This window comes from Bradyrhizobium diazoefficiens (assembly GCF_016616885.1).
Taxonomy (GTDB): Bacteria; Pseudomonadota; Alphaproteobacteria; order Rhizobiales; family Xanthobacteraceae; genus Bradyrhizobium; species Bradyrhizobium diazoefficiens_F.
In genome coordinates this window covers 7824000-7878978 of sequence record NZ_CP067102.1, presented here as the reverse complement: position 1 = coordinate 7878978, position 54979 = coordinate 7824000, and the positions used below count along the sequence as shown (strand labels likewise).

The 54979-nt window shown below is 64.2% G+C and carries 56 protein-coding genes and 1 pseudogene (2 of these 57 only partly in view); 26 read left to right on the top strand and 31 right to left on the bottom strand.

The genetic code is table 11. The features are described from left to right. From JJC00_RS36825 to JJC00_RS36800, 6 genes are all read right to left on the bottom strand, one after another. Positions 1-647, bottom strand: partial view of an SMI1/KNR4 family protein gene (locus JJC00_RS36825; protein ID WP_200470602.1) — the 5' portion only. 409 nt of this gene lie to the left of the window's left edge; the window shows 647 of its 1056 coding nt (coding positions 1-647); the start codon lies at positions 645-647; the stop codon falls past the left edge of the window. 310 nt (positions 648-957) lie between these two features. After that, positions 958-1722: an ABC transporter permease gene (locus JJC00_RS36820; RefSeq protein WP_200470601.1), complete on the bottom strand. Its 765-nt coding sequence runs from the start codon at positions 1720-1722 to the stop codon at positions 958-960. Then, the gene (locus JJC00_RS36815) at positions 1719-2483 is read right to left on the bottom strand and encodes an ABC transporter permease (RefSeq protein ID WP_200470600.1); all 765 of its coding nucleotides are present in this window, start codon (positions 2481-2483) and stop codon (positions 1719-1721) included. Before JJC00_RS36815 ends, JJC00_RS36820 begins: the two co-directional genes overlap by 4 nt. Further along, positions 2480-3286, bottom strand: a complete 807-nt coding sequence (locus tag JJC00_RS36810) for an ABC transporter ATP-binding protein (RefSeq protein ID WP_200470599.1) — start codon at positions 3284-3286, stop codon at positions 2480-2482. Before JJC00_RS36810 ends, JJC00_RS36815 begins: the two co-directional genes overlap by 4 nt. Beyond that, complete coding sequence (locus JJC00_RS36805; RefSeq protein ID WP_200470598.1) at positions 3283-3987, bottom strand: GntR family transcriptional regulator; 705 nt, start codon at positions 3985-3987, stop codon at positions 3283-3285. The genes JJC00_RS36810 and JJC00_RS36805 overlap by 4 nt, the downstream gene beginning before the upstream one ends. A gap of 11 nt (positions 3988-3998) precedes the next feature. Then, positions 3999-4895: an ABC transporter substrate-binding protein gene (locus JJC00_RS36800; protein WP_200474354.1), complete on the bottom strand. Its 897-nt coding sequence runs from the start codon at positions 4893-4895 to the stop codon at positions 3999-4001. A 140-nt stretch (positions 4896-5035) separates the two neighbouring features. Here JJC00_RS36800 and JJC00_RS36795 point away from each other — a divergent pair, with 140 nt between their 5' ends. Then, positions 5036-6025 carry a fumarylacetoacetate hydrolase family protein gene (locus JJC00_RS36795; protein WP_200470597.1) on the top strand — a complete coding sequence of 330 codons (990 nt, stop codon included), beginning with the start codon at positions 5036-5038 and terminating at the stop codon, positions 6023-6025. Positions 6026-6062: 37 nt separating this feature from the next. Next, entirely contained in the window at positions 6063-6839 is a 777-nt protein-coding gene (locus JJC00_RS36790; RefSeq protein WP_200470596.1) for a cyclase family protein, read from the top strand. Positions 6840-7091: 252 nt separating this feature from the next. Here JJC00_RS36790 and JJC00_RS38525 read toward each other — a convergent pair whose 3' ends face one another. From JJC00_RS38525 to JJC00_RS36780, 3 genes are all read right to left on the bottom strand, one after another. Beyond that, positions 7092-7883, bottom strand: coding sequence for a calcium-binding protein (locus tag JJC00_RS38525; RefSeq protein WP_246774046.1), 792 nt, complete (start codon positions 7881-7883; stop codon positions 7092-7094). Between the two features lie 20 nt (positions 7884-7903). Beyond that, positions 7904-10723, bottom strand: coding sequence for a hypothetical protein (locus JJC00_RS36785; protein ID WP_246774045.1), 2820 nt, complete (start codon positions 10721-10723; stop codon positions 7904-7906). A 344-nt stretch (positions 10724-11067) separates the two neighbouring features. Next, a complete protein-coding gene (locus JJC00_RS36780; protein WP_200470595.1) occupies positions 11068-12021 on the bottom strand; it encodes a LysR family transcriptional regulator in 954 nt (317 codons plus the stop codon). 98 nt (positions 12022-12119) lie between these two features. Here JJC00_RS36780 and JJC00_RS36775 point away from each other — a divergent pair, with 98 nt between their 5' ends. From JJC00_RS36775 to recQ, 7 genes are all read left to right on the top strand, one after another. Beyond that, on the top strand, positions 12120-13301 hold the full coding sequence (locus JJC00_RS36775; protein WP_200470594.1) for an MFS transporter: 1182 nt from the start codon (positions 12120-12122) through the stop codon (positions 13299-13301). Between the two features lie 11 nt (positions 13302-13312). After that, positions 13313-14347 carry an aldo/keto reductase gene (locus JJC00_RS36770; protein WP_200470593.1) on the top strand — a complete coding sequence of 345 codons (1035 nt, stop codon included), beginning with the start codon at positions 13313-13315 and terminating at the stop codon, positions 14345-14347. A gap of 122 nt (positions 14348-14469) precedes the next feature. Then, on the top strand, positions 14470-16032 hold the full coding sequence (locus JJC00_RS36765; protein ID WP_200470592.1) for an amidase family protein: 1563 nt from the start codon (positions 14470-14472) through the stop codon (positions 16030-16032). A 306-nt stretch (positions 16033-16338) separates the two neighbouring features. Continuing rightward, on the top strand, positions 16339-17640 hold the full coding sequence (locus JJC00_RS36760) for an O-acetylhomoserine aminocarboxypropyltransferase/cysteine synthase family protein (RefSeq protein ID WP_200470591.1): 1302 nt from the start codon (positions 16339-16341) through the stop codon (positions 17638-17640). 12 nt (positions 17641-17652) lie between these two features. Further along, positions 17653-18654: a homoserine O-succinyltransferase MetA gene (gene metA / locus JJC00_RS36755; protein WP_200470590.1), complete on the top strand. Its 1002-nt coding sequence runs from the start codon at positions 17653-17655 to the stop codon at positions 18652-18654. A gap of 99 nt (positions 18655-18753) precedes the next feature. Next, the gene (locus JJC00_RS36750) at positions 18754-19497 is read left to right on the top strand and encodes a polysaccharide deacetylase family protein (RefSeq protein ID WP_200470589.1); all 744 of its coding nucleotides are present in this window, start codon (positions 18754-18756) and stop codon (positions 19495-19497) included. Positions 19498-19598: 101 nt separating this feature from the next. After that, positions 19599-21464: a DNA helicase RecQ gene (recQ, locus tag JJC00_RS36745; RefSeq protein WP_200470588.1), complete on the top strand. Its 1866-nt coding sequence runs from the start codon at positions 19599-19601 to the stop codon at positions 21462-21464. Between the two features lie 60 nt (positions 21465-21524). On the opposite strand, the gene JJC00_RS36740 is transcribed toward recQ, so the two are convergent. After that, the gene (locus tag JJC00_RS36740; protein WP_200470587.1) at positions 21525-22541 is read right to left on the bottom strand and encodes a 1-aminocyclopropane-1-carboxylate deaminase; all 1017 of its coding nucleotides are present in this window, start codon (positions 22539-22541) and stop codon (positions 21525-21527) included. Between the two features lie 160 nt (positions 22542-22701). Here JJC00_RS36740 and JJC00_RS36735 point away from each other — a divergent pair, with 160 nt between their 5' ends. From JJC00_RS36735 to JJC00_RS36720, 4 genes and pseudogenes are all read left to right on the top strand, one after another. Continuing rightward, positions 22702-23166 (top strand): Lrp/AsnC family transcriptional regulator, encoded by a 465-nt coding sequence (locus JJC00_RS36735; RefSeq protein ID WP_200470586.1) that lies wholly within the window; start codon positions 22702-22704, stop codon positions 23164-23166. Positions 23167-23478: 312 nt separating this feature from the next. Then, a pseudogene (locus JJC00_RS36730) lies at positions 23479-23564 on the top strand. A 35-nt stretch (positions 23565-23599) separates the two neighbouring features. Next, positions 23600-23869: a hypothetical protein gene (locus tag JJC00_RS36725; protein WP_200470585.1), complete on the top strand. Its 270-nt coding sequence runs from the start codon at positions 23600-23602 to the stop codon at positions 23867-23869. Positions 23870-24118: 249 nt separating this feature from the next. Further along, complete coding sequence (locus JJC00_RS36720) at positions 24119-24364, top strand: hypothetical protein (protein ID WP_200470584.1); 246 nt, start codon at positions 24119-24121, stop codon at positions 24362-24364. Between the two features lie 9 nt (positions 24365-24373). Here the strand turns inward: JJC00_RS36720 and JJC00_RS36715 are convergent, their stop codons facing one another. Continuing rightward, positions 24374-25309 carry an alpha/beta hydrolase gene (locus JJC00_RS36715; protein WP_200470583.1) on the bottom strand — a complete coding sequence of 312 codons (936 nt, stop codon included), beginning with the start codon at positions 25307-25309 and terminating at the stop codon, positions 24374-24376. Positions 25310-25457: 148 nt separating this feature from the next. Between JJC00_RS36715 and JJC00_RS36710 the strand changes: the two genes are divergently transcribed. Further along, positions 25458-26345, top strand: coding sequence for a branched-chain amino acid aminotransferase (locus JJC00_RS36710; RefSeq protein ID WP_200470582.1), 888 nt, complete (start codon positions 25458-25460; stop codon positions 26343-26345). Between the two features lie 6 nt (positions 26346-26351). On the opposite strand, the gene JJC00_RS36705 is transcribed toward JJC00_RS36710, so the two are convergent. Further along, positions 26352-26969, bottom strand: a complete 618-nt coding sequence (locus tag JJC00_RS36705) for a class I SAM-dependent methyltransferase (protein WP_200474353.1) — start codon at positions 26967-26969, stop codon at positions 26352-26354. A 104-nt stretch (positions 26970-27073) separates the two neighbouring features. Next, positions 27074-27667: a polyhydroxyalkanoate synthesis repressor PhaR gene (gene phaR / locus JJC00_RS36700; RefSeq protein WP_200470581.1), complete on the bottom strand. Its 594-nt coding sequence runs from the start codon at positions 27665-27667 to the stop codon at positions 27074-27076. Positions 27668-27973: 306 nt separating this feature from the next. Here phaR and JJC00_RS36695 point away from each other — a divergent pair, with 306 nt between their 5' ends. The 4 genes from JJC00_RS36695 (at position 27974) to JJC00_RS36680 (ending at position 31384) form a co-directional block, all read left to right on the top strand. Continuing rightward, the gene (locus JJC00_RS36695) at positions 27974-29152 is read left to right on the top strand and encodes an acetyl-CoA C-acetyltransferase (protein WP_200470580.1); all 1179 of its coding nucleotides are present in this window, start codon (positions 27974-27976) and stop codon (positions 29150-29152) included. A gap of 254 nt (positions 29153-29406) precedes the next feature. Then, on the top strand, positions 29407-30132 hold the full coding sequence (phbB, locus tag JJC00_RS36690) for an acetoacetyl-CoA reductase (RefSeq protein ID WP_200470579.1): 726 nt from the start codon (positions 29407-29409) through the stop codon (positions 30130-30132). A gap of 101 nt (positions 30133-30233) precedes the next feature. Next, complete coding sequence (yddG, locus tag JJC00_RS36685; RefSeq protein WP_200470578.1) at positions 30234-31100, top strand: aromatic amino acid exporter YddG; 867 nt, start codon at positions 30234-30236, stop codon at positions 31098-31100. Beyond that, on the top strand, positions 31100-31384 hold the full coding sequence (locus JJC00_RS36680) for a hypothetical protein (RefSeq protein WP_200470577.1): 285 nt from the start codon (positions 31100-31102) through the stop codon (positions 31382-31384). The genes yddG and JJC00_RS36680 overlap by 1 nt, the downstream gene beginning before the upstream one ends. A gap of 7 nt (positions 31385-31391) precedes the next feature. Here JJC00_RS36680 and JJC00_RS36675 read toward each other — a convergent pair whose 3' ends face one another. The 3 genes from JJC00_RS36675 to gloB form a co-directional block, all read right to left on the bottom strand. Then, positions 31392-32075 (bottom strand): flavin reductase family protein, encoded by a 684-nt coding sequence (locus JJC00_RS36675; RefSeq protein WP_200470576.1) that lies wholly within the window; start codon positions 32073-32075, stop codon positions 31392-31394. A gap of 73 nt (positions 32076-32148) precedes the next feature. Next, complete coding sequence (locus JJC00_RS36670) at positions 32149-32571, bottom strand: cupin domain-containing protein (protein ID WP_200470575.1); 423 nt, start codon at positions 32569-32571, stop codon at positions 32149-32151. A gap of 37 nt (positions 32572-32608) precedes the next feature. Beyond that, the gene (gene gloB / locus JJC00_RS36665) at positions 32609-33376 is read right to left on the bottom strand and encodes a hydroxyacylglutathione hydrolase (protein ID WP_200470574.1); all 768 of its coding nucleotides are present in this window, start codon (positions 33374-33376) and stop codon (positions 32609-32611) included. A 108-nt stretch (positions 33377-33484) separates the two neighbouring features. Between gloB and JJC00_RS36660 the strand changes: the two genes are divergently transcribed. Next, positions 33485-34228: a methyltransferase domain-containing protein gene (locus JJC00_RS36660; protein ID WP_200470573.1), complete on the top strand. Its 744-nt coding sequence runs from the start codon at positions 33485-33487 to the stop codon at positions 34226-34228. Positions 34229-34292: 64 nt separating this feature from the next. Here JJC00_RS36660 and JJC00_RS36655 read toward each other — a convergent pair whose 3' ends face one another. After that, positions 34293-35096 (bottom strand): DUF4167 domain-containing protein, encoded by an 804-nt coding sequence (locus JJC00_RS36655; RefSeq protein WP_200470572.1) that lies wholly within the window; start codon positions 35094-35096, stop codon positions 34293-34295. 464 nt (positions 35097-35560) lie between these two features. Next, entirely contained in the window at positions 35561-36457 is an 897-nt protein-coding gene (prmC, locus tag JJC00_RS36650) for a peptide chain release factor N(5)-glutamine methyltransferase (RefSeq protein ID WP_200470571.1), read from the bottom strand. A 91-nt stretch (positions 36458-36548) separates the two neighbouring features. Here prmC and JJC00_RS36645 point away from each other — a divergent pair, with 91 nt between their 5' ends. Next, positions 36549-36974 carry an HIT family protein gene (locus JJC00_RS36645; RefSeq protein WP_200470570.1) on the top strand — a complete coding sequence of 142 codons (426 nt, stop codon included), beginning with the start codon at positions 36549-36551 and terminating at the stop codon, positions 36972-36974. 58 nt (positions 36975-37032) lie between these two features. On the opposite strand, the gene JJC00_RS36640 is transcribed toward JJC00_RS36645, so the two are convergent. The 4 genes from JJC00_RS36640 to JJC00_RS36625 all read right to left on the bottom strand — a co-directional run bounded on the left by JJC00_RS36640 (position 37033) and on the right by JJC00_RS36625 (position 41889). Beyond that, entirely contained in the window at positions 37033-37731 is a 699-nt protein-coding gene (locus JJC00_RS36640; RefSeq protein ID WP_200470569.1) for an ABC transporter ATP-binding protein, read from the bottom strand. Beyond that, positions 37728-39569 (bottom strand): branched-chain amino acid ABC transporter ATP-binding protein/permease, encoded by a 1842-nt coding sequence (locus tag JJC00_RS36635; RefSeq protein WP_200470568.1) that lies wholly within the window; start codon positions 39567-39569, stop codon positions 37728-37730. The genes JJC00_RS36640 and JJC00_RS36635 overlap by 4 nt, the downstream gene beginning before the upstream one ends. Positions 39570-39580: 11 nt before the next feature. Next, positions 39581-40456: a branched-chain amino acid ABC transporter permease gene (locus JJC00_RS36630; RefSeq protein WP_200470567.1), complete on the bottom strand. Its 876-nt coding sequence runs from the start codon at positions 40454-40456 to the stop codon at positions 39581-39583. A gap of 98 nt (positions 40457-40554) precedes the next feature. Next, positions 40555-41889: a substrate-binding protein gene (locus JJC00_RS36625; protein ID WP_200470566.1), complete on the bottom strand. Its 1335-nt coding sequence runs from the start codon at positions 41887-41889 to the stop codon at positions 40555-40557. A gap of 323 nt (positions 41890-42212) precedes the next feature. Here JJC00_RS36625 and JJC00_RS36620 point away from each other — a divergent pair, with 323 nt between their 5' ends. Both JJC00_RS36620 and JJC00_RS36615 read left to right on the top strand, forming a co-directional pair. Continuing rightward, on the top strand, positions 42213-42755 hold the full coding sequence (locus JJC00_RS36620; protein WP_246774044.1) for a hypothetical protein: 543 nt from the start codon (positions 42213-42215) through the stop codon (positions 42753-42755). A 120-nt stretch (positions 42756-42875) separates the two neighbouring features. Beyond that, positions 42876-43349, top strand: coding sequence for a MarR family winged helix-turn-helix transcriptional regulator (locus JJC00_RS36615; RefSeq protein WP_200470564.1), 474 nt, complete (start codon positions 42876-42878; stop codon positions 43347-43349). A gap of 14 nt (positions 43350-43363) precedes the next feature. On the opposite strand, the gene prfA is transcribed toward JJC00_RS36615, so the two are convergent. From prfA to JJC00_RS36600, 3 genes are all read right to left on the bottom strand, one after another. Continuing rightward, on the bottom strand, positions 43364-44449 hold the full coding sequence (gene prfA / locus JJC00_RS36610; protein WP_200470563.1) for a peptide chain release factor 1: 1086 nt from the start codon (positions 44447-44449) through the stop codon (positions 43364-43366). A gap of 58 nt (positions 44450-44507) precedes the next feature. Beyond that, positions 44508-46775 (bottom strand): phosphoenolpyruvate--protein phosphotransferase, encoded by a 2268-nt coding sequence (gene ptsP / locus JJC00_RS36605; RefSeq protein ID WP_200470562.1) that lies wholly within the window; start codon positions 46773-46775, stop codon positions 44508-44510. A gap of 286 nt (positions 46776-47061) precedes the next feature. After that, on the bottom strand, positions 47062-48318 hold the full coding sequence (locus JJC00_RS36600; protein ID WP_200470561.1) for an aspartate kinase: 1257 nt from the start codon (positions 48316-48318) through the stop codon (positions 47062-47064). A gap of 151 nt (positions 48319-48469) precedes the next feature. Here JJC00_RS36600 and JJC00_RS36595 point away from each other — a divergent pair, with 151 nt between their 5' ends. The 3 genes from JJC00_RS36595 to JJC00_RS36585 all read left to right on the top strand — a co-directional run bounded on the left by JJC00_RS36595 (position 48470) and on the right by JJC00_RS36585 (position 50906). Continuing rightward, complete coding sequence (locus JJC00_RS36595) at positions 48470-48937, top strand: PH domain-containing protein (RefSeq protein ID WP_200474352.1); 468 nt, start codon at positions 48470-48472, stop codon at positions 48935-48937. A 14-nt stretch (positions 48938-48951) separates the two neighbouring features. Then, positions 48952-49725 (top strand): bifunctional 2-polyprenyl-6-hydroxyphenol methylase/3-demethylubiquinol 3-O-methyltransferase UbiG, encoded by a 774-nt coding sequence (ubiG, locus tag JJC00_RS36590; RefSeq protein ID WP_200470560.1) that lies wholly within the window; start codon positions 48952-48954, stop codon positions 49723-49725. Positions 49726-50006: 281 nt separating this feature from the next. Continuing rightward, entirely contained in the window at positions 50007-50906 is a 900-nt protein-coding gene (locus tag JJC00_RS36585; RefSeq protein WP_200470559.1) for an EamA family transporter, read from the top strand. Here JJC00_RS36585 and JJC00_RS36580 read toward each other — a convergent pair. Genes JJC00_RS36580 through JJC00_RS36565 form a run of 4 tightly spaced genes read right to left on the bottom strand, consistent with a single transcriptional unit; the run spans position 50903 to position 53377 of the window. Next, positions 50903-51385: a DUF1178 family protein gene (locus JJC00_RS36580; protein WP_200470558.1), complete on the bottom strand. Its 483-nt coding sequence runs from the start codon at positions 51383-51385 to the stop codon at positions 50903-50905. The two genes, JJC00_RS36585 and JJC00_RS36580, sit on opposite strands and share 4 nt — an antisense overlap. Beyond that, positions 51382-52260 (bottom strand): carbon-nitrogen hydrolase family protein, encoded by an 879-nt coding sequence (locus tag JJC00_RS36575; RefSeq protein ID WP_200470557.1) that lies wholly within the window; start codon positions 52258-52260, stop codon positions 51382-51384. Before JJC00_RS36575 ends, JJC00_RS36580 begins: the two co-directional genes overlap by 4 nt. Then, positions 52257-52532 carry a glutaredoxin 3 gene (gene grxC, locus JJC00_RS36570; RefSeq protein WP_200470556.1) on the bottom strand — a complete coding sequence of 92 codons (276 nt, stop codon included), beginning with the start codon at positions 52530-52532 and terminating at the stop codon, positions 52257-52259. Before grxC ends, JJC00_RS36575 begins: the two co-directional genes overlap by 4 nt. A gap of 47 nt (positions 52533-52579) precedes the next feature. Next, positions 52580-53377 (bottom strand): ComF family protein, encoded by a 798-nt coding sequence (locus tag JJC00_RS36565; RefSeq protein WP_200470555.1) that lies wholly within the window; start codon positions 53375-53377, stop codon positions 52580-52582. A 64-nt stretch (positions 53378-53441) separates the two neighbouring features. On the opposite strand from JJC00_RS36565, the gene JJC00_RS36560 reads away from it, so the two are divergent. After that, a complete protein-coding gene (locus tag JJC00_RS36560) occupies positions 53442-54290 on the top strand; it encodes a methyltransferase domain-containing protein (RefSeq protein ID WP_200474351.1) in 849 nt (282 codons plus the stop codon). A 68-nt stretch (positions 54291-54358) separates the two neighbouring features. Here the strand turns inward: JJC00_RS36560 and JJC00_RS36555 are convergent, their stop codons facing one another. Beyond that, positions 54359-54769, bottom strand: coding sequence for a (deoxy)nucleoside triphosphate pyrophosphohydrolase (locus JJC00_RS36555; protein ID WP_200470554.1), 411 nt, complete (start codon positions 54767-54769; stop codon positions 54359-54361). 9 nt (positions 54770-54778) lie between these two features. Next, a protein-coding gene (gene argJ / locus JJC00_RS36550) for a bifunctional glutamate N-acetyltransferase/amino-acid acetyltransferase ArgJ (RefSeq protein ID WP_200470553.1) crosses the window boundary here: on the bottom strand, positions 54779-54979 show its final stretch. 1041 nt of this gene lie beyond the right edge of the window; 201 of the gene's 1242 nt are visible here — the last part of the coding sequence; its start codon lies off the right edge, out of view; the stop codon is at positions 54779-54781.

The following is a 54979-nucleotide window of genomic DNA, read 5'->3' as shown; positions in this document are numbered from 1 at the left end:
CGCTCGCCGTTCGGCAGACGGTCGCCGACGGCGGCCAGGGCCCGCACCACGATTGGTGAAAACGTTCCCCGCTCGACGGTTGCAATTGCCGCAGCCCGATCCTCCTCGGCAGTGTCGTACTCGGACTCCTCGACCAAGCCTCGAATGAAGGTCTCGAAGTCCGGCGCAACGGCGACGATGCTGTAGTCAGCCTCCTGGTCGACGTACACGACCTGCGGCTCACCCCGCTTTCCGCAGGTCCGGTAGTCCAGCATAATCAGTTCGTGGCCCCCGGCCGGCGTGTCGGCGATGCCGACGCCAATCGGCGGGTAGCCCCATTTTTCGATCATGAACTTGGCGCCCAGTTGCCCGGCAAGTGAATATTCGGCCGTGCGGCCGATGGCGTAGAGCCCCTCGATAGCCACGTGGTCCTCCGCCCAGCCGGTACGCTCCTTCATCGGGTGGCAGTTGCGCTTGACCAGTCCGCCATTGTGGCGCCGCGCGAGGTCGACATAGGCCGCCGGCAGCCGATACCCACCCAATTCCTGCTCAATGGAGGCGATCAGCTCGTCGCTCGGCGGAGGCTCGACATAGTTCTCCAGGGAATACGGATGGTCGTCCCAGAAGCCTTCGAAATCGAACCCGTCAAAGGGCCTTTTCGCCGTCATCCTCATCACCCTATCGCATTGAGGCGCTGACGCTGCCTTCCCTCGCGTTGTCTCTCAGGCGCGCCTACTTTGATCCATGGCGTGGCCTCGGCGTAGACTCTTTTGCACTTAGCGCGCGCTTTCCGCTTCACACATCCGAGGTCAAGATTAACATGCTAGCGCGCTAGCTCAAGGTCGACAGCTGCCCATGCTTCCGCTGCTCGTTCGCATGGAGCTGGACGTTATCGTCCGCGCGTCGCTGGCTTCCCCCTATCTCGCTGACCGGCCCCTTCGCCGAGGTTTGACGCACGCGGGTCGTGGATTTGGACCGCTATCGCGGCGACTGCCATGCCAATAGCCTGCGCTCGGCCAAGGACATTGCAACCGACGTGACGTAGCCCGTCGCTCCGAGCAGGATCACGCCGGCGAACAGATCGGCGGAGCGGAAGGCGCGCGCCGACAACAACACCCAATGGCCGAGGCCGTCGAGCCCGGCAAGCACCTCGCAGACCACCGAGAGAATCAGCGCGACCGTCAGGCTGAGCCGCATGCCAGCGAGGATGTCGGGCAGGGCCGACGGCAACGCAATCTTGAAGACAACGGCCGGGCGCGACATCTGCAACGAGCGGGCGACCTCGTAGAGGCGCGGCTCGACTGCGGCAAAACCGTGAATGGTCGCAAGCATGATCGGCCAGATCGCACCGAAGGCGATAACGAACAGGGCCATGCCCTGCGTCAGACCGAGCAGCGCGATCGCGACCGGGATGATCGCGGACACCGGCAGTGGACGCAGGAATTCCAGCGATGGGGCGATGTAGGCGCGCATCAAGCGAGACGATCCGATCAGTGCGCCGAGCGCGATGCCCGCGATCGAGGCGGCGAGCCAGCCATAGGCCATGTGCTCCAGCGTGCCGACGAGCTTGCTCGTGAGATCGCCGGTCGCAAGGCCACGCATCAGTGCGGCCCAGGCGCGGTCGGGCCCGGGCAAGAACACTGGCGAGATCAGCTTGAAATTGGCAACGAGTTGCCAGAGCCCGACAAAGCCGGCCGCGACCGCAAAACTCGCAATGCGCCAGATTATCGCGGTGGCGCTCATGAGACTGCCCCGGCGGTTGCGGCACGGCCGAACAGGCGACGCTCGACGACGACCAGGGCGAAGTTGAACCCGTAGCCAATGGCGCCAATCCAGACAAGATAAGCGAGCATCAGGTCGGCGCGCAGCGCCTGCTGCGCCTGCATGATGCCGGCGCCGAGGCCGAGCGGATTGATCGCGATCTCGACCGTCACTGCGACGATCAGCGCGATGCCGGCGGAGAGGCGGAATGCGACGAAAATCCGCGGCAAAGCCGCTGGAATGATGATCTTGATGATCCGCTGCGCCGGCGTCAGGCGCAGCGCTCGCGAAACTTCCATCAATCGCGGCTCGATGCCGCGGACCGCAGCGCGGCTCAGGATCAGCATTGGCCAGACGCAGGCAAATGCGACAATCACGATCTCCATGCGATATCCAAAGCCGAGCGCGATCAGCGCGATCGGCAGCAGCGCGATCGACGGGATCGGACGGATTGCCTCGATGGTCACTTCCATCAGCCGATCGAGGATAGTCGAAAGACCGAAGGCTATTCCGAGCGCAAGCCCGATGACGCTACCGATCGCGAGCCCCGCGAATACCGCGAGCAACGTGTCACGCGTGGCGATCGGGATCGTGAAGTCGGCGAGTGCTGCGACCAGAGCGACGAAGGCCGCGCTCGGAGGTGCCAGGCTGTCGCTCTGCAGATGCGCGAGGCGGATCCAGAGCTCGAAGACGAGCAGCGCCGCGATCGGCAGCAAGAGTGGTCTGGTGCGCTCGAGCTTCAATGTTCGGTCGCCTTGACGAAGTCGAATAGTTGCCGGCGCAGCCGCAGGAATTCCGGGTGTTCGCGGGTGGCGAGCTGGTCGCGCGGCCGCGGCAGGTTGACATCCAGCTCGATCCCGATCCGTCCTGGATGCGGCAAGAGACCGATGACGCGGTCGCCGAGATAGATCGCTTCGTCGAGATCGTGGGTCACGAACATGACGGTCGTGCTGCTCGCCGCTGTCAACGACAGCACCTCATCCTGGAGACCTTGTCGCGTCATCGCATCCAGCGCGCCGAACGGCTCGTCCATCAACAGCGTGGTTGGCTCCTGAGCGAGACAGCGCGCGATCTGCAAGCGCTGCTGCATGCCGCCGGACATTTCCGCCGGATATTTCCCGGCATGGGCGGGGAGGCCAACCTTGCGCAGCAAGTCTGCGATGCGGCCAGGTCGCTCGCGTGTGGGAACTGCGCAGGCCTCCAGCGCAAGCGAGATGTTACCAGCTGCGGTTCGCCATGGCAGCAGCGCTTTGCCATAGTCCTGGAATACGATCGCCGCCTCGCGTCGCGGTTCGAGCATCGGCTGGCCCTCGAAGGTGACGGCGCCGCTGCTCGGACGATAGAGGCCCGCCGCGAGCCGCAGTGCGGTGGTCTTGCCACAACCCGAAGCGCCGACGATGCAGAGGAATTCGCCGGGCCGCACCTCGAGATCGAGATTCTCGATGATGGTCTTGCCGCCGAGCCGAAGCGTCGCGCCGCTGAAGGTAATCAACGGTTTCGGCCGCTGTGCCGCCCTTGTTTCATCCAGTCTTGCGAGGACGGTCATCGATCACTCCCGCTATCGGGCGGATAAACGAAATTGATGGTTGAGTGCAGGTGTTCCTGCAGCATTCTTTGTGCGCCCGGAACGTCCCGCGCCAGCGCGCGGTCGGCGAGCATTTGATGGCTGCGGATGAATTCTGCGCCGCTGTCGATCGCGCGCATCATCACGCGGCGGTAACGGTAGGCCTGGTCATAGAGGTCCGAATGCGCGCCGAGCATCCGCCCCGAGCCGCAGGCCGCGAGCAGGGCAGTGTGGAAGCCCTTGTGCAGGCGGTCGAAATCGGCGGCGCCCTCGCGGAATTCGTTGCCGGTACGCTCGATGTGCCGGCGCATCTGATGCAGCGCGCTCACGATACCGGCCTCCCAGGCATCGTCGCCGTGGATGATGGCGAGCCGGACCGCCTCTTTCTCGATGGCGGTACGCATGCAAGTGATGTCCGCCAGGTCCTCGCGGCTGACCTCGGCAACCCGAAAGCCGCGCTGGCCGATGCCGACGATCAATCCGCGCGACATCAGGCGCGACAATCCCTCCCGCAGCGGCGTGGCGCCGATCTCGTAGCGCTGCACGAGATCGACGATGCCAAGCCGCGACCCCGGCGCCAGACGTCCGGCGAGGATGTCCTGCTCGACGAGGCTGGCAGCGCGCTCGCTCAAGGTGCCGGCCTCGCCGTTCGGACGCTCGGCAGTGCGTTCGGAAGCCGGCATGGTAAGGGTCCTCAGTTCAGCACCAACTTGTTCTTATCAAGCGTCGATTGCAGCATCTTTTGCGATGACATCACTTCGATCCACCAGGCGAGGTTTTCCGGCTTCAGGCTCGGCTCGGACTGATTCGGAGGCGTCGCCTTGACGAGATCGAGCGGCTGTTTGGTGAACTTTGCGATCGAAGCGGAAGCCTTTTCGCGGTCGCTGTTGACGATCACGGCCGCTTCCGCGATCGCATCGCGAAACTTCTTCACGGTCGCGGCGTTCTTCTCCGCCCATTCGCGCGAGGCGGCGTAGAAGATGATCGGGTCGGTGCGGGCGAGCTCGACCGCGTAGCGCGCGCCGACGGAGCCGAGGCCCGCATTGGTCATGCGGGTGACGAACGGCTCGGCCGTGAGCACGGCGTCGACGCCGCCCGATTTGATGATGTCGGCCATGGTCGGAAAGGTCACCTCGACGAAATTGACGCTCTTGGGGTCGACGCCTTTCTCTACCAGCCACTTCACGAACAGCACGTGCAGAAACGCGTTCAGCCCCGGTGCGCCGACTTTCTTGCCGACAAAATCCTTCGGCTCCTTGATGGAGATGCCGTTGCGGACGAAAGCTGTGATGGCGTTGTTAGATGTTGCGTTCATTACCGACGCGCCGACGACGGCGACGAGATCGAGGCCGCCGTCAACGGCCTGGAGGAAGACGGTCGAGGTCGGCCCGCCAATCTGGATCGAATTCGACAGGATCGCGGCCGGGATATTCGAGTTGATGGCGATCGGTGTCATCTCGGCGTCTAGCCCGTGTTTTCGGAAGATGCCCTCATCGACCGCGACCATCGCGGATGCGCAGTCGGACGTGGCCGTGCAACCGATCTGAATCTTCGCCTGCGCCGCCGCCGCACCGGCCAGCGCGCAGGACATCTCAAGCGAGATTCCGAGTGTGATCGCCAGCCTTGCCAACTGTCTCTTCAAACCAATCCTCCCGGTTCGCATTTTTTCGTCTTGAATATCGATATTTTATTTGATCATATAGTTTCATCAAGAGCAAGGGGGTGTTCAAGGTGAAACTCGCAACATTCAAGTCGGCCGGGCAGGACAAGATCGGCATCGTGCATTCCAATGACAGCCAGATATTCGACCTTGCCGCGGCCGCCGGCCGTGATGGACAGGGCAGTCCGGCCTTCAGCTCGATGCTGTCGCTGATCGACGCGGGGCCACGCGCGCTGGAACAGGCGGCGGCGCTGTTCGAGGAGCACGGCAAGGACCCGGCGCTATCGTCGGCGACAGGTGCGGTAGATCTTCTCGCGCCGGTGCCGGAGCCGCGGCAGATGCGCGACGGCATGTCATTTCCGCTGCACATCCTCCAGGCGCCGCGCGGCCAGCGGAAGCTTGCGGCGCGCGCCGGGGGTGACATGGCGGAACTGGCGCGAATCGACGCCGAGCCGCTCGGCGAGTTGCCCGAGGTCTATCGCAAGCAGCCGATCTTCTACATCACCAACCGTTTCAGCGTCCGCGGCACCAACACCACCGTAAGGTGGCCGCGCTACAGCAGGGTGATGGACTACGAGCTCGAATTCGGCATCATCACCAAGAACAGGGGCGCGAATATCTCTGCGGCGAAGGCGAAGGATCACATCTTCGGCTACACCATCTTCAACGATTTCTCGGCGCGCGACGCCCAGCGCATCGAGATGGAAGGACGGCTCGGCCCCGCCAAGGGCAAGAGCTTCGACGGCGGCAATGTGATGGGACCGTGGATCGTGACGCCGGATGAGATCGGCGATCCCTATAAGCTGAAGATGGAAGCACGTGTGAACGGCGAGACCCGCTCAACTGGGGCCACGGATGGGATGCTGTTCTCGTTCGAGGAGATCATCGCCCATGTCACGCAGGACGAGACTCTGATGCCGGGCGAATTCATCGGTTCGGGCACGGTGGGCAATGGCTGCGGACTCGAGCTTGGCTGGTTTCTCGAACATGGCGATACGGTCGAGCTCGAAGTCGAAAAAATCGGCGTCTTGAAGAACAGGGTAGAGCGCCAGGACGCTTGAGCTCTCAACAGACAAGAACAGGCAACGAGGAAATACCATGGCGCGCAGACTGATCGATATCTCCGTACCGCTGCAAAACGACGTGCCGGCCGATCCGCCGGGCAATCATCCGACCATTCAGTACGTCGATCATCAACAAGGCTTGCCGCGCATGCTCCAGTTCTTCGATGGGCTGAAGGCGGAGGATCTGCCTGACGGCCAGGGCTGGGCGGTGGAGATGGTCCATCTTTCCACCCACAACGGCACCCATCTTGACGCCCCCTGGCATTTCCATCCCACGATGAACCGCGGCGAGCGCGCGTGGACCATCGACGAAGTGCCGCTGGAATGGTGCTTTCAGCCCGGCGTGAAGCTCGACTTCCGTCATCTGCCGGACGGCTATGTCGCGACCGCCAAGGATGTCGAAGCCGAGCTCAAGCGCATCGGGCATAAATTGTCGCCGCTGGAGATCGTCGTGGTCAATACCAGCGCCGGCGCCAAATATGGCCAACAGGACTACGTCACCTCGGGCTGCGGCATGGGCTACGAGGCGACGATGTATCTGCTCGAGCGCGGCGTGCGGCTGACCGGGATCGATGGCTGGAGCTGGAACGCGCCCTTCGTCTACACCGCGAAGAAATATGCCGAGACCAGGGATGCCAGCCTGATCTGGGAAGGTCACAAGGCTGGACGCCACATCGGCTATTGCCACATCGAGAAGCTGCACAATCTCGAGCTTCTGCCCTCGACCGGTTTCATGGTGTCGTGCTTCCCGGTGAAGATCGAGCGGGCATCCGCGGGCTGGACACGGGCGGTTGCCATCGTTGAGGGCTAAAGGTCGATGGACGGATCCGCGCCTCGTTTAGGGCGGCGTGCCGACAGGATCTTGGGATGCGCGCCGGCGTTCTCCGATGCCGGCGCTCGAGCTGCATTCGTCTCCGCTCGCGGAGGCCTTCTGCCATGATGGCATCATGCCCCTGTTTTGCCCGACGGGTCAAGCTGATCTCGTAAAATCAAAAATTTGAAAAAGCGCAATGCCGACAATGGGCCGGCTACTGTGCATGGGGTTGTTTTCGCGGCTTTGTCTTTACACGATCATAAAGTTCGATGCGTGCAATTGGCTGATCGCGGTGTCGACGAAATCGACAGATCCCGCGTTGGGAGCGCTGCCCAGCGCAAGCAGGGTCCCGCCGTGTCCATCGCCCTTGAGCGCGCTCATGATGTCGGCGACGGAGTGGTAATTGCCGACGCCGTTTGCAAGATCGATGACGCCGAGCGGGTCATTGCCGAATCCGAAGATCGTATCGATTTGGTTGCTGGAGTTGATCGAGACGGTCAGGCCCGTGCTGTGATCGTTGATGTTGACATGGGCCGCGCCATTGATGATCGCCTGATTGCCGAACCCGACAAAGTTAAACTGATCTGATCCGCCATTGGCCGTAATGACGTCCAGGCCAATCTGGTTTGTCACAGTTGCCGCGGAGCCGTTGAGCACCACGTGATTGGCGACTCCGCCTAGTGTGATTGTATCGTGACCCGCGCCAGCAACGACGTTATCCGCTCCGTTGCCGGCAATGATTGTGTTTGTTCCCGAACCGACGGTGATCTGGTTGACCATGCCGCCGAGGTTCACGGTGTTGTCGCCGTCGCCGAGCGTGACACTGTTGGCGCCGCTTCCGCCGGTGACGAGATCGTTGCCATTTCCAAGTATGACGGTGTTGCCAAATCCGGAGAGCGTCACCTGGTCGTTGCCGTTGCCGGCCGTCGTTGTGCTCGCGCCGTCACCCGGATGGACAATATTCTTGCCGTTGCCCAACATGATGATGTTCCCGTATCCGCTGGCGTCAATGGTGTCGTTGCCATTGCCGAGCGTGATCATGGTGGCGCCTGTCGATCCCGTCACCGTGATATTGCCGTCGCCGCGGTTGCGCGATTGCCGAACCCCTCCAAATGGACGATGCTGTCTCCACTCGACACATCAACCGTGCCGTATAGTCCGGCGTAGATCGTGTCGGTCCCGCCATTGCCGTGGATGATATTGAACATGCCATAGGCGTGGATGATGTCGTTGCCCGCCGTCCCCTGAACGGTCGCATAGCCGGATGCCGGGCCATCGATCATCGTGGGACCGGCTTGATGCGTGTCGATGACGGACGTACGAGCGTCGCTGACGGTCAGGCCTACGCTGCTTGTGTCGCTCAGCGTGAACGTGGTCGTTGCGCTGCCGTCTCCGTGCGGCGAGGCCACAAAGGTAAGGGCGTGCAGCTCGGCGGTCAGCTTGTCAGCGCTGGCCGCTGCAAGTTCGTAGGTTCCGTTTCCAAGCGAGATCAGTCCTGTCCCGGACAGAATGCCGGCCGCGCCCGCGAGCGTGATGATGAGGCTATCGGTTGCTCCCGCGTTTGGATCTGTGATCGCTACGGTCGCGAATGGATTGATCGCAGCTTCGTTGCTGGTCGTTTGTCCCGATACGGCTCCTGCAATGGAGGGCAGGGCCGCGGCCGTCAGCAGAACGCCGCCGGAGCCGTCCTTCGTGATGCCGAAACGCGTGACCGAGGTATCCGCCAATGTGAAGGTCTCGCTGGCCGTACCGTTGCTCACCGTCAGCTTCGAGCCAGATACAGTCACCGTTGCGCCGCTGGTATAGGACAGCCCCGACAGATCGATCTGGTCGCCGAGTGCAATCCCCTTTATCTGGCTTGCGAAGGTCGATGGGCCCGAAACCAGCTTCTGCTCGATCTTGAGTGTGCCTTGGCCGGAGAAGATGATCGCGTCGTCGGACATCGCGCCCGCCTTGAGATCGAGCGTGCCGCCGGCGATCGTGGTCGCGCCGGCAAAGCCACCCGCCTCGACGAGTTCCGTGGCGCCAAGATGAATTGTCGAAGCGTTCGCGGTGCCCTGATTGAGCACGTCGAGCGTGCCGCCGTTCAGAGTCGTAGAGGTGACGATGCCGCCGTCTGAGACCGAGAGGCTTCCAGAATTGAGGATTGTTCCGCTCGCCGCGCTGGCGTCGACCGCCGGAGCATTTGGGTCGCTCGTGATGGGGTCCGGAATTGACCCCGAAACCGTCATCACACCACCATTGATGGTGGCGTTCTTGGCAATCCCCGCCCCGGTCAGGTGCAATTGGCCGCCGCTGCCGACAGCAGCTGAATCGACTTCGCTTCTGATGACGGTGCCGTACGGGCCTCCGGGAGGATAATAGATCGTCTCTCCCGACGCATTGATGACACCGCCCGACTTGACGATGGTATCGCTGGCAAAGCCGCCATTGGTGAGATTCTGGACGCCGCCGGCATTGACGGTGGTTGACATCGCGATGCCAGTATCGACATCCTGCTCGCCGCCATTGTTGACGGTGGTGTGATCCGCCCGTCCTGGACCTGGCATATCATGCATATATATGCCGGCGACATGCTGAATGCCGCCCATGTTGATCGTGGTGTAGCTCGCGGTGGACGCAAGCCCGACATCCTGTTCGCCTCCGTTGATGACGGTGTTGCTGGCGGAACCGCCTAAGTCGGCGAGACCTACGATTTGCTTGCCGCCGGCTGATATCGTCGTGTTCGTGGCTGTGCCGAACACCTTGAACAATATGCCGTCCGACACGGTGAAGCCGCTTTCCGTATAGCCATAGTCGGCAACGAACGTTGCGCCGCTCTGGAAGGTCGTACCGGATAGCGTCGCGCCGGCTTCGGCGATGAGCGTTGCGCCTCCGGAGACAATACTGTTGTTGAGGACACCGCCGTCCAGAACGGCCAGCGTCACGCTCTTCGCAACAGTAAATCCGCTTTCAATCGTACCGTCGCCGATCTGGAAGGTGCTGCCGGCGTTGAAGACCGTCCCCGAGAAATTGGCGTTACCCAGCACGATGAAAACGCCAAATTGATTGACGGTCGTATTGATCGCCGTCGCGCCGGCGGACAATTGCATCGTTCCGTAATCGACTGTCGTTCCGGTCGCTGTGCCACCTGCATCCAAATTCAGCCTGCCGAAGTTTTGGAGCATTGTTCCGGACACCGACGCTCCATTCGATACCGTTAGGAGTCCAAAACTTTCAACGGTGGTGCCGCTCGCCATGCTGACGTCGACAGCCGGCTGTCCCGGAAAGTTGGCGAACGGATCCGGTATCGATCCCGAGACAGTCATGACGCCGCCGTTGACGATGGCATTCACCGAAGTCCCGCCGCCGGTGACGTTGAATTGGCCCTGGTAGTTGATGATTGCAGCGGTCGCTACGCTTTGGATCACCGGCGGCGGATACACCGGTGCCGTTTCTACAGTTTCACCCGAGACTTTGAGAACACCGCCGGAATTGACGATGGTGCCGCTGGCGCTGCCACCATTCGTCACGTTCTGGACGCCGCCGGAATTGACGGTCGTCGTCGTCGCGGTGCCCGTGTCGATATCCTGCTCGCCGCCGCTATTGATCGTGGTGTGATCAACCGCGCCGGGGGTTGGACCTTCATGGACAAATTCGCCCGTTACACGCTGCACGCCGCCTGCGAAGATCGTCGTATAGCTGGCGACGCCATCCAGAATGACGTCCTGTTCTCCGCCATAGATGGTCGTGTGGGTGGCCGTGCTTGTTGAGAAAGATCCACCGACCGTCTGCAAGCCGCCGGTTTCGATCGTCGTGCTATCGACGGAGGCGCCGTAACTGACATCCATCGTGTCGCCATTGTGGATGGTAACGCCACTGGCGGGAGGAATAACCGTCATATGAATGCTCCCCGTTCGGTGCCTGGAAGATCAAACGAGCAAAGCAAAATCATTCGACGGTTATTCAACCTAAAACTGCAATGGTTGGAAATGTCTGTCAAGCAGCTGTTGGTTCTGAACGAAGTTTTGAATGGATGCTCGTGCGATTTCCGCGGTTGAAAATCGTGACGTGTGTACGCGTCGATATTGCCGGATGAATTTATCGACAGCGTGACGAAAATTGCGGAGGCCATGCATTCTCGAGATTTGCGTGAAACTTTCGCGTCAAATCGTGGCGCGTCGAAAGTTCCATCGTCGTCTTGGCTAGGCGGGGAAGATTCGAAGCCCGCTCCCTCCCCATTGCCTCATCCCGCCATTTTCCACGTCCCATCCTGCGCACGCTTCAGCGTTGGGTCGCTCACCCGCACGTGCTCCGCCAAGAAATCGATGAACGCACGCACGCGTGCAGGCAGCGGCGCCGCGTGGCCGACATAGACGGCATGGATGTCTTCGCGGTCGCCGGGATTATAGCCTTGCAGCACGGGCACGAGGCGGCCGGCTTCGATGTCGGGGCCGATGTGGAAGAGGGCGAGGCGGGCGAGGCCGACGCCGCCGAGCGCAAGGCGGCGGGCGGCTTCGCCGTCGCTGACGCGTGCGGCCGGCGGCGGCACCGCTTCCTCGGTGCGGTCGCCGCGCTTGAACGGCCAGCCGCGGATCGAGCGCGGAAAGGTCCAGCCGATGCCACGGTGGTCGGCGAGGTCCGCCGGCGTCTTCGGCATGCCCGCGCGGGCCAGATAATCCGGCGCACCGACCACCGCCATGCGGCTGGTGCCGAGCTTTCGCGCGACGAGGCGTGAGGTGCGCAGGGGGCCGACGCGGATGGCGACATCGGCGCGCTCCTGCATCAGATCGATCAGCGTGTCGGTCAGCATCAGGTCGAGCGTGACGTCGGGATGCTCTGCGAGAAAGCGCGGAATCAGCGGCATCACATGCAGCATGCCGAAGGGGATGTTGCTGTTGACCGTGAGCCGGCCGCGCGGTGTGGCGCCGGATGCCGCTTCACGTTCGGCTTCCTCCATCTCGCCGAGGATGCGCACGGCGCGCTGGTAGAAGGCCTGGCCTTCCTCCGTCAGCGTCAGCTTGCGCGTGGTGCGGTTGATCAGCCGCGAGCCGAGCCGCGCCTCCAGCCGCGAGATCAGCTTGCTGACGCCCGACGGCGTCAGGCGCAGCTTTTGCGCGGCCTGGGTGAAGCCGCCGAGGTCGACGACGCGGACGAAAACCTCCATCTCGGCAGAGCGGTTGGTGTCGAAACGAGCCATGTTGAATTGACGTCACAAATGATTGGATTGCGGACATTCTAATGGTTTTGCGTGAGGGCGGCTATCTGCGTGGCTCGTTTCATCCATTGGAGCCACGCATGCCTCCCGCCGTCCTCGCGCTTACCGCCGGTGCCTTCGGCATCGGCACCACCGAATTCATCATCATGGGCCTGCTGCTCCAGGTCGCCGCCGACATGCACGTCTCCGTGCCGGTCGCGGGGCTGCTCATCTCCGGCTATGCGCTCGGCGTGTTCGTCGGCGCGCCCGTGCTGACGCTCGCGACCCGCCGGCTACCGCGAAAGACCGTGCTGTTGGCGCTGATGGCGATCTTTACGCTCGGCAATGCAGCCTGTGCGCTCGCGCCGAATTACGAATTGCTGATGGCCGCGCGGGTACTGACCTCGCTCGCCCATGGCACCTTCTTCGGTGTCGGTTCGGTGGTGGCGACCAACCTGGTCGCCGAGGACAAGCGCGCTTCCGCCATCGCCACGATGTTCATCGGCCTCACGGTCGCGACGCTGCTCGGCGTACCCTTCGGTGCCTGGTTCGGCCTGATGCTCGGCTGGCGCGCGGCATTCTGGGCGGTGACGGTGATCGGCGTGATCGCCTTTGCGGTGGTGGCGGCGCTCGTGCCCGGCCATGTTGGCAACGGCGACAAGCCGATCTCGCTCGCCGAGGAGATTGCCGTGCTCGGGCGCGGGCAGGTGTCGCTCGGCCTCGCCATGACCGTGTTCGGCTTCGCCGGCCTGTTCGTCGTCTTCACCTATATCCAGCCGATCCTGACCCGTTTCACCGGCTTTTCGGAAGCCGCCGTCTCGCCGATCCTGCTGGTGTTCGGTCTCGGGCTTGCGATCGGCAATGTCGCCGGCGGCAAGCTCGCCGACCGTGGCCTTGCTCGCGCACTGACCGGCACGCTCGCCGCGCTCGCCATCGTGCTGCTTGGTCTCGCCGCCGTGCTGTCGGTCAAGATTCCCACCATTGCGCTGATCCTGCTGCTCGGCATCGCGGCCTTTGCAACCGTCGCGCCGCTGCAGCTTCGCGTGCTGGAGGCCGCCGGCCCCAGCGGCCGCACGCTCGCCTCCAGCCTCAACATTGCCGCGTTCAATCTCGGCAATGCGCTCGGTGCCTGGGCCGGCGGCGTCACCATCGATCGTGGGCTCGGCCTCTCTGCGCTGCCGCTGGTTGCGGCCGGCATCACCGCAATCGGACTCGTGCTGGCGCTGTGGAGCCTTCAGCTCGACCGCAGGCAGGCCGCTGTCGCGGCGTGCCCGGCGGAATAGGGGAGGCGCACATGGAATATCGTCATCTCGGCGCTTCCGGGCTCAAGGTGCCCGTTCTGAGCTTCGGCACCGGCACCTTTGGCGGCCAAGGGCCGCTGTTCTCGGCCTGGGGCCGCAGCGGCGCCGAGGAGGCGCGCAGGCTGGTCGACATCTGCCTCGAGGCCGGCGTCAATCTGTTCGACAGCGCCGACGTCTATTCGAACGGCGCCTCCGAGGAGATTCTCGGCGCCGCGATCAAGGGCCGGCGCGACAAGGTGCTGATCTCGACCAAGATGAGCCTGCCGATGGGCGATGGCCCGCTCGATGCCGGCTCGTCGCGGCATCGCCTGCTGGCCTCGGTCGAGGCGGCGCTACGGCGGCTCGGCACCGACTATATCGATCTGCTTCAACTCCACGCATTCGACGCCTTCACGCCGATCGAGGAGGTGCTGTCCACGCTCGATACGCTCGTGCAGGTCGGCAAGCTGCGCTATGTCGGCGTCTCCAATTTTGCCGGCTGGCAGTTGATGAAGTCGCTCGCCATCGCCGATCGTCACGGCTGGCCCCGCTATGTCGCGCATCAGGTCTACTACTCGCTGCTCGGCAGCGACTATGAGTGGGAGCTGATGCCGCTCGCAGGCGACCAGGGTGTCGGCGCGCTCATCTGGAGCCCGCTCGGCTGGGGCCGATTGACAGGAAAGATCCGGCGCGGCCAGCCCTTGCCGCAAACCAGTCGCCTGCATGCGACGGCGCAGTTCGGTCCGCCCGTGGACGAGCAGCGGCTCTACGCGATCGTCGATGTGCTCGATGCGATTGCCGCCGAGACCGGCCGCACCGTGCCGCAGGTTGCGATCGCCTGGCTGCTATCGCGCCCGACGGTATCGTCCGTGATCGTCGGCGCCCGCGACGAGGCGCAGTTGCGCGACAATCTCGGTGCGGTCGGCTGGTCGCTGAGCGCGGATCAGCTCAAGCGCCTCGACGAGGTCAGCGTGGTGATGCCGCCCTATCCCTATTATCCCTATCGCATCCAGGACGGATTTGCGCGCCTGAACCCGCCGACGGTCTGAGCGACGGTCATCGCCGACATTGGTCGCATTGGCTGCTCCCGCCAATGCGCCATGCAGAAACGTCGCTGTACAGGCCTTATTGCCATCCGTAACCTCCGCGCCGCAATTTCAGGAGATGCGACGTGGCGAAGAAGGCGGCGACCAAGAAGAAAAGTGCTGCAAAGAACGCAGCGAAGACCTCGAGCAAGAAGGCCGTCGTCCGCAAAGGTGCGGCCGCGAAGACGGCCACGAAGGCTGCGCCGCGCAAATCGGCCGCCGCACGCCGCCCTAAGGGGCCGGCCTGGCAATGGTCGGCGGTGGAGACCGCGGCGGCGATCCGCTCCGGCGCAATCTCCGCGGTGGAAACCGTCGAGGCGCATCTGGAGCGGATGCATGCGGTCAATCCCCGGCTCAATGCGGTCGTCGTCGATCTCGGCGAGGACGCTCTGAAGGCCGCGCATGCGGCCGACAAGCAGCGCGCCAAGGGCGGCGAGCTCGGCCTCCTGCACGGCGTGCCCGTCACCGTCAAAGAGAACGTCGACTACGAAGGCCGGCCCAATTTCAACGGCGTCCCCGCCAACAAGGACCTCGTCGCGCCGTCGGATTCGCCGGTGGTGCGTAACCTGAAGAAGGCCGGGGCAATCGTCATCGGCCTCACCAATACGCCGGAATTCTCGTTCCGCGGCTTCACCGACAATCCGCTGCACGGATTGACGCTCAATCCCTGGGACCCGAACATCACCTGCGGCGGCTCCTCGGGCGGCGCGGGTTCGGCGGTCGCTGCCGGCATCGGCACCATTGCGCATGGCAACGACATCGGTGGCTCGTTGCGCTGGCCGGCGCATTGCAATGGCGTCGCTACCATCAAGCCGACGCAGGGTCGCATTCCCGCCTTCAACGCCAGCGCGACGGCGGAGCGGCCGATGCTGGCGCATCTGATGTCGGCGCAGGGGCCGCTCGCCCGCCACGTCGGCGACGTCCGTCTTGCGCTGGAGGTGATGAGCCAGTGCGATCCGCGCGATCCCTGGTGGGTGCCGGCGCCGCTGATCGGGCCGAAGCCGAAGGGCCCGATCAAGGTCGCGCTGGCAAAGGTCCCGGAAGACATGGCGGTCGATCCGGCGGTCAGCGCGGCGCTTCGCCAGGCCGCCGATCACCTCGAGCGCTCCGGCTATCGCGTCAGCGAGGTCGAGGTGCCCGACATCAACGGCGTCTGGCAGACCTGGTGCGACATCATCACCAACGAGACGGTGATGATGCAGGAGGCCAGCATGCTGAAGGTCACGTCGGAAGACTTCCACAAGGCGTGGGGCGGCATGAAGACCAAGGCGAGCACGCTCGATCTCAAGGCGTGGATGCAGGCGACAGCCGCGCGCAACGGCCATATCCGCGCCTGGCAATTGTTCTTCGAGGAGTATCCGGTGGTGCTGGCGCCGACCACGGTGAAGCCGACGCCGGGGCCGCGCGACGACACCGTCAGTGCCGAACGCGTGCAGGAAATCTTCTGGGGCGAGATCCGCTTCATCTCCGCGATCAACGTGCTGGGGCTGCCCGGCGTCGTGGTGCCGGTGGCCTTGCACGACGGCAAGCCGATCGGCGTGCAACTCATCGCGGGCCGCTATCGTGAGGATCTGGCGCTGGACGCTGCCGCCGCGATCGAGAAGCGCGCCGGCGTGCTGACCCACCGGCTCTGGGACACGATGGCCTGATCTTGCTCTCGGGGCTTCGCGCGACAGGCGCGAAGCCCCGATGAGATGGCGGGATGCGGTCGTCAGGTGCGAGGCAAGCATCGTCACTTTTTGCGCGCAGGCCCTTTTTTCGCTCGCGGGTTGATATCATTAATCCAAATTGACTCAAATTTTAGCCAATTCACCAACAACCATTAGGGTTACTTCCTCGATCTCTAAGCGAATTATTGTCCGCTTTACCACCCGCCTCTAACAGAGGGACGGCGGACAACGCACATGCCTCATACAGGTCAATAAGTGCGGCCCGCGCCACGCGGAGGTGGTACGATGCGCAACGAGACGATTGCTATTCACGCCGGCTATGAGCCCGAAGCCACCACGCACGCGGTTGCCGTGCCGATCTACCAGACCGCGGCCTACGCCTTCGACAGCGCCGATCACGGCGCGGCTCTCTTCAATCTCGAGGCCGAAGGTTTTCGTTATAGCCGCATCGCCAATCCGACCAGCGCGGTGCTGGAGAAGCGCATTGCCGAGCTCGAAGGCGGCGTCGGCGCGCTCGCAGTCGCGACCGGCCAGGCCGCGCTGCATTTCGCCTTCGTCAATGTCGCCGACCACGGCGGCAACATCGTGTCCGTGCCGCAGCTCTACGGCACCACGCACACGCTGCTCTCCCACATCCTGCCGCGGCAGGGCATCACCGGCCGCTTCGCCGAGAGCGACAAACCCGAGGCGATCGAGAAGCTGATCGACGAGAACACCCGGGCGGTGTTCGCCGAGACCATCGGCAATCCGGCCGGCAATGTCTGCGACATCGAGGCGCTGGCCAGGATCGCGCATGCCCATGGCGTGCCGCTGATCGTCGACAACACGGTCGCGACGCCCATCCTGCTCAAGCCGTTCGACTACGGCGCCGACATCGCCGTGCATTCGCTGACCAAGTTTTTGGGCGGCCACGGCACCACGCTCGGCGGCGCCATCGTCGATTCCGGAAATTTCCCCTGGGCCAAGCACGCCGACCGCTTCCCGGCCTACAACAAGCCGGACGCCTCCTATCACGGGCTCGTCTATGCCGAGCGCTTCGGCAAGACCGCCTATATCGAGCGCGCGCGCAGCGTTTATCAACGCACCATGGGTTCGGTGCTGTCGCCGTTCAACGCCTTCCTGCTGCTCCAGGGCATCGAGACGGTGGCGCTGCGCATGGAGCGCCACTGCGAGAACGCCCGCAAGGTCGCCGAATTCCTGCGCAACGATCCGCGCGTCGCCTGGGTCAACTACACCGGGTTCCCGGACAGCCCCTATTATCCGCTGGTCCAGAAGTATCTCGACGGCAACGCCTCCTCACTGTTCACCTTTGGCATCAAGGGTGGCATGGAGGCCGGCAAGACCTTCTATGATGCGCTGAAGCTGATCACGCGCCTCGTCAATATCGGCGATGCCAAGTCGCTGGCCTGCCATCCGGCCTCGACCACGCACCGGCAAATGTCGCCGGAGCAGCAGCGCACAGCCGGCGTGCTGCCGGAAACGATCCGCCTCTCGATCGGCATCGAGCATGCCGCCGATATCATCGAGGACATCGACCAGGCGCTGGAAAAGGCTTGTCCGATCGCGCGTCTTCAGGCCGCGGAGTAGGCAATCGGGCCGATGAGCGTCTTGATCGACAGGGATCAAGGTATTGTAAGCCCGGCGCTGGTGCCGGCCGAGGGTGACCTCGCGCGCGATCATGCCGGTGCCGAGCTTACCATCGGGCTGATCAACAACATGCCCGATACGGCGCTCAAGGCGACCGAGCGGCAGTTCATCAGGCTGCTCCACGCCGCAGCAGGGCCGCGCCGCATCCGCTTCCACTGCTTCTCGCTGCCGTCGGTGAAGCGCTCGCCGGAAGCGAAGTGGCACGTCGAGAGCGAATATTCCGATCTCTCAGATCTCAAGCGCCAGAAATTCGACGGGTTGATCGTAACCGGTGCCGAACCGGTCGCGCCCGAGCTCGACCAGGAACCGTACTGGCGCGACCTCACCGAGCTGATCGATTGGGCCCGAACCAATACCCGCTCGACGATCTGGTCATGCCTTGCCGCACATGCGGCGGTGCTGCACCTCGATCGTATCGAACGGCAGCGCCTGCCATCCAAATGTCATGGCATCTTCGACTGCGAGGCCGTGACCGGCGACCCGCTGACGCGCGATGCGCCGGCGCCGCTCAAGGTTTCGCATTCGCGCCTGAACGAAGTCATCGAGGGAGATCTCACCCAGGCCGGCTATCAGGTGCTGACCCGGTCGGCCCAGGCTGGCGTCGACGTCTTCGTCCGGCAGTATGCCAGCCGCTTCGTGTTCTTCCAGGGTCATCCCGAATATGACGCGCTGTCGCTCCAGCGCGAATATTTGCGCGACATCGGCCGCTTCCTCGCGCGCGGGCGGGAGGCCTATCCGGCGCTCCCCGTGTGTTATTTTGACGCAGCGACGGAAGAGAAGCTGATGCGATTCGAGAAGCGGGCGAGGCATCAGCGGCATCCGGCATTGACCAATGAACTGCCGGCGCTGACCTTGCGCACCGATATTGCGGCCGGCAGTGCCGCCGCGGCGCTTTTTCGCAATTGGCTGAGACATCTCGGCGCGGACACCGACGCTCCGCTGCTGGCGCGTTAACCTGTTGCTTCCGCGTTAGGATTACCCAGCCGTTAAGCTTGCCTGAGGCCGCGCGCAAATGTTTCAGTCGAGCAATATAGAATCAAAGGGAATGCACCCGTGCTGTCGGCCCTCAACGGACGCGTGAGCAATCGGCTGGCCCGGCATTTCCGCGCCGCGCCGCACCGCTTGCCGGCACACGCGCCCATGGTGAGCTTCACCTTCGATGACGCCCCCGACAGCGCCGCCGGCGAGGGTGCCTCGCTACTGGAGGCGCATGGCGGGCGCGGTACGTTCTACCTCGCCGGCAGCCTGGTCGATCGGCCCTCCGATCATTGGCGCGGCCTGTCGAACGATGCGATCGTCCGGCTGCATCGCGGCGGCCACGAGATCGGCTGCCACACTTTCTCGCATTTGCGCGCGATCGATCTCGACGAGAGCGCGATGGCGCGCGAGATCGAGCGAAACCGCAGTCATTTTCTCAGCATCGGCTCTTCGATCCGGCTTGAGAATTTTGCCTATCCCTATGGCCTCGCCTCGGTCTGGCGCAAACCGCAGCTCGCCCAATACTTCCGCTCCGCGCGCGGGATCCTTCCCGGTGTCAACAGCGACGTCATCGATCTCCAATTCTTGCGCGCTTCGCCGCTGGTCAATTGCGAGATCGATACGGCGGGCGTGGACCGCTATTTCGACGAGGCGGTCGCAAGCGGAGGCTGGCTGATCTTCTACGGCCACGATGTCGTCGACGCGCCGAGTCCCTATGGCTGCACGCCGGCTCTGCTGCGCCACGCGCTGAAGGCTGCGGAAAAGCGCAACATGCCGATCGTGACGGTCGCCGAGGCCTTGCGCAGGATCGGGGCGTAGGTTTTCGTCTATCCCCCGCTCGTGGGGAGAAGATGGACTTGCAACGTCGGCGCGGTCATGCGACTGGGCTTGTGACGAATCTCGCAAACCCCGACACGCCCATGCCCGCCCCTTCCACCGCTCCGCTGCCAGCGCTGGCCGATGGCCGTGATGCGCTGTCGGTGCTGCATTCGGTGTTCGGCCTGCCCGGGTTCCGAGGCGCGCAGGGCGAGATCATCCGGCATGTCACCGACGGTGGTAATTGCCTGGTGCTGATGCCGACCGGCGGCGGCAAGTCGTTGTGCTATCAATTGCCATCCCTGTTGCGCGAAGGCTGCGGCATCGTGGTCTCGCCGCTGATCGCGCTGATGCGCGACCAGGTCGCGGGCCTGCTCGAAGCCGGCGTCAACGCGGCCGCGCTGAACTCGTCACTGACATTGCAGGAGGCCTCCGACATCGAGCGGCGCCTGATCGCGGGCGATCTCGACCTGCTCTATGTCGCGCCGGAACGCCTGGTGACGCCACGTTGCCTATCGATGCTGGCGCAGGCCAAGGTGGCGCTGTTCGCGATCGACGAGGCCCATTGCGTCTCGCAATGGGGGCATGACTTCCGGCCCGAATATGTCGGCCTTTCCATCATCGCCGAGCGCTTCCCCGACGTGCCGCGCATCGCGCTGACCGCGACCGCCGACGAACTGACACGGAAAGAGATCGTCCAGCGGCTCCAGCTGACCGATAGCCCGCAATTCGTATCGAGCTTCGACCGGCCCAACATCCGCTACGAGATCGTCGACAAGCGCAATGCGGTGTCGCAGCTGAAGGAGTTTATCCGCGAGCGCCATGAGGGCGATGCCGGCGTGGTCTATTGCCTGTCCCGTAATCGCGTCGAGGAGGTTGCTGCCGCACTTGCCGAGGCCGGCATTGCGGCGCTGCCCTATCACGCCGGCCTCGACAGCAGCGTGCGCTCCCGCAATCAGGATCGCTTCCTCAACGAGGACGGCATCGTCATCGTCGCGACGATCGCCTTCGGCATGGGCATCGACAAGCCCGACGTGCGCTTCGTCGCCCATCTCGACCTGCCCAAGACCATCGAGGCCTATTACCAGGAAACCGGGCGTGCGGGGCGCGACGGCAAGCCGTCGGCGGCGTGGATGGCCTACGGGCTCTCCGACATCGTGCAGCAGCGCCGCATGATCGACGAGTCCAGCGGTTCCGACGATTTCAAGCGCGTGTCGATCGGCAAGCTCGACGCACTGGTCGGGCTCGCAGAGACAGCGCAGTGCCGCCGAAAGCGGCTGCTCGGCTATTTCGGCGAGCCATCGCATGGCGAGACCTGCGGCAATTGCGACAATTGCCTGACGCCGCCAAAGATGCGCGAGGGCAAGGTTCTGGCGCAAAAGCTGCTCTCATGCGCCTATCGCACCGGCCAGCGTTTCGGCGCGATGCATCTGATCGACGTGCTGATCGGACGCCTGACCGAGAAGGTGACGCAGTTCGGTCACGACAAGCTGTCGGTGTTCGGCATCGGGCGCGAGCTCAACGAGAAGCAGTGGCGCACCGTACTTCGGCAGCTGGTGGCCATGGGCCATTTGCAGAGCGACAGCGAAGCCTTTGGCGCGCTGAAGCTGACGGAGACCGCACGCGGCGTGCTGCGCGGGGAGACCGAGGTGTGGCTGCGCGAGGAGGCGCCCGGCACGCGGGTTCGGTCAAGCCGCGCAAAATCCCGCCGCGGCGACCTTGCGCCGGCGGCCAGTGCACCGCAGGGCGACGTCGATCCCGAATTGCGCGCGCGGCTGCGCTCCTGGCGCTCGGATATCGCGCGCGAACGTGGTGTGCCCGCCTATGTGGTACTGCACGACGCTACCATCGACGGCATCGTCCGGGCCTGGCCGACCACGCTGGACGAGCTGCGCAACATCCCCGGCATCGGCGACAAGAAGCTGGAGCACTACGGCGACGAGCTGCTGCAGATCGTCAAGACGCGGTAGGGCTTTTCATCATCCCGGGCTCGCGACGTCGTCGCGCCCCGGGACGACAGTCTTGATGATCTACCCATTCCTGAACGCGTACGCATATCCATTCAGCGCCGGCGCGCCGCCGAGATGGGCGTACAGGATCTTCGCGCCCTTCTCGAAATGGCCCTTCTGCACGAGGTCGATCAGGCCCTGCATCGACTTGCCCTCGTAGACGGGGTCTGTGATCATGCCCTCGAGGCGCGCACTAAGGCGGATAGCTTCCTTGGTTTCTTCCGACGGCACGCCATAGGCGGGATAGGCGTAGTCCTCGATCAGCACGACGTCGTCGGCGACGAGCTCCTTGCCGAGCTCGACGAGTTTTGCGGTGTTCTGCGCGATCTCGAGCACCTGCGATTTCGTCTGCGCCGGCGTGAACGATCCATCGATGCCGATCACTCTTCGCGCACGGCCGTCGGCGGCGAAACCGACCAACATGCCGGCATGGGTCGAGCCGGTCACGGTGCAGACGATGATGTAGTCGAACTTGAAGCCGAGTTCAGCTTCCTGCTTGCGCACTTCCTCGGCGAAGCCGACATAGCCGAGCCCGCCAAATTTGTGTACGGAGGCGCCGGCCGGGATCGCGTAGGGCTTGCCGCCGGCGGCCTTTACCTCGTCGATCGCCTGCTCCCAGCTCTTGCGAATGCCGATGTCGAAACCATCGTCGACCAGGCGCACGTCGGCGCCCATGATGCGCGAGAGCATGATGTTGCCCACGCGGTCATAGACGGCGTCCTCGTGCGGCACCCAGGCTTCCTGCACCAGGCGGCACTTCATGCCGATCTTGGCGGCGACGGCGGCGATCATGCGGGTGTGGTTCGACTGCACGCCGCCGATCGAGACCAGCGTGTCGGCGTTCGAGGCGATCGCGTCGGGGATGATGTATTCGAGCTTGCGCAGCTTGTTGCCGCCATAGGCGAGGCCGGAATTGCAGTCCTCACGCTTGGCGTAGATCTCGACATTGCCGCCGAGATGCTTCGACAGCCGCTCCAGCTTCTCGATGGGCGTCGGGCCGAAGGTCAGCGGATAGCGCGCGAATTTGTCCAGTCTCATTGGATCATCCCGATTAGCGTTGGTGTCTGGGATGTCGCTAGCATCGCACTGCAAAAAGGTGCTTTCGAATATTGCGCCTATATTGCACCCAATCTTGCAGAAATCACTGTAGTGGACGATAATCCTTCCGCAGCAGCACCAATCTACGGAAGTTTCTTCCATGTCCGCGCGTCTCGACCGCATCGACCTCAAGATGTTGAGATTGCTGCAGAATAACGGCCGTCTCAGCAACGCCGAGCTGGCCGAAACCGTCGCGATCAGCCCCGCCACCTGCCACCGTCGCACCCAGCGCCTGTTCGAGGACGGCTTTATTGCCGCGGTCCGCGCCATGGTGGCGCCGAAGAAGGTGGCCAAGGGCACGCTGGTGATGGTCGGCGTCGTGCTCGATCGCTCGACCCCGGAGAGCTTTGCGACCTTCGAGCAGGCGATCACCAGGCTGAAATTCGTGCTCGACTGCCATCTCGTCGCCGGCGACTTCGACTACTTCCTGAAAATCCGCGTCGGCGACATGGAGGATTTCAACCGCATTCACGGCGAGCAGCTCATCGCGCTCCCCGGCGTTCGCCAGACCCGCACCTTCTTCGTGATGAAGGAAGTCATCGACAACGCGCCGCTGGAGTTTTGAGCGGCCGGTACAACGCATCAGCACGGTTGCGTTGACGCATCTCCATGCCACTTGCGAAATCGCACGGTCGTCACGGCAACTTCACTTGCCTTGCGCGCGCACGCGGGCGAGCTTTCGACCTTCTCAACGAGGAGATCTTCCCGTGCGCCTTCTCATTCTCGATCCAAAAGAGCTGACCGACGAACAGAAGCCGCTCTATGCCGACATGCAGACGGGCATCAAGGACCACTTCAAGGGCTTTGTGAACATGCGCGACGACGGCGCGCTGCTCGGGCCCTGGAATCCCTGGATCCGCGAGCCACGCTTCGGCGGGCCGGTGTGGGAGCTGGTCAAGGCGATCGCATCGAAGCCGCTGCTGCCGGCGCCGGTGCGCGAGGTTGCGATTCTCGTCACCGGCTCGCATTTCCGCTCCGGCTACGAGCTCTATGCTCACGTGCTGGTGGCCGAGCAGCGCGGCCTCTCCGACGAGAAGCTCGCGACCATCGTCGCCGGACAGCGGCCGGTGGATCTCACCAAGCAGGAAGCGGTCGCCTACGACATGGCGTCGGCCCTGGTCAGCGGCGGCGTGCTGCCTGAGCTGACCTATCGGGCTGCGGTGAAGGAATTCGGCGAGCACGGCGCGGCCGAGCTGTCCTATCTCGTCGGCGTCTATTGCATGGTCTCGGTCACGCTGAATACGTTCGACGTGCCGGTGCCGGAATAGCTTGCGCCTGGTTGCGGTCGAGGTCGAGGCGCAGGATCGGCTGGGTGAACGGCACCGCAAGCGTCCGGCCCGCGAGCTGCGCGCGCTCGGGTGGCGGAACCGCTCGCTAGCGAGATGGAAAGTGATCGCTCGTGTGGTCAAGCTCTATCTGCGGGCCATGGACGATGTGGATGTGCGCGGTTACCCTGCCGTGATCGCACTGACACACTCGCCCGCCACAGTGCAGGCCGGACAATGGAGACGATAGCCATGAACACGTCACGCCGCATCCTGCTCGCTGGAATGGCGGGGCTCGCCGTGGCTCCGACCGCAATGGCCGCCGCGCCGGCACCAGCCATTGCCGATGCGACGGTTGCCGAAGAACGCTTCGCGCGCATGATTGCCGCCGCGCATGCGCCCGATGTCACCTGCGCACGCCAGGCCGAACGCTATGCGGATGCGCATTGGCCGGACTATGTCGTGGCAGCCAGGGCCGTGCTCGACGCGCGCGTGTGATTCGCGCCTTTATTTCTCCACCGCGCGCCTGACCTGCTCGCCGATCTGCGACAGCACGAGCTGCGCCTGCGGCAGGATCGCGCCCATGGCATGGAAATTGTGGACCATGCCGTCGTGGCAGACGTGCTCGACCGCGACGCCCGCGGCGAGCAGCTTGCGCGCGTAGGCATTGCCTTCGTCGCGCATCGGGTCGAACTCGGCGGTATGGATGATCGCGGTCGGCAGGCCTGCGAGCCGCGTCGCGCGCAGCGGCGAGATGCGAGGATCGGCGGCATCCATCCCCTCGGGCAGATAATCGGCAAGATCGGCTTCGATCGTGACGCGATCGATCAGATGTCCCTCGGCGAATTCCTCGCGCGAAGGCGATGTCTCCTCGAAATCCAGCACCGGGCAGATCAGGCATTGTGCGACGATGGAGAGGCCGGCGCTCTGCGCCGCCTCCTGGCATACGATCGCAGCCAGCGTCGCACCGGCGGAATCGCCGCCCACCACCAGCCGCTCGGCGTCGATGCCGAGAGATGAAGCTTCGCGCGCCACCCACTCGGTAGCTCCGATCGCGTCGTCGACAGCCGCAGGAAACTTGTGCTCGGGCGCGAGGCGGTAGTCGACCGAAACGAGGCGGCAGCCGGTCGCATGCGCCAGTGCCGCCGCGATACGGTCATGCGTCGCAATGCTGCCGGCGACGAGCCCGCCGCCATGAAAGAACACGAAGCCCGGCGCGCGCTCGCCGGCGGACGCGGGCGAATAGAGCCGATAGGGCAGCTCTCCGCCGGGACCCGACAGCATGCCGTCGGAGGCCGTCACGTTCGGCGCCTCGGCCCGCGCGAACTGCATCAGCTTCGCCAGCGATTGCCGTCGTGCCTCGACGCTCGGCCGGCTCCGCGCCTGCGGCCCAGCCGCAGCCATCATGGTCAACAAGCGCTTTGCGAGCGGATCTAGCGGCATGGGATACTCCGTGACGTGCCCGACATTATAGCCGGTTTGGTCGCCCTGTTGTCCTCGCCTCCTGGGAGGGGAGAGTTGGTGCTTCGCCGCAGCAAATCGTTTAGAAATTGGGATAATAGTGCCCGGATATGTCTGAGGGAGGCCGGTCATGGCCGAGATCAAGAAGCCGATCGAATATTCGCCGAGCTGGACCTTCTTCGAGGGCAAATGGCATGACGGCAACGTGCCGATCATGGGGCCGCGCACGCATGCGGCCTGGCTCGGCTCGGTCGTGTTCGACGGTGCGCGCGCATTCGAGGGGGTGGCGCCGGATCTCGACCGCCACGTCGCCCGCGCCAATCAGTCTGCGATCAATTTTGGCCTGAAGCCGGTGGTCGATGCCGGCACCTGGCTGACGCTCGCAAACGAAGGCATCGCGCGCTTTGCGCCAAATGCCGAGCTCTATGTCCGTCCGATGTATTGGGCGCAGAACGGCTCGGGCGGCGGCGTGCTGTTCGACCCCGAGACCACCAATTGGTGTCTGTGCATCTACGAGGCGCCGATGCCGAAACCGGTCGGCAACGCGATCACGTTGTCGCCGTTCCGCAGGCCCACCGCCGAATGCGCGCCGGTCGATGCCAAGGCCGCCTGTCTCTACCCGAACAATTCGCGGGCGCTGGCGGAGGCGGCCTCGCGCGGTTTCCAGAACGCGCTGATGCTCGATATGCTCGGCAATGTCGCGGAGTTTGGCAATTCCAACGTGTTCATGGCCAAAGACGGCGTCGTCTTCACGCCGGCGCCGAACGGCACCTTCCTCAACGGCATCACGCGCCAGCGCGTCATCAGCCTGCTCCGCGGCGACGGCGTCACCGTGGTCGAGAAGACGCTGCGCTATGCCGATTTCGTTGCCGCTGACGAGATCTTCTCCACCGGCAATTTCGCCAAGGTCGCGCCGGTGATTCGCATCGACGCGCGCGAGCTGCAGTCGGGCCCGCTCTATATCAAGGCGCGCAAGCTCTATTGGGATTTTGCGCATGCGGTGAAGCTGGCGGCTTGACGGGAGCTAGCTGCGCCTTCGAAACCGGCTGAACTGAAATGCCTGCGTCGAATGCCACGGCGTGTGGTGAGTCTCGCCGCGCGTCTCGACCAGCTCGAACTCCGGCCCGAGCTCCGCCGAAAGGCTGGCGCTGTCGTGACGCTGCACCGGCAGGCCGCTGCATTTCTCCGGGCCATCGGGCGCGAACGTCGCGATGATCACGTGCCCGCCCGGCGCAACCGCCGACCGCAAGCGCTCGACGTAGGCGGCCCGGTCGCGCGTATCGGTCAGGAAGTGAAACGCGGCGCGATCGTGCCAGACATCCCAGGTCTTTGCCGGCCGCCATGTGGTGGCATCGGCCACGATCCAGTCGACCGTTGAGGCGGTCGCGCCGATTCGCTTTTTCGCTGTGTCGAGCGCGTTGGCGGAAAGGTCCAGCACGGTGAGATTGCGATATCCGCCTTGAAGCAATGCATCGACCAATCGCGACGCGCCGCCGCCGATATCGATGATGGCCGCAGCACGATCCGGACTGGCCGCACGAATCATCTCGAGTGAGATCGCCGGACTGGCTTGAAACCAGCTGACCTCGGTCTCGCTCTTGGTAGCGTAGACATTCTGCCAGTGCGTGGTTCGGTCAGACATGGCGGCTCCGGCCTTGGCCGGCATGGCGGCGACGTGGCGATGCTGCGATCAACTGGTCGTTTGCGCAGCCGCCGCATGCGGACGCGGCGGTGCGAACGAGATATCTACTCGTCCTTCTTCGACATCCGCTCGAGGCGTTCCTGCATCTCCTTCATCTGCTGGCGCAGATCGTCGATGTTGGTGTCCTTGGCCGGCTCGGCGCCGGCATTGGTCTCCGGCTCGGTCGTTGCCGGGCGACCCGTCGGCGGAACGAACGGCTTGAACATCGAGAAAGTCTGCTGGAACAGCTCCATATTGCGGCGGACCTGTTCTTCCAGCGGCGCGAAGGGCGTGCCGGAGAGCGTGTTGGCGATCTGCTTGCGGAATTTCTCCTGCTCCTGGGTCAGCGTCGCGATCGACTGCTCCAGATATTTCGGCACCACCATCTGCATGCTGTCGCCGTAGAAGCGAATCAGCTGGCGCAGGAAGGTGGTCGGCAGCAGGTTCTGGCCGGCCTTGTTCTCCTGCTCGAAGATGATCTGGGCGAGCACGGAGCGGGTGATGTCGTCGCCGGTCTTGGCGTCGTAAACCAGGAAATCTTCGCCGTCCTTGACCATGGCGGCGAGGTCCTCGAGCGTCACGTAGGTGCTCGTTCCGGTGTTATAGAGCCGGCGGTTCGCGTATTTCTTGATGGTGGTGGGTTGGTCTGATTTCGCCATGGGCTCTCACTTCAAAGACGCTGAGAACGGGAACCTGCCGGGCAAATGCCGCAGGGCGGGAAGAGTACGCAACGCAACAAAATAAGCATTTTCAAAGGGGTCACGCTACCGTTTTGTGCGGCACGGTTAATTGCGCAGCAAAAACGTGCTTGCGAATTCGCCAAGAACGCTATTTTGAATGCGCTGCGGCATGAATTCGGCGACCTTCCGATTGACATGCCGCAACGACGTTAACAGGATGCCGTCCGAGACTGGCGAGCCGTTTCCCAGCCCCGTCTGCCCCCTTTTCAACCCCAGGAGATGCCCATGTCAGACGATGTCGTCATCGTCAGCGCCGCCCGCACCGCGGTCGGAAGCTTCAACGGAGCCTTCGCGACCCTTCCCGCCCATGACCTGGGCGCCATCGCCATCAAGGCCGCGCTGGAACGTGGTGGCATCGAGCCCGGCCGGGTCTCGGAAGTCATCATGGGCCAGATCCTGACCGCCGCTCAGGGCCAGAACCCCGCCCGCCAGGCCTCGATCATGGCAGGCATTCCCGTGGAGAGCCCGGCCTGGGGCGTCAACCAGCTCTGTGGCTCAGGCCTGCGCACGGTCGCGCTCGGCTATCAGGCGCTGCTCAACGGCGATTCCGAGATCGTGGTCGCCGGCGGCCAGGAATCCATGAGCATGGCTCCGCACGCCCAGTACCTGCGCGGCGGCGTCAAGATGGGTCCGGTCGAGTTCGTCGACACCATGATCAAGGATGGCCTGTGGGATGCCTTCAACGGCTACCACATGGGCAACACCGCGGAGAATGTCGCGCGGCAGTGGCAGATCACCCGCGCCCAGCAGGACGAGTTCGCGGTCGCGTCGCAGCAGAAGGCCGAGGCAGCTCAGAAGGCCGGCAAGTTCAACGACGAGATCGTTCCGGTCACCATCAAGGGCCGCAAGGGCGATGTCGTCGTCAGTGCCGACGAATATCCGCGTCATGGCGCCACGCTCGATGCAATGGCGAAGCTTCGTCCCGCCTTCGAGAAGGAGGGCACGGTCACCGCAGGTTCGGCCTCCGGCATCAATGACGGCGCTGCCGCCGTGGTGCTGATGACGGCCAAGCAGGCGGCCAAGGAAGGCAAGAAGCCGCTCGCGCGCATCGTGTCCTGGGCACAGGCCGGCGTCGATCCGAAGATCATGGGCTCGGGCCCGATCCCGGCCTCGCGCGCCGCGCTGAAAAAGGCCGGCTGGAACGTCGGCGATCTCGACCTGATCGAGGCCAACGAGGCCTTCGCGGCGCAGGCCTGCGCCGTCAACAAGGACCTCGGCTGGGACACCTCCAAGGTCAATGTCAACGGTGGTGCGATCGCGATCGGCCATCCGGTCGGCGCTTCCGGCGCGCGCGTGCTGGTGACGCTGCTGCACGAAATGCAGAAGCGTGATTCGAAGAAGGGCCTCGCCACGCTGTGCATCGGCGGCGGCATGGGTATCGCGATGTGTCTTGCGCGCGACTGATGAGGATAGCTGACGCGTAACTTACGCGTCGCTTGCGCGTGCGCCGCACACATAAGTGAGTGCGTTGCACGCGACTAAAAAGGCAGCGGTTGCAAATCAAATATTCTTCGCAACCGCGCAAGCCTCGACTAAATACAAACGCCCGGCTCAACGCCGGGCGTTTTGTTCTTGATGTCCGTCAAACCAACCGCATAATCCACCACTAAAAACGATCACTCAGAAACGTCCGAAGAGTCCAAGGGAAGGAATACGATATGGCACGAGTTGCATTGGTGACGGGTGGTACGCGGGGCATCGGAGCTGCGATCAGCAAGGCGCTCAAGGCCGCCGGCTACAAGGTCGCGGCGAGCTATGCCGGCAATGATGCGGCGGCGGAGAAGTTCAAGGCCGAGACCGGCATCGCCGTCTACAAATGGGACGTCAGCAGCTTCGATGCCTGCGCCGAAGGCGTGAAGAAGGTTGAGGCCGAGCTCGGCCCCGTCGACGTCCTCGTCAACAATGCCGGCATCACCCGTGACACCGCCTTCCACAAGATGACGCTCGAGCAGTGGAACGCCGTCATCAACACCAATCTCGGCTCGCTGTTCAACATGACGCGCCAGGTCATCGAGGGCATGCGCGCGCGCAAGTTCGGTCGCGTCATCTCGATCTCGTCGATCAACGGCCAGAAGGGGCAGTTCGGCCAGGTCAATTATTCCGCGGCCAAGGCCGGCGACATCGGCTTCACCAAGGCACTCGCGATCGAGAACGCCAAGGGCGGCATTACTGTCAATGCCATCGCGCCCGGCTACATCAACACCGAGATGGTGCAGGCCGTGCCGAAGGACGTGCTGGAGAAGAGCGTGATCCCCCAGATCCCGGTCAACCGCCTCGGCGAACCCGAGGAAATCGCGCGCGCGGTGGTGTTCCTTGCGGCCGACGAGGCCGGCTTCATCACCGGCTCGACGCTGACCATCAATGGCGGCCAGTATCACGCCTGATAGCGCGCCAAGCAGGTAGCTTCAGGGGCGACAAGACGATAATGAAGACGCCATGCCCGGCCTCGTGCCGGGCATAAGCGTCCTCAGAGCCCCCTCTATCGATGAATCCGCGCACCGCAACGTTGATTGGATTGACCGCGATCCTGATGTGGTCGTTGTTGTCAGTGATGACGGTGGCGACCGGAAAGATCCCGGCGTTCCAGCTCGCTGCGATGACCTTTGCGATCGGCGGTCTCGTCGGCCTGTTCACCTGGATCGGCCGCGGCGATGCCGCGAAAAGCCTGCGTCAGCCGCTCGTCGTGTGGCTCGTCGGCGTTGGCGGCCTGTTCGGCTATCACGCGCTCTATTTCCTCGCGCTGCGCTTCGCGCCGCCGGCTGAAGCCGGCCTTCTGAATTACATGTGGCCGCTGCTGATCGTGCTGTTCTCGTCGTTCTTGCCTGGCGAGCGGCTCGCGGTGCATCACATCATCGGCGCCGTGCTTGGCCTCGTCGGCACCGTGCTGCTGTTTGCCGGCAATACCTCCGGCTTCGCGCCGGGCGCGGTGCCGGGATTGGTCGCGGCCTTCATCGCCGCCTTCGTCTGGGCGGCCTATTCGGTGCTGTCGCGTCGTTTGAAGGCGGTGCCGACCGATGCGGTCGCGGGCTTCTGCCTCGCCACATCGGTGCTCGCCGCGCTGATGCATAGCCTGCTCGAAACTACGGTGTGGCCCGAGACGGCGTTGCAATGGCTCGCCGTGCTCGGGCTCGGCATCGGCCCTGTCGGCGCAGCCTTCTACGCCTGGGATATCGGCATGAAGCGCGGCGATATCCGCGTGCTGGGCGCCGCCTCCTATGCGACGCCGCTCTTGTCGACCGGCTTTCTCATCGCCGCCGGCTTTGCCAAAGCCAGCGCCAACATTGCGATTGCCGCGATCCTGATCGCCGGCGGCGGCCTGATTGCGGCGAAGGATATGGTGCTGCGGAAGTGATGAAGCGCTTGTTCGCCATACCGCTCACGCTGCTATCGATGCTCGCTGCTCCGGGCGCCATGGCGCAAGTCAGCGCGACACCCGAAACGTTCACGGGCATTCATCGGAACGAGGGCGCGAATGGCCGCCCCAAGGTGGTTACGATAACGGATGGAAAATCCTTCCTCCAACTGACAGAAGATGAAGATCGAACCGGCGGCTATCGGCCTGCCTACGAAAAGCTTCTGACGAGGATTGTTCGTCGAATACCCGTGCGGAAGCCCGTCCCGGCCGACCAGGATTAATTCCTAGTTAAAGCGCCGGCTGCCAGCCCGGCGGCCGGTACATCGTTTCTGGAATCTGTCCGAGTTCGGAGCGCTGCAAGCGTTGCGGCGTCAAGCCGTAGAATTCCTGAAAGTTCAGGATCAGCGGTCGCCATTTGTCGGGATCGATGCGGTTGCTCGCCCCGTTCATCATGATGTCGGGATGCGCGTGCACGCGCGTGATGCGCACCTCGATCGCGGCGAGATTGCCGCGCCAGACCGCGTCGTCCTGCGCCATCTCGTGCACATGAGCGACCTTCGCTTCCATCTGCACCGCGCATTCGGCCACGCGTGGCGCGCCGACCGTTTCGCTCGCCAACGCGGTCAGGCCGCTCAGCCCGAACTTGTCCTTCTCGTGTCGATAGCTGCGATAAAGCTTTCCAGGCGGCACCGGATTCGAGCCCGTCGTGCGGGCGAGGCGGTCGACGGCGGCAACGAGATCGGCCGACGGCAGATTGAGCACGCATTCGCCGGTGCGAATCATGTTCTCGGTGGTTTTCGAATTGCGCGCGAGCCCGAGCATGCAGCGCCACCCGACCCACCATGCCGAGGACATCGGCGCGAGATTGTGAGAGCCGTCGTCATTGGTCGATCCGATCAGGACGACCGGCGTTCCGAAATATAAAATCGCCGGGTCGATCTGGACGGCGGCGGGACCGAGTGTTCCGTGCATCGTGCGCTCCTCTTCGCTGAGAGCGCCGTCCTACGGTATTGGATTGATCGATCCCACCCGATTCCAGATTGGGCTACGGCTCCCAGCCTTTCGGCGCGAGCTCGAATTTTGCGAACTCGAAGGCGGGTGCCACGGTGCAGCCGACCAGCGTCCACTCGCCGGTGGTCTCCGCCATCTGCCACGCGTCTGCCGGCACGATGGCCTGCGGCCGCTCGCCGCTCGCAAGATCCGTGCCGAGCCGCACCACGTGCTGGGAGCAGCCGTCATGGGCGATGCGCAGCATCAACGGGCTGCCGGCATAATAATGCCAGGTCTCGACCGCATCGATGCGATGCCAGTGCGAGCGCTCGCCGCGCGCGAGCAGGAAGTAGATGAGTGTCGAGCGCGAGCGGCCGTTGGCGTCGGTGGTCTGGTCGCGAAAGGTCTCGCGATAATGTCCGCCCTCGGGGTGCGGGCGGAGCTCAAGGCGCGCGATGATCTCGGCTGCGGTCGGCATCGATCCCCGTCAGGACTTGGTCGTCAGGACTTGTACTTCAGGACTTGTTTTTGCGCTCGCGCAGCTCGCCGAACACTGCGGCGGCATCCGCGCCCTTCATGTGTAGCCTGGCTGCGACTGACGGTTCATCAGCGCGCAGGAACACGTTTGCTCGCTTCTCATCACCAAGCAGTGAGGGAATGGTCGGCTTGTTCTCCGCCCGCAGCCTCGTCACTTCCGCCGCGCGCGCCTGGAGAGCCGCGTTGTCGGGATCGACGGTCAGCGCGAACTTGACGTTGGACGCCGTGTATTCGTGGCCGCAATAGAGCTTGAAGTCGTCGGGCAAGGCCCGCAGCTTCAACAGCGAGTCCCACATCATCGGGTAGGTGCCCTCGAACACGCGGCCGCAGCCGATCGAGAACAGCGTATCGGCGGCGAACAGTATCTTCTCTGTGTCGAACACGTAGGAGATATGGTCGAGCGTGTGGCCAGGCGTTTCCAGCACACGCCCGAGCAGCGTGCCGACCTTGACCACGTCGGCATTGGCGACCCGCAAATCGACATCGGCAATTTTCGTCGTCTTGTCATGCGGCGCGACGACGCGGCAATTGTATTTCTGCTTGAGTTCGGCGACTCCGCCGACATGATCGCCATGATGATGGGTGATCAGGATATCGGTGAGCTGCCAGCCCTCCCGCTCCAGCGCCTTGATGATGGGACCGGCTTCGGGGGCGTCGATCGAGGCGGTTGCCTTGGTTTCCACATCGTGGATCAGATAACCGAAATTGTCGTTTAAACAGGTGAAAGTACGAATTTCGGCGGCCATGACATCTCCATCGGGCTCAGCCCCGTCAGACAAATATGGCGTTAACGTTGCGCAGGCAATGCAATATTCAGCGCGCAGCCGCCGCCTTGTGCATGTTACATTGCCGTCATGACCATCGACGTCGTCGACCTTCGCGAGTTTTATTCCCGGCGCCTCGGCATCGTGGCACGGCAGATGATCAATCGCGGCATTCGGGAGCGCTGGCCGAATGCCGAGGGCCAGCGTGTGCTCGGCATCGGGTATCCCACGCCCTATCTGGGGTTGTTCCGCGAGGATGCGGAACGCTGCATCGCCTTCATGCCGGCGGCGCAGGGCGTGTTGAAATGGCCCACGGGGCGGCCCGCGCTGGCTTCGCTGGTGGATGAATTCTCGCTGCCGCTTCCCGACGCCGCGGTCGACCGCATCCTGCTGGTCCATGCGCTCGAGATGTCGGACGATCCGGCCGCGCTGCTGCGGGAGATCTGGCGGGTGCTGTCGCCGTCCGGCCGCGTCATGGCGGTGATCCCGAATCGGCGCGGGGTGTGGACGCGCAGCGACAACACGCCGTTCGGCCATGGCCGTCCCTATTCGCGCTCACAGATCACGGACCTGTTGCGCCAGACCTGGTTCACGCCGACCGGCTGGGGCGAGGCCTTGTTCATGCCGCCTTATGCGGGCCGCTGGGTGCTGAAATCGGCGCAGATGTGGGAGCGCGCTGGAGCTGCGCTGTCGCTGCCTTTTGCCGGCGTCCACATCGTCGAAGCGACCAAGCAGGTCTATCGCGCGATCCCCGCCAAGCGCGAACGGGCGCGGCTGATTCCCTCGTTGAAGCCGGTGCTCGTGCCGTCCTCGACGTCGGTGAGGCGGACCTGAAAAACAAATCGTCCCGGCGAGGCCGGGACGATCATGCATCGTAAATCTGAAATCTGGTTGCAGCTTACTCGCTGGGGGCGAGATCGTCGCCGGAAGCGGCAGGAGCAGCCTCGCGCTCGGGGCGCGGACCACCGTGCGGCCGGCGACGCCGCCGCGGAAACCGCTCGCCACCACCGGCATTGCCACCTTCGAAACCGCCCGGAGCACCATTCACCTGTGGCTGTGCGCCGGTGATGAAGGAGGGCAGGCGGTCGACACTGCCGGCATCGGCAATGACGGGCTGCGGCTGGTTCAGCGGTTGCGGTTGGGGCTGCGGCTGCGGCTGATATTGCGGCTGCGGACGGTGGTCGCGCTCGCGATGCTCGCGCGGCTGCTGGTTCTCGCGCTGATAGGGCTGGTTGTCACGCTGCTGATAATCACGCTGCTGGTGGTCACGTTGCTGGTGATCGCGCTGGCCGTCGCGCGCAAAATTCTGCTGCTGCGGCTGCGGGACGAAACCCGGCTCCTGGCCGAAATTCGAGAAATTCTCGCCATCGTCCTCGCCGTCGTCGCTGCTGGTGCTGAGGGGCTCGTCGCCGCGCGGCTGCTGATTTTGGCGGAACTGTTCCTGGGCTGCCGCGATCAGTCGGAAATAATGCTCGGCATGCTGGTAGTAGTTTTCGGCCGCGACCGGGTCGCCCGAAGAGCGCGCGTCCCGCGCAAGCTGAAGATATTTTTCGGCAATGTGCGAGGCGGTGCCGCGGATCTTGATGTCGGGGCCGTTCGATTCGTAGACCCGGGTCATCGGGTTCTGGCCGCGCCGGTTATTGTTGTTGTTATTATTGTTGTTGCGGTTGCGCATCCGCTGCTTGTTCTGACCGTTTCTCATGTCCTGCCTTTAATTCCAGCCCTAAAGGTTGCACGCATTACTGATTGCTTGGTGTGACCTGATGACAGCGGTTCACATGCCTTGCGCGTACCGCGCGCAAGAGTGAATTGGAACCCTGCCGATGTTCGTCGACCGTCGCGTTCAACAAAGACGCGTTCCCCACCCGCCAGCATCCATTGCCAGCGAACCCATTCATATCGCCTGCCGAAACAAGCCCAGCTTTCTTGCGTAAGTCTTCAAGCGCAATATCAGGCTTTCGTTCACGTTGCGGTCGGAAAGCAGCGTACCTCAGTGGGTCATCGCGCTTAACAGGACCTGCGGCTTGGAACCATAAATCAGTGAAGCTCTCGCCTGAGAGCCCGGCTTTCGCCCGTAGGTCTACGGGGCCGACACCGATGTGCTAAGCGAAAGGTAGTCGTTCCCAAGGGATATTCCAAGAGGTTTTTTGCAGCCCAATCCGGCTTTTATGGAGGCATTTTTCGGGCCGAGACGGCCCTGGGGATGCCCGCCAGGTCGGCCTTGGGCGGCCTGTCCAGCGATAACGCAGCTGCCGCCATCAAGGTTGCAATGTCCCCGGCCTGGCCCTGTCCGGCCTCGACGATCAGGGCCCCGCCGGGCGCGAGCCGCTCGGCCGCCTGTGGGATCAGAGCGCGGTAGGCGTCATAGCCGTCATTGCCGCCGTCGAGCGCCAGATGCGGATCGTGCTCGCGCACCTCGATGCTCAGTTTCGGAATTTCCCCGGCAGGAATGTAGGGCGGGTTGGACACGATCAAATCGAACGGGCCGTGAAGCGCGGCTGCATAGGAGCAGGCGACGAACGCCGCCCGGTCGGCGAGGCCGAGGGCGGCGGCATTGCCTTTTGCCGTGCCGAGTGCGGTGAGGCTCAAATCGGTGCCGACGCCGAAAGCATCTGGAATCTCGTGCAGCAGCGCGAGCAGGATCGCGCCCGATCCGGTGCCGATGTCGGCGATGCGCGGGCGCCGTCCTGCGATCGCGCGTTCGCGAAAAATCTCGAGCGCCAGCTCCACCACGGTCTCGGTGTCCGGCCGCGGTACCAGTGTCGCCTCGGACAGGCGGAACGGCAGACCCCAGAATTCCCTGGCACCGAGAATGCGGGCGACCGGCTCATGCGCAAGCCTTCGGCCCGCATAGGCTTCGAGCCGCTCAGCTTCCTCGGGTGTGAGATATCGTGCCGCCTGCGTGATCAGGCCGGTCAGATCGAGCCCCAGCGCGGCGCCGACGAGCAGGCGCGCATCGAAGGAGGGCTCTTCGATGCCGGCCGATTGCAGCCGCGCCGCGAGCGCGCGCCGCGCACCCTCGATGCTGTGTCCGGAATCGAAACCTGTCGCCAATGGAGCCATCCTGCCTGGCATCTTGGATAGATCGGCGGCATTGCTTGCGTCAACGGAAAGGAGCGCGTTTGATCGCACCGCGCAGCGAAGGAGGACATCCATGACGGCCTATGACGATCAGAACGTCTTCGCAAAGATCCTGCGCGGCGAGATTCCCTGCTTAGAGGTGTACAGGGACGACCGCAGCTTCGCCTTCCTGGACGTCATGCCGCGCTCGCCGGGGCACACGCTGGTGATTCCGAGGGCCCCGGCGCGCGGCATTCTCGACATTGCGGACGACGATCTCGCCGCGGTCGCCCGGACCGCCAAGCGGATTGCGGTCGCGGCGATGAAGGCGTTCGACGCCGAGGGGATCATCCTGCAGCAGTTCAGCGAGCCGGCCAGCGGGCAGGTGGTGTTTCACCTGCACCTGCACGTCATGCCGGTCAGGGCCGGCGTCGCGCTGCTGCCGGCGCAGACGCGCAAGGAAGACATGGCCGTGCTCGCCGATCACGCCAGGCGGATGATCGCGGCAATTGGTGGCTAGAGCATGATCCGGAAAAGTGTGCAGTGGATTTCCGAAGAGATCATGCTCAAACAATAATCTAAACGCCGAGATAGCGCTGGAGCAGCTCCGGCTGGGCCTTGAGCTCCCGCGCCGGACCCTCGTGGACGATGTGGCCGTTGTTGATGATGTAGATCCGCGTCGCCAACGCCAGCGTTGCCGCAAGATTCTGCTCGACCAGCACGATGGTCTGGCCGGCGACCGCGAGCTCGCGGCAGGCCTTGACGAGATCGTGAACGATGACGGGGGCGAGGCCCTCGAACGGCTCGTCCAGCAGCACGATCTTGGGATCGCGCACCAGCGCCCGCGCGATGGCGAGCATCTGCTGCTCGCCGCCGGAGAGCTCGGTGCCGCGATTGCTGCGCCGCTCCTTCAGTCGCGGAAACATCTCGTAGATGCGCCCGAGCGGCCAGCGCTTTGGCGCGGTGATGCCGGCGAGGACGATGTTCTCCTCCACCGACAGGCTGCCGAAGATGCGCCGCTCCTCGTGCACGAGCTGCATGCCCGCCTGCGCGATCTTGTGGCTCCTGCGGCCGGCGATATCGATGCCGTCGAACCTCACGCTGCCGCTGCGCGGCGTCACCACGCCCATCAGGCTCTTCAGCGTGGTGCTCTTGCCGGCGCCGTTGCGGCCGAGCAGCGCCACCACCTCGTGACGTTCGACATGCATGGCGACGTCGAACAGGATGTGGGAATCCCCGTAATAGCTGTTCAGGCCGGTGACCTCGATCAGGCTCATGCGGCGATCTCTCCGTGCACGCCGCCGAGATAGGCTTCCTGCACTGCGGCGTTGGTCTTGATTTCCTCAGGCGTGCCGGAGACCAGCACGCGGCCCTCCTGCAGCACCGTCACGCGCTCGACCAGCTCGAACAGCGAATCCATGTCGTGGTCGATGATGATCATGGTGCGGCCGCGCGCGATCGATTTGAGCAACTGGACGGTTTCGACCCGCTCGCGCGGGCTCATGCCCGCAAGCGGTTCGTCGAGCAGCAACAGGCGCGGCGACGTCGCCAGCGCGAGCCCGATTTCGAGCCGGCGCTTCTCACCATAGGCGAGCTCTGATACGGGCGTGTCGGCGCGGAGGGTCAAATTGACCAGCGCGAGCGTGTGCTCCACCTGCTCCGTCAGGCCTCTGACGCCAGAGAGCGAACGGAACAGGTCGAGCCGGAACTTGCCACGCAGCTCGGCGAGCGCGGCGATTGTCAGGTTCTGCCGTACCGTCAGGCCAGTGAAGAGCTGGTTGACCTGATAGCTCTTGGTCAGCCCGAGCTGGCAGACTTCAGTGATCTTCAATCCCGTGATGTCGCGTCCCTCGAACACGATCCGGCCCGAGGTTGGCGGGACCTCGCAGGTCAGCATCTTGAAGAAGGTCGATTTGCCGGCGCCGTTGGGGCCGATGATGCCGCGCAGCTCGCCCTGATTGACGCTGAAATCGATGTCGCTGTTGGCGACGAGGCCGCCGTAGCGCTTGGTGAGACCGGTGGCTTTCAGGACTGGCCCGGAATAGGCGGGGTGCTCGACCTCCTTGGCCTGCATCGGCGCGGGTGGCGCCTGCTGTGGTGTCCCGACGTCAAGCTCCTCTGTCTCTGCAGTCTTCGGCGCGCGCTTGCCGGAGACGAGGCCATAGAGATCGACGAGGCCGCCGACAATGCCGCCACGCAGGAAGCAGACCAGCAGCACGAACACAACGCCGAGCACGAGCTTCCAGGCGGCTCCCAGCCCCAGCGCGGACTGGAGGAAATCCTGCAGGAACAGCCAGACGGTTGCGCCGACCAGCGGGCCGAACAGCGTGCCCCTACCGCCGATGGCGGTCTGCATCACGAGCTGGCCGGAGGTGTCGAAGGTGAAGGCGTCGGGCGGCATGAAGGCCTGGAGCACGCCCAGCAAACCACCGGCGAAGCCCGCGTATGCGGCGGCGATCACGAAGGCGGTCAGCTTGTAGCCGTGGATGTTGTGGCCGACGGCGGTGGCCCGCAGCGGATTGTCCCGGATCGCGCTGAGTATCGCCCCGACCGGCGAGCGCACGATCCTGAGCGCGATGATGACGCCGACGAAATAGCACAGCGCGATGAATTGATAGAGCGACCAGCCATTGGTGAAGTGGATGGTGGTGAAGCCGAGATTGAAGCTCGGGGTCGGCACGCCCGGCAGGCCGTTCTCGCCGCCGGTGAAGTCGGAGAGCGGATTGAACTCGACGAAGAAGAACACTTCCGCGATCGCGACCGTGATCATGGCGAAGTAGATGCCGGTGCGTCGCAGCGCGATCAGGCCGATCAGATAGCCGGTTGCCGCCGCCGCGATCATGCCGATGACCAGCGCGCCCAGCACGTTGCTGAAGCCGGCGCGGGTCAAGAGGTAGGCGGCGACGAAGCCGCCGGTGCCGTAGAACGCGGACTGGCCGAACGACAGCAGCCCGGTGAAGCCGAACAGGATGTCGAAGCCGAGGCCGAACAGGCCCCAGACCAGGATCCGGTTCACCGTGTTCGGCGCGAAACCGAGATGAGGCAGCACGAAGGGAGCCACGATCAGGCCGATGGCCGTCAGTGTCTCGATCAGGAACGGGCGTTGCTTGAGCATCAGGCGATCACTTATTCGCGGCCCTGGACGCCGAGCAGGCCATGCGGTCGCACCACGAGCACGAGCGTCATCGCCGCAAACAGCATCACATAGGCGTAGCCGGGGTTGAACATGGAGGTGACGCTGATGATCTCACCGGCGATCAGGCCGCCGAGGATCGCGCCGGGGAACGAGCCGACACCGCCGATCACCACGACCACGAAGGTCTGGACCAGGATGTCGTCACCGATGCCCGGCGTCAGCGACACCACCGGCGCGTTGACGATGCCGGCAAAGCCGGCGGCCATTGCGCCGATGCCGAACACGACCATGAAGACGCGGTAGACGTTGATGCCGAGCGAATCGACCATCACCGAATCCTCGATGCCGGCGCGCACGATCATGCCGAGCCGGGTCCGGTAGAGGATGATGAACAGCGCGCCGAGTGCGACCGCGACGATACCGACCACGGCGAGCCGGTAGGTCGGATAGAACATGAAGCCGAGATTGGTGATGCCCTGGAATATCGCCGGCGGCGGCACCAGCTGCGACTGGCTGGAGAAGATCAGCCGGATGATCTCGACGAAGCAGATGCCGAGCCCGAAGGTGACGAGCAGCTGGTCCTCGTGCGGGCGGTGATAGAAATGGCGGATGATGGTTCGCTCCATCACGACGCCGAGCAGCATCACGAACAGTGAGCCCGCGATGATGGCGAGGATGAACGATTCCGTGTACTGGTAGGTGACGAAGCCGGCATAGCCGCCGATCATGAACATCGCGCCATGCGCGAGGTTGAGCACGCCGAGCGTGCCGTAGATGATGGTCAGGCCGGAGCTGATCAGCGCGAGCAGGGCGCCGAGCGCGAGCCCATTGAAAAGCTGCGAAACGAGATTTGGCCAACTAATCATGCAACGATCGCTGTTGTGACGCGCGCAGGGCTTGCGTCAAAAAGGTGACGCCGCAGGTCCAGAGCAAGGCCTACGGCGTCACAGGGGTTAGCGCGGACTCAGGTGTAGTCGCCGAGATGGCAGCCGAAAGCGTCCGGCTTCTGCATCAGGCCTTCACCCGGGACGATCTCCACGACGTCGTACCAGTCTTCCTTGTTCTTCATGTCCTTCTGCTGCTTGCCCTTGACGATGATCACCGGACGAATGCACTGGTGATCCTCGGGCCGGTAATGCACGTCGCCGACGAGGGAGGGGATCGTCTCGCCCTTCTCATAGACCTTGATCACGTCGGGCGGATTGAAGCTGCCGGCCTCCTCGCACATATGGGCCCAGTGCGCGAAGCTGACATAGGCGTTTTCTGCGCCCCATTCCGGCTTGTAGCCGTACTTCTTCTCGAAGGCCTCGTTGAACATCTTGGCCAGCGGGAACTTGTCTTCGATCGTCCACCAATAGTCGGTGGCGGCATAGACGCCCTGCATCAGGCCGCCGGTCTCGCGCGCGATGAAAGGCACCTGGTAGGGAACCACCAGCTTCATCTTGTCGAGCACGCCGAACTGCTTGGCCTGCTGGGTCGAGAGCACGGCGTCGTGGCCCCAATTGACGTTGATGAGCACGTCGGCGCCGGAGTTGGCGACGTTCAGCAGATACGAGGAATAATCGGGCGCGCCGAGCGGGGCGACCTGGTTGGTCACGGTGGTCCAGCCGGCGGTCGCGAGGAAGTCCTGCATCGACTTGGTGACGGTGTGACCGTAGGTGTAGTCCGGAGTGAGATACGCGGCCTTCTTGCCCTTGCCGAACTCCCGCACCATCACCGGGCCGATCGCGGCCGCGGCGGTCTGGCCGAAGAAATTCTGACGAACGCCGTAACGCACGCAGTCCTTGCCGGTGGTGTCGTTCGAGCCGGAGATGCCGCACACGAACAGCACGTGCTCGCGCTGGGCGAGCTTGTTCAGCGCGACCGCAACCGCGCTCGATGTGCCGCCGGTGATCATGATCGCCTTGTTCTCGCTGATGAAGCGTTGCTGCGCCTGCACCGCCTCGTTCGGCTTGGCCGCGGAATCCGCGACGCCGAATTTCAGCTCCTTGCCGAGCACGCCCTTGCTGGTCTTCGGCGAGATCTTCTTGATCAGCTCGTGGCCTTCATTGATGTGCTCGATCGCGAGCTGATAGCCCTTGAGCTCGTCCTCGCCCTGCACGGCATAGGTGCCGGTGCGCGGCACCGAGATTCCGATGAAGGCGGTGGAACCCGACACGCCCGCGGGATAGGAGCCGATCGCGGGCTTGTCTTCGGCAAACGCCGGCATCGCCGGCAGCACCGAGCCGCCGATAAGGCCCGCTGTGGTCTGGAGCAGGCCTCGGCGCGAGAGGCCGCGGCGGATGAGATCGTCAGTCATGGTCGTTTCCTCCGAACATCGTTCTTGTTTGCAGGCAAAACACGACTTGTCCGGCGGCGGCCGGCCTCGTAGGCCTGCCCGCGCCGGGCACGTCACATCCGCGTGTAGCTCTTGGACGTAAGCATTGCTTGTGAAGGCCGTCTGTCAATTTCGCCTTTGGTCGAACGACAAAAATTATGTCGTGAAAACATATCGGATCACGATATATATTAGTCTTTGTGAGTACGAGGCTGGCGGGTTCGGCGAGATAAATGGCGCGGCAGACGACAGTGGCAGGTGTCCGGAAGCGACGATCATGGCCGCAGCACGCGGAGCGGCCTGAGGTGGCGTGGCCCGCGGAAGGCGACGACCAGCGTATGGCGCCGCAGTCCGGCGAGACCTCCCGCACGCCCGAGCCACGCAATCGGCCGACTGGCGAGCGGGGACCGGCTATCGGCTCCGCCCAAGCGAAGCGCGCGCCGGGGCCGATGAAGCGACTGAGCGTGCGGGCCCAGAATGTGCTGAAGGAGCTCGCGGTCGAGCTCACCGGGGAGCAGCCGCCGAAGGGGAATTGGTCGCCCTCGCGCGAGCTGCTGCGCATGTTGACCGCCGAGCGCCTCGCGACCGCCCGCAACTGCGGTCCGCATACGATGCGGGAGATCGTCGACTGGGCGCAGGGCTGCGGCGTGACCATCAAGCCGGTGATTCCGCCCGGCGGCTCGCTGTCGCAGATGTGGGCCGAGCTGATCGCCAACGCGTCGGCCGGCGCCCTGACCAGTGCGGAGATCGCCGGTGCGCTGCAGCGCTCGATCCGGCGAAAGAGCGTCCGCATTCCGATCGCGTTTCAAATCATCCTGGTGAAGATCCTGCTGTCGAGCTTCGAATAGGCGGCCCGCGAGGCCGCCGATATGTGTGCATCCCGGTGACCGTCGGTTGGTTGCACCGTGCCTTTCTTGCTAATCTCGGCAGCGCCCGCACCGTCGAGAGCGGGGCGTCGAAGGCAGGGAATGGCCGACTCAAAGCGGAAGACAGGTCCTGTGCGTGCCGTGCCCTCGAAGGCCGGCGCGATGCGCGAGGCCGACTACGCAGCACTGGCGCAATTCCGCTATCAGATTCGGAGCTTCCTGGCGTTCAGCGAGGCAGCCGCGAAGGATCAGGGATTGACGCCGCAACAGCATCAGGCGCTGCTCGGGATCAAGGGTTTTGTTCATCCGCAGCCTGCGACGGTCGGCGATATCGCGCGATTTCTCCTGATCCGGCATCACTCCGCCGTCGAGCTGCTCAATCGCATGGCCAAGGTCGGACTGATCCGCAAGGTTGCCGATCCCGAGGATGCCAGGCGCGTGCATCTCAAGCTGACAGGGAAGGGCGAGCAAAAGCTGCGGGCGCTCTCGCGGAAAAATCTGGAGGAGCTCCGTCGCGCGGCGAGCCCGGCCTTGAGCCGGCTGCTGAAATCGTTCAGGCAGTCCGGCGGGGTCTGAGCGGCACAGTCTCGTTACGCCGCCGCGCCTTGCGCGGCGAGCTGTGCGGCCTGGTGCTCGGTGGTCAGTGCATCGGTCAATTCGCCGAGCGATTCTCCCGCGATCACCTGCGGCAGCTTGTAGAGCGTCAGATTGATGCGGTGGTCGGTGACGCGCCCCTGCGGGAAATTGTAGGTGCGGATGCGCTCGCTGCGGTCGCCGGAGCCGACCTTCTCCTTGCGCTCGGCCGAGCGCGCGGCGTCGACGCGCTGCTGTTCGGCATCATAGATGCGCGAGCGCAGGATGTTCATGGCGGAGGCTCGGTTCTTATGCTGCGAGCGGCTATCCTGCATCATCACCACGATGCCGGTCGGGATGTGGGTGATGCGGATCGCCGATTCCGTCTTGTTGACGTGCTGGCCGCCGGCGCCTTGCGCACGCATGGTCTCGATGCGCAGATCGTCGTTCTTGATCTCGACGTCGACCTCCTCGACCTCGGGCAGCACGGCGACAGTTGCAGCGGATGTGTGGATGCGTCCCTGCGTTTCCGTGTCAGGCACGCGCTGCACCCGGTGCACGCCGGACTCGAACTTCAGCTTGGAGAATGCGCCGCGGCCCTGCACCTCCGCGATGATTTCCTTGAAGCCGCCGACCGTGCCTTCGCTCGCCGAGATCACCTCGACCTTCCAGCCCTGCAAAGCGGCAAAGCGCTCGTACATCCGGAACAAATCGCCGGCGAACAGCGAGGCCTCGTCGCCGCCGGTGCCGGCGCGGATTTCCAGCACGACGTTGCGGTCGTCCATGGCGTCCTTCGGCAGCAGCGCGACGCGGATCTTCTGGACCAGGTCCTCGATCTTCGGATTGAGCTCGTCGCGCTCGGCCTCCGCCATGCTGCGCATCTCGGCGTCGGTCGCAGGATCGGCGATCAGCGCCTCGGTGTCGGCGAGTTCCTTGACGGCGGCACGATAGGCCTTCACCGCCTCGATCAGCGGGGTGATCTCGGCGAGCTCGCGCGTGACCTGCACATAGCGCTCGGAGGAGAGCTGTCCCAGCGATTCGGCCTCGAGCGAGGCGTGATGCGCGAGCAGGACGTCAAGTTTGGCTTCGGGGAGTGACGACATCGGTTTGGTCTCAAAAAAGTGGAGGGAGGCGAGGCGGCGAAGACGGACGGCAGGCCCGCTACAACGCCAGGCCTTCGGTCTCGGCAAATTCCGTCAGCTTCTGCCGGATCGAGACGCTCCCCGCAGGCGCATCCAGCAGCGGCCCAAGCATCGCTTCGGCCTTCTTGGCGTCGAGGTCGATCACCATCGCCTTGACCGGGCCGAGCGCGGTCGCCGACAGCGACAACGAACGGTAGCCCATCGCGATCAACGCCAGCGCGCCGATCGGCTTCGAGGCCATCTCGCCGCAAAGCGACAGCGACTTCTGCGCCGCCAGGGACTTGCGCGCCACGTCGCGCAGCGCGCGCAGGATCGGCGTCGACATGGTGTCGAAGCGTTCGGAGACCTTGGGATTGCCACGGTCGACCGCGAACAGGAACTGGAACAGATCGTTGGAGCCGACCGAGATGAAGTCGACCTTCTTCAGTAGTTCGTCAAGCTGGTAGAGCAGCGCCGGCACCTCGACCATGGTGCCGATGTCGATGCGCTCCGGCAGCGTGTGGCCGTGCTGGCGCAGATAAGTCAGCTCGCGCTCGACCAATGCCTTTGCCGAATCGAACTCGGCGACCTCCGAGATCATCGGGAACATGATACGCAGCGCGCGGCCGCCGCCGGCGCGCAGCAACGCGCGGATCTGGCCACGCAACAGGCCGGGACGGTCGAGTCCGAGCCGGATCGCGCGCCAGCCGAGCGCAGGATTCTCCTCGATCACCGTCTCCATATAGGGCAGCGCCTTGTCGCCGCCGATGTCGAGGGTGCGGAAGGTGACGGGCTTGGTGCCTGCGGCATCCAGCACGGCGCGGTAGAGCGCGAGCTGGTCGCTGGTGCGCGGCAGGCTCTGGCCGACCATGAATTGCAACTCGGTGCGGAACAGCCCGATGCCGGCGCTGCCGGTGTCTTCGATATGCGGCAGATCGATCGCAAGGCCCGCGTTGATCAGGAGCTCGACCTTCTGGCCGTCCTTGGTAACGCAGGGCCGGTCACGCAGCGCCAGATATTGCGCCTGGCGGCGGGCACGGAAGCGCACGCGCTCGGCGTAGGCGGCCTCGACTTCCTGCGAGGGCCGCACATAGATCGCGCCCGAGGTGCCGTCGACGATGATGGCGTCGCCGGGGTCGGCGATGCCGGGCGCGTTCGGGACCTCGCCGACGGCGGGAATGCCGAGCGCGCGCGCCACGATCGAAACGTGGGAGTTGGCGGTGCCTTCCTCCAGCACGATGCCGCGCAGGCGCTTGCGGTCATAGTCGAGCAGCGCCGCCGGTCCCATCGCGCGTGCGATGACGATGGCGTTGTCGGGCATCTGCTCACGTGAGGGCGCATGGTCCTGGCCGACCAGCTGCCGCATCAGGCGATAGCCGAGATCCTCGAGATCGTGCAGCCGGTCGCGCAAGTAAGGATCGGTCACGCGCAGCATGCGGGCGCGGGTGTCGGATTGGACGCGCTCGACCGCGGCTTCCGCGGTGAGGCCGGTGGCGACCGCCTCGTGCAGCTTGTGCGACCAGCCCTGGTCGTTGGCGAACATGCGGTAGGCTTCGAGCACGTCGCGATGCTCGCCGCCCTCGGCGACATCGCCACGCTCCAGCATGCGGTCGAGATCCGAGCGCAGCTTGGCGAGCGCGGTGTCGAGCCGCTTGATCTCCTTCGGCAGATCCTCGGCGATGTAGTCCTTGATGACGACGCGCGGCTCGTGCAGCACGACATGGCCGAGCGCGATGCCTTCCGAGAGGATCGCGCCGGCCTTCTGGGTGGAATGGCGCGCTGCGGGCTCGGCGCCGGGTTGGGCGAGCGCGGACAATTCGCCCGAGGCGATCAGCTCCGCCAGCACCATGGCGGTGGTTTGCAGCGCTTCGAGCTCTTCCTCGACATAGGTGCGCTTGGCGCGATTCTGCACCACCAGCACGCCGAGCGTATTGCCGGCGCGCAGGATCGGCACACCGAGGAACGAGTGGTAAATCTCTTCGCCGGTTTCGGGGCGGAACGAGAAGGCCGGATGGCTTTGGGCGTCGTTCAGATTGAGCGGCGTCGCCTCGCTGGCGACGAGGCCGACCAGGCCCTCATGGGCACTCAGCACGGTATGGTGCACGGCCTCGCGGTTGAGGCCTTCGGTGGCGTAGAGCTCGAGGGTGTTGTCGATGCGCAGCACATAGACCGAGCACACCTCGGCCACCATGTTGGCGGCGATCAGCACCACGATCTTGTCCAGCCGCTCCTGGGCCGAGACCTGCTCCGCCATGGTTTCGCGGAGCCGTCTCAACAAGACGCGGGGACCTCCCGACGCGCTCCGCATGAACCGTCAATCTCCTCCGTCTGCCCGGCCCGGCGATATTGGCCGGCGGCTGGCCCAAAATTCCAGAAAAACAATCAAATTGTCTGTCCGGCCCAGGCGCAAACTCAAATCTGCTCAAGATTTTGCGCTTGCACCGAATCAGCAGCCTGAACTGGGACACAGTCTGCGGCAGCCCACCCTGTTCGCCGTATAGCGAATTGAGGCTTGTTTTGCCAAGCAAAACGCCTGCCAAACGCGAAGGTGTGTACACCTTCGCGTTTGCTGCAACCGCTAAGAGAAAATTAGTCTAAGTCTGATCGAGGCCGTAGAGCGTGTGCAGGGTGCGCACCGCAAGCTCGGTATAGGCGGCGTCGATCAGAACCGAGAATTTGATCTCGGAGGTTGTAATGGCCCGGATGTTGATGTTCCGTCCGGCGAGGGCCGAAAACGCCTGGGCGGCGACGCCGGCATGGCTGCGCATGCCGCTGCCGATCACCGAGATCTTGGCGACGTCGGTCGCGGTATCAAGCCTGATATAGCCGATCGTGGCCTTGGCGGCGGTAATCGTGTCCTTGGCGCGGTTGTAGTCGGCCGCCGGCACCGTAAAGGTGAGGTCGGTGGTCTTGCCGTCCTCGGACACGTTCTGAACGATCATGTCGACGTTGATATTGGCTTCCGCGAGCGGGCCGAAGATCGACGCGGCCACGCCGGGCTTGTCCTCGATCTGGCGCACCGAGATCTGGGCCTCGTCCTTTGAAAAGGCGATGCCGGTGACGACGTGGCTTTCCATGATCTCCTCCTCGCTGCAGATCAGCGTGCCGGGCGGCTGGTTGGCATGCGGGTCGATATCCTCGGGCTTGTCGAAGCTCGAGCGGACGAAGATCGGCATGTTGTGGACCATGCCGAGTTCCACCGAGCGCACCTGGAGCACTTTCGCGCCCTGGGAGGCCAGTTCCAGCATGTCCTCGAACGCGATCTTGTCGAGCCTTTTGGCCTTCGGCACGATTCGCGGGTCGGTGGTGTAGACGCCGTCGACGTCGGTGTAGATGTCGCAGCGGTCGGCCTTGACGGCGGCCGCGATCGCCACGGCCGAGGTGTCGGAGCCGCCGCGGCCGAGCGTGGTGATCCGGTTGGTCTTGGGATCGATGCCCTGGAAGCCGGCGATGACCGCGACCTCCTTGCGATCCCTGAAACGAATGATGATCTCGCTGCCGTCGATGTCCTCGATCCGGGCCGAGGCATGGGCGTCGCTGGTCTTGATCGGGATCTGCCAGCCCTGCCAGGAGCGGGCCTGGATACCCATGCCCTGGAGCACGATGGCCAGCAGGCCCGAGGTCACCTGTTCGCCGGAGGCGACGACGGCGTCATATTCGCGCGCGTCGTGCATCGGCGAGGCCTCGGTGCACCAGGCCACCAGCTCGTTGGTCTTGCCGGACATCGCGGAGACGACCACGGCCACCTCGTGGCCGGCGTCGACCTCACGCTTCACATGGCGTGCGACGTTGCGGATACGTTCGATGTTGGCGACGGACGTGCCGCCGAATTTCATCACGAGGCGGCTCATGACGACGCGTGCATTCCTTCATAAGGATCAGTATGGTGACCCGCGCTGGACGGACGCCTCGCGGATTCCGACCGCGCGTATACAGAGGGGCGGGGCCGGGGGCAAGCGGGTTCCTGCGGGGTCCAATCCGGGCAATGGGTTAATCGAGGTTATGGCGCGCTATATTGACGAGATCCTGCAACCGGGCGAGCGGGTGCTGTATTCGACCAATGCGCACTGGATCTTCTATTTGCCGGCGATTCTGGCCTGGATCGTGGCCGTGGCCTTATTTGTCCTTTCTCGCCAGAGCGACATCTACAGCGTGATGATCATCTGCCTGTTCGGCTCCGGCCTGGTGGCGCTGGCCGCCATGTTCTGGACCGTGAAGGGCTGGTTCCATCGCTTCACCACCGAGACCGACGTCACCAACCTCCGGGTTGTCCACAAGACCGGCTTCATCAAGCGCCGCACGTTTGAAATGGCGCTGGACAAGGTCGAGAGTGTCGACGTCGATCAGACGATTCTTGGACGAATTCTCAACTACGGCGACGTGACCATTCGCGGCGTCGGCGAGGGGATCGAGACGATCAAGACCATCGCCTCGCCGCTGGCCTTCCGTAGTTCGATCACCACGCGGTAGGACCGCGCGTCACCATGAGCATGCAGCAAGATACTTCCGCATCAGTAAGCCCCCCGCCGGGCTCGACCGTCGACGCCGCCGAGATCGCCAAATTCTCAAAGCTCTCGGCCGAGTGGTGGGATCCCAAGGGCAGGATGGCGCCGCTGCACCGGATCAATCCGCTGCGGCTCGGCTATATCCGCGACGCCGCCTGCCGCAAGTTCGAGCGCAATGTGCGCAGCCTCAATTGCCTCGGCGGCCTGCGCGTGCTCGACATCGGCTGCGGTGCCGGCCTGCTGTGCGAGCCGCTGTCGCGGCTGGGCGCACAGGTCATCGGCGTCGATCCGTCGGCCAGCAACATCGCCGCGGCGAAGCTGCATGCCGGCAAGAGCCATCTGTCGATCGACTATCGCTGCACCACGGTGGAGGAGATCGACCCGCGCGAGCGCTTCGACATCGTGCTGGCGATGGAGGTGATCGAGCACGTCGTCGACGTCGGCGTCTTCCTCAAGCGCTGCGCCTCGATGCTGAAGCCCAACGGCCTGATGGTCGTGTCCACCCTCAACCGCAATTGGAAAAGCTTTGCGCTCGCCATCGTCGGCGCCGAATACGTCCTGCGCTGGCTGCCGCGCGGCACTCATGAGTGGAACAAGTTCGTGACCCCCGACGAGCTGACGAAATATCTCCTCGACAGCCGCCTCGTCATCACCGAGCAGACCGGCGTCGTCTACTCCCCCTTCGCCGACAAATGGATGCTCTCGTCGGATATGGACGTGAACTACATGGTGGTGGCGGAAGGGATGGTGTGAGGGCCTGCGGCCTGCAGGGCTCCGCCGCTTCACCACCAAAGGCGTCGTCCTGGCGAAAAGCCAGGACCCATTACCTCAGAGAGAAGTTGAAGCGCGAAGCTCGCAACCATGAGCCTACGCAATACTGCTCCCTGGGGTAATGGGTCCTGGATCTGCGCTTCGCTTGTCCAGGACGACGGCGGAGTTTGTTGCGGGAGCATCGCTCCTATGACGTGAGCATGATTGACCTGCCGCCACGCCATCGGCAGTTTGCATCGACACTTCTGTAGTAGCCCCCACCCATGCTCACCATCACCAGCCTCTGGATTCCCTTCACCGTCATTGCTGCGCTCGGCCAGGTCGCGCGCAATGCGATGCAACGGTCGCTCACGAAGCCGCTGGGGACCTGGGGCGCGACCAATATCCGCTTCCTGTTCGGCTTCCCGTTCTCGCTGCTGTTTTTAGCCGTTGTGCTGGTCGCGACCGGCGACCATCTCGACATGCCGCCGACGGTGTTCTGGCCGTGGCTGCTGCTCGGGGCACTCAGCCAGATTGTCGGGACGGGCCTCATGTTGCTCGCGATGAACGACCGCTCCTTTGTGGTGACGACCGCCTATCTCAAGACCGAGGCGATCCAGACCGCGATTTTCGGCTTCGTCTTCCTCGGCGATCACCTCACCTGGCTCAAGGTGCTGGCCATCGTGGTCGCGACCGTCGGCGTCGTCATCACCGCGCTGCGGCCCGGCGGCGAGAAGAGTTTTGCGGAATTGAAGCCGACCATCCTGGGACTCGTGGCGGCCGCGGCGTTCGCCCTGTCCGCGGTCGGCTTCCGCGGCGCCATCATCACCGTGCCCGGCGTGTCCTTTGTGACGGCGGCCTCGTTCACGCTGGTGCTGGGCCTGCTCGCGCAGACGGCGATTCTGACGATCTATCTGCTCTGGCGCGCGCCGAAGGTGCTCCAGGCGATCCTCGGCCTGTGGAAGCCGTCGCTGTTTGCCGGCTTCATGGGCGCCTTCTCGTCGCAATTCTGGTTCCTGGCCTTCGCGCTGACGGCCGCCGCTAATGTCCGCACGCTCGCGCTGATCGAGGTGCTGTTCGCGCAAGCAGTGGCGTACTACTCGTTCAAGCAGCCGATCGCGCCGCGCGAGCTTGCCGGCATCGCGCTGATCATTTTCGGCGTTGCGGTGCTGGTGGGGGCCTAGTTCCGGTCTTCCGGCAATGTCGGCAGCGGCGACACTTCGATACCCTCGTCGATCAGCGACTTGGCCTCGTCGGGCGAGGCCTCGCCGTAGATCGGGCGGTGCTCCTTGTCGCCGTAATGCATTGCACGGGCTTCGTTCGCAAAGCGCTCGCCGACATTGTCGGCGTTCTTCACGATGTGATCCCGCAGTTCCTTCAGCTTGGCGCGGAGCTCACGCTCCTGCGCCATCATCAGCGAGGTCGATCCGGACGGCGCAGCCTCGGGCGCGGTGGTCGTTGCCGGCTCCGGCGGCGGTGTTGCGGGTCCACGCCCCTTTTTGCCGACGATGCGCGGCGCCATGATCGCCTTGTCGATCTTGGTGGAGCCGCAGATCGGGCAGGTCACGAGCTTGCGCTTCACCTGCGAATCGTAAGCCGACGAACTCTGGAACCAGCTCTCGAATTGGTGGTCGCGGTCGCAATGGAGCGCGTAGCGGATCATGCCGATCCCCGCACCAGATGCAGATGATCCGGCCCGGCCTTGGGATCGGAGACGCCGAAGCGGCGGCCGTGCTGGAGCGAGGGGATCGCGCGGCGCGCGGTCTCGACCTTGGCCGGATCGATCGTGGCCATGATGATGCCGGGCTCGACATCGCCCTCGGCGAGGATCTCGCCCCAGGGATCGATGATCAGCGAGTGGCCATAGGTCTCGCGCTTGTTCTCGTGGATGCCTGCCTGGGCAGCCGCGAAGATGAAGCAGCCGGTCTCGATCGCGCGCGACCGCAGCAGGATGTGCCAATGCGCCTCGCCGGTCTTGCGGGTGAAGGCCGAGGGCACGGTGATGAACGAGGCGCCGCTCTCGGCCAGTGCGCGGTAGAGCGCGGGGAAGCGCACGTCGTAGCAGATCGTCAGCCCGACGCGGCCCCAGGGCAGGTCGGAGATCACGGCGGTCTCGCCCGGCTGGTAGTTGGCGGATTCGCGATAGCTCTCGCCGTCCGGCAGCTCGATGTCGAACATGTGAATCTTGTCGTAGCTCGCGAGCACATTGCCCTCGGGCCCGATCAGGAAGGAGCGGTTGACCGCCTTCTCCGGCGAGAAGCGCAGCGCCAGCGAGCCGACATGGATGTGGATCTTCAGCTCGGCCGCGAGCGCGCGATACGCCTTCAGCGAGGCGTCGTTCTCTTCGCTCTGGAGATGCTCGAACAGCGCCTTGCGGTTCACCTGCATCATGTTGCTGACTTCGGGCGTCTGCGCGTAGTCGGCGCCGCTGGCCGCGGCCTGCCGGATCAGTTTTGTTGCCTGTGCGAGGCTCGGCTCGGGCACCAGCCCGGTGCGCATCTGCACCATGGCGGCAGTGAAGGTCCTGTTGTCGCTCATGAGACCGCCTTGATGCTTTCGAGCAGGCCGTCGAGCTTGCCTTCGCGATCGAGCGCGTAGAGGTCGTCGCAGCCGCCAATATGGGTTCCGCCGATCCAGATCTGCGGGAAGGTCGAGCCTTCGCCGGCGCGGTCGTACATCTCCTCGCGCCAGGACGGGTTCTTGGCGACGTCGAATTCCGCGAAGGTCGCCTTCTTGCGGTTCAGAAGCGACCTGGCCGCGGAACAATAGCCGCATCCCGGCCTGGTGTAGATCTCGACAGCAGCGGTCATGGCGTCCAGCGCTCTCATGTCATGAATTTATTGAATTATATGGGAGTTTACCGGCTCTCGACAACCCGGGCAAAGACCAGCACGTCGACCTGGGCTGCCTTTGCGCGAAGCAAAGCGCGTGCGCAGGCATCCAAGGTCGCACCTGAGGTCAGGACATCATCGACAAGGATGATACGCCGGCCCTGGATCTCGGCCTGACGGTCGGGGGATACCTGGAATGCGCCCTGCACATTGGTGGCGCGCTGGGCCCGCGATAGGCCGATCTGCTGCTCGGTGGCGCGCACCCGGCGCAGCACCTCGCCACGCACCTTGATCCCGCTCTGCCGCGCGATGATGTGCGCCAGCGCGCCGGACTGGTTGTAGCGGCGGCGCCAGGCCCGGCGCCAATGCAGGGGCACCGGCACCAGCATGTCGGCGCCGGCAAGCAGCTCGCCGCCCGCGCGCGCCATCCAGCGGCCCATGGCGGGCGCCAGATCCGTGCGATCCTGGTATTTCAGTGCATGCACCAGCGTGCGCGCGACATCGTCATAGCGCACCGCCGCGCGTGCCCGCTGATAAGCCGGCGGACTCGCGATCGCCTCCATCGACAGCATATCGGGGCCGGGATCATAGACGAAGGGAATGCCGAGCCGCGGACAATAGGGCCGCTCGATGAAGGACAGCCGCGACCAGCAGGCCGCGCACACGCCTTCACCATCGACCGGCTCGCGGCAGGACACGCACAAGGTCGGCAGCGCAATGTCGAGCGCCAGCCGCGCCGCGCGCGACAGCGCGTGGCGGCCAGCCGTCCATGCGGCTCGCAAGGGTGCGGCGATGGAGCGGGTGGGGGCGGCGTTGGCGTCCATGGCGGGAGGCTAGCGCCGCATGCACCGGATTGCCAGAACCGTCGTGATCGGCGTAACCAGCAGCATGGCCCAGAACCCGCAGACCCCGCCCGCCTTGTTTGATCGCGCATTGCTGCATGCGCGGCAGCAGCGCGCGCAGGCGCAGGGGCCGGCCTCCTTCCTGCTCGATCGGGTCGCCGAGGACATGTCCGACCGGCTGGCTGCGGTGATGCGCGAGTTTCACGCCCCGGTCGATCTCTGGACGCCCGGTGAGGGGCTCGCGGGGCTGCGGGCGCGGCTGCCTTCCATCGAACGGATCGCGCTCGATGCAGCGGGTGCGGAGAAATTGCCGTTCGCGCCGGAGAGCCTCGATCTTGTCGTTTCCGCGCTGGCGCTGCAATTCGTCAACGATCTTCCCGGCGTGCTCGCGCAGGTTCGCGGCGCGCTGAAGCCGGACGGGCTGCTGCTCGCCGCGATGATCGGCGGCGATAGCCTCACCGAGCTGCGCCAGGCCTTTGCCGCGGCAGAGGCCGAATGCGAAGGCGGCGTGTCGCCGCGCGTGGCGCCGTTCGCCGACTTACGCGACATCGGCGCACTGTTGCAGCGGGCAGGCTTTGCGTTGCCGGTCACCGACATCGATCGCGTCGTGGTGCGCTATGGCACCGCGTTCGCCCTGATGCAGGATATCCGCCGCATGGGCGCGGCCAATGTGCTGATCGAGCGGCGGCGTGCGCCGAGCCGGCGCGCGACGCTGCTGCGCATGGCCGAAATCTACGCCGAGCGCTTTGCCGATGCCGACGGCCGCATCCGCGCGACCTTCGACATCATCTGGCTCTCGGGCTGGGCGCCGCATGCAAGCCAGCAGCAGCCGCTGAAGCCGGGATCGGCGAAAGCGAGCATGGCGGAGGCGGTGAAGAAGGCGGGGGAGAAGTAGTTGGTCATTCCGGGGCGATGCGTAGTTCGCGCTTTCGTGCGCCCCGGGATGACGATGCAAGAGCATCGTCACATCAGCAAATCAATCAAATGCGGGATCAGCGGAATGTCCGCGGGCGGCATTGGATAGTCGCGCAGCTTGTTGGCGCGGACCCAGGCGAGATTCTGGCCTTCGCGGGCTTCGACGATCCCTTCCCAGCGCCGGCAGATGTAGAGCGGCATCAAGAGATGAAAGGTCTCGTAGCCGTGGCTCGCAAAGGTCAGCGGCGCCAGACAGGGCTCGGCGACGGTGATGCCGAGCTCCTCATGGAGCTCGCGGATCAGGCTCTGCTCCGGCCGCTCACCGGGTTCACACTTGCCGCCGGGAAATTCCCAGAGTCCCGCGAGCGTCTTGCCTTCGGGGCGCTGCGCGATCAGGACGCGCTTGTCGGCGTCGACCAGCGCACACGCCACCACCAGTGTCAGCTTGAGATCGGCCATCGGCTCCGCTTAAGACCTGTAATCCCCGTTGATCGCGACATATTCCTTGGTGAGGTCGCAGGTCAGCACGCGGTCGCGGCCCTTGCCCAGGCCGAGGGAGACCTTGATCGCGATCTCCGGGGCCTTCATCGCTTCCGACACCTGGGCCTCGTCATAGGACGGATCGCGTGCGCCGCTCTTGGCGACGCGGATGCCGTTGAAGGCGATCGA

What these genes read in the sequence shown, in the direction of transcription:
- JJC00_RS36810 (WP_200470599.1), bottom strand. Translation starts at nt 3,286, where the DNA reads ATGACCGTCCTCGCAAGACTGGATGAAACAAGGGCGGCACAGCGGCCG.
- JJC00_RS36805 (WP_200470598.1), bottom strand. Translation starts at nt 3,987, where the DNA reads ATGCCGGCTTCCGAACGCACTGCCGAGCGTCCGAACGGCGAGGCCGGC.
- JJC00_RS36625 (WP_200470566.1), bottom strand. Translation starts at nt 41,889, where the DNA reads ATGACTGACGATCTCATCCGCCGCGGCCTCTCGCGCCGAGGCCTGCTC.
- JJC00_RS36555 (WP_200470554.1), bottom strand. Translation starts at nt 54,769, where the DNA reads ATGGCCGATCTCAAGCTGACACTGGTGGTGGCGTGTGCGCTGGTCGAC.
- ptsP (WP_200470562.1), bottom strand. Translation starts at nt 46,775, where the DNA reads ATGCGGAGCGCGTCGGGAGGTCCCCGCGTCTTGTTGAGACGGCTCCGC.
- ubiG (WP_200470560.1), top strand. Translation starts at nt 48,952, where the DNA reads ATGAGCATGCAGCAAGATACTTCCGCATCAGTAAGCCCCCCGCCGGGC.
- JJC00_RS36675 (WP_200470576.1), bottom strand. Translation starts at nt 32,075, where the DNA reads ATGCACGGAACACTCGGTCCCGCCGCCGTCCAGATCGACCCGGCGATT.
- JJC00_RS36595 (WP_200474352.1), top strand. Translation starts at nt 48,470, where the DNA reads ATGGCGCGCTATATTGACGAGATCCTGCAACCGGGCGAGCGGGTGCTG.
- JJC00_RS36790 (WP_200470596.1), top strand. Translation starts at nt 6,063, where the DNA reads ATGGCGCGCAGACTGATCGATATCTCCGTACCGCTGCAAAACGACGTG.
- JJC00_RS36775 (WP_200470594.1), top strand. Translation starts at nt 12,120, where the DNA reads ATGCCTCCCGCCGTCCTCGCGCTTACCGCCGGTGCCTTCGGCATCGGC.
- JJC00_RS36615 (WP_200470564.1), top strand. Translation starts at nt 42,876, where the DNA reads ATGGCCGACTCAAAGCGGAAGACAGGTCCTGTGCGTGCCGTGCCCTCG.
- JJC00_RS36640 (WP_200470569.1), bottom strand. Translation starts at nt 37,731, where the DNA reads ATGAGCCTGATCGAGGTCACCGGCCTGAACAGCTATTACGGGGATTCC.
- JJC00_RS36655 (WP_200470572.1), bottom strand. Translation starts at nt 35,096, where the DNA reads ATGAGAAACGGTCAGAACAAGCAGCGGATGCGCAACCGCAACAACAAT.
- JJC00_RS36735 (WP_200470586.1), top strand. Translation starts at nt 22,702, where the DNA reads ATGTCCGCGCGTCTCGACCGCATCGACCTCAAGATGTTGAGATTGCTG.
- metA (WP_200470590.1), top strand. Translation starts at nt 17,653, where the DNA reads ATGAGCGTCTTGATCGACAGGGATCAAGGTATTGTAAGCCCGGCGCTG.
- JJC00_RS36780 (WP_200470595.1), bottom strand. Translation starts at nt 12,021, where the DNA reads ATGGCTCGTTTCGACACCAACCGCTCTGCCGAGATGGAGGTTTTCGTC.
- JJC00_RS36635 (WP_200470568.1), bottom strand. Translation starts at nt 39,569, where the DNA reads ATGCTCAAGCAACGCCCGTTCCTGATCGAGACACTGACGGCCATCGGC.
- JJC00_RS36785 (WP_246774045.1), bottom strand. Translation starts at nt 10,723, where the DNA reads ATGACGGTTATTCCTCCCGCCAGTGGCGTTACCATCCACAATGGCGAC.
- JJC00_RS36720 (WP_200470584.1), top strand. Translation starts at nt 24,119, where the DNA reads ATGAACACGTCACGCCGCATCCTGCTCGCTGGAATGGCGGGGCTCGCC.
- phbB (WP_200470579.1), top strand. Translation starts at nt 29,407, where the DNA reads ATGGCACGAGTTGCATTGGTGACGGGTGGTACGCGGGGCATCGGAGCT.
- JJC00_RS36760 (WP_200470591.1), top strand. Translation starts at nt 16,339, where the DNA reads ATGCGCAACGAGACGATTGCTATTCACGCCGGCTATGAGCCCGAAGCC.
- JJC00_RS36645 (WP_200470570.1), top strand. Translation starts at nt 36,549, where the DNA reads ATGACGGCCTATGACGATCAGAACGTCTTCGCAAAGATCCTGCGCGGC.
- JJC00_RS36710 (WP_200470582.1), top strand. Translation starts at nt 25,458, where the DNA reads ATGGCCGAGATCAAGAAGCCGATCGAATATTCGCCGAGCTGGACCTTC.
- JJC00_RS36770 (WP_200470593.1), top strand. Translation starts at nt 13,313, where the DNA reads ATGGAATATCGTCATCTCGGCGCTTCCGGGCTCAAGGTGCCCGTTCTG.
- prmC (WP_200470571.1), bottom strand. Translation starts at nt 36,457, where the DNA reads ATGGCTCCATTGGCGACAGGTTTCGATTCCGGACACAGCATCGAGGGT.
- yddG (WP_200470578.1), top strand. Translation starts at nt 30,234, where the DNA reads ATGAATCCGCGCACCGCAACGTTGATTGGATTGACCGCGATCCTGATG.
- grxC (WP_200470556.1), bottom strand. Translation starts at nt 52,532, where the DNA reads ATGACCGCTGCTGTCGAGATCTACACCAGGCCGGGATGCGGCTATTGT.
- JJC00_RS36705 (WP_200474353.1), bottom strand. Translation starts at nt 26,969, where the DNA reads ATGTCTGACCGAACCACGCACTGGCAGAATGTCTACGCTACCAAGAGC.
- JJC00_RS36585 (WP_200470559.1), top strand. Translation starts at nt 50,007, where the DNA reads ATGCTCACCATCACCAGCCTCTGGATTCCCTTCACCGTCATTGCTGCG.
- JJC00_RS36600 (WP_200470561.1), bottom strand. Translation starts at nt 48,318, where the DNA reads ATGAGCCGCCTCGTGATGAAATTCGGCGGCACGTCCGTCGCCAACATC.
- JJC00_RS36680 (WP_200470577.1), top strand. Translation starts at nt 31,100, where the DNA reads ATGAAGCGCTTGTTCGCCATACCGCTCACGCTGCTATCGATGCTCGCT.
- JJC00_RS36740 (WP_200470587.1), bottom strand. Translation starts at nt 22,541, where the DNA reads ATGAGACTGGACAAATTCGCGCGCTATCCGCTGACCTTCGGCCCGACG.
- JJC00_RS36630 (WP_200470567.1), bottom strand. Translation starts at nt 40,456, where the DNA reads ATGATTAGTTGGCCAAATCTCGTTTCGCAGCTTTTCAATGGGCTCGCG.
- recQ (WP_200470588.1), top strand. Translation starts at nt 19,599, where the DNA reads ATGCCCGCCCCTTCCACCGCTCCGCTGCCAGCGCTGGCCGATGGCCGT.
- JJC00_RS36715 (WP_200470583.1), bottom strand. Translation starts at nt 25,309, where the DNA reads ATGCCGCTAGATCCGCTCGCAAAGCGCTTGTTGACCATGATGGCTGCG.
- JJC00_RS38525 (WP_246774046.1), bottom strand. Translation starts at nt 7,883, where the DNA reads ATGATCACGCTCGGCAATGGCAACGACACCATTGACGCCAGCGGATAC.
- JJC00_RS36670 (WP_200470575.1), bottom strand. Translation starts at nt 32,571, where the DNA reads ATGCCGACCGCAGCCGAGATCATCGCGCGCCTTGAGCTCCGCCCGCAC.
- phaR (WP_200470581.1), bottom strand. Translation starts at nt 27,667, where the DNA reads ATGGCGAAATCAGACCAACCCACCACCATCAAGAAATACGCGAACCGC.
- JJC00_RS36580 (WP_200470558.1), bottom strand. Translation starts at nt 51,385, where the DNA reads ATGATCCGCTACGCGCTCCATTGCGACCGCGACCACCAATTCGAGAGC.
- JJC00_RS36695 (WP_200470580.1), top strand. Translation starts at nt 27,974, where the DNA reads ATGTCAGACGATGTCGTCATCGTCAGCGCCGCCCGCACCGCGGTCGGA.
- JJC00_RS36800 (WP_200474354.1), bottom strand. Translation starts at nt 4,895, where the DNA reads ATGTCCTGCGCGCTGGCCGGTGCGGCGGCGGCGCAGGCGAAGATTCAG.
- JJC00_RS36565 (WP_200470555.1), bottom strand. Translation starts at nt 53,377, where the DNA reads ATGGACGCCAACGCCGCCCCCACCCGCTCCATCGCCGCACCCTTGCGA.
- JJC00_RS36575 (WP_200470557.1), bottom strand. Translation starts at nt 52,260, where the DNA reads ATGAGCGACAACAGGACCTTCACTGCCGCCATGGTGCAGATGCGCACC.
- prfA (WP_200470563.1), bottom strand. Translation starts at nt 44,449, where the DNA reads ATGTCGTCACTCCCCGAAGCCAAACTTGACGTCCTGCTCGCGCATCAC.
- JJC00_RS36660 (WP_200470573.1), top strand. Translation starts at nt 33,485, where the DNA reads ATGACCATCGACGTCGTCGACCTTCGCGAGTTTTATTCCCGGCGCCTC.
- gloB (WP_200470574.1), bottom strand. Translation starts at nt 33,376, where the DNA reads ATGGCCGCCGAAATTCGTACTTTCACCTGTTTAAACGACAATTTCGGT.
- JJC00_RS36820 (WP_200470601.1), bottom strand. Translation starts at nt 1,722, where the DNA reads ATGAGCGCCACCGCGATAATCTGGCGCATTGCGAGTTTTGCGGTCGCG.
- JJC00_RS36560 (WP_200474351.1), top strand. Translation starts at nt 53,442, where the DNA reads ATGGCCCAGAACCCGCAGACCCCGCCCGCCTTGTTTGATCGCGCATTG.